This is a genomic window from Halomonas heilongjiangensis, from assembly GCF_002879645.1.
GTDB lineage: Bacteria > Pseudomonadota > Gammaproteobacteria > Pseudomonadales > Halomonadaceae > Halomonas > Halomonas heilongjiangensis.
In genome coordinates, this window is the sequence record NZ_PNRE01000049.1 from 1 (window position 1) to 55609 (window position 55609).

General features: G+C 68.4%; 53 protein-coding genes and 4 tRNA genes (1 of these 57 cut by a window edge). 17 read left to right on the forward strand and 40 right to left on the reverse strand.

Features of this window, described 5'->3' with window-relative positions; all coding sequences use genetic code 11:
• From C1H66_RS11045 to osmF, 7 genes are all read right to left on the reverse strand, one after another.
• Positions 1-567, reverse strand: a 567-nt coding sequence (locus C1H66_RS11045; protein WP_338066457.1) for a biotin/lipoyl-containing protein, incomplete at its 3' end; no start/stop codon positions are given.
• Between the two features lie 45 nt (positions 568-612).
• A complete protein-coding gene (locus C1H66_RS11050; RefSeq protein ID WP_102627941.1) occupies positions 613-1590 on the reverse strand; it encodes an alpha-ketoacid dehydrogenase subunit beta in 978 nt (325 codons plus the stop codon).
• Position 1591: 1 nt separating this feature from the next.
• Positions 1592-2806 carry a thiamine pyrophosphate-dependent dehydrogenase E1 component subunit alpha gene (locus tag C1H66_RS11055; RefSeq protein ID WP_102627942.1) on the reverse strand — a complete coding sequence of 405 codons (1215 nt, stop codon included), beginning with the start codon at positions 2804-2806 and terminating at the stop codon, positions 1592-1594.
• A 185-nt stretch (positions 2807-2991) separates the two neighbouring features.
• On the reverse strand, positions 2992-3744 hold the full coding sequence (locus C1H66_RS11060) for an ABC transporter permease (RefSeq protein WP_240618284.1): 753 nt from the start codon (positions 3742-3744) through the stop codon (positions 2992-2994).
• 7 nt (positions 3745-3751) lie between these two features.
• Entirely contained in the window at positions 3752-4696 is a 945-nt protein-coding gene (locus tag C1H66_RS11065) for an ABC transporter ATP-binding protein (protein ID WP_102627943.1), read from the reverse strand.
• Positions 4693-5859, reverse strand: coding sequence for an ABC transporter permease (locus tag C1H66_RS11070; protein ID WP_102627944.1), 1167 nt, complete (start codon positions 5857-5859; stop codon positions 4693-4695). Before C1H66_RS11070 ends, C1H66_RS11065 begins: the two co-directional genes overlap by 4 nt.
• A gap of 8 nt (positions 5860-5867) precedes the next feature.
• Positions 5868-6779: a glycine betaine ABC transporter substrate-binding protein OsmF gene (osmF, locus tag C1H66_RS11075; RefSeq protein WP_102627945.1), complete on the reverse strand. Its 912-nt coding sequence runs from the start codon at positions 6777-6779 to the stop codon at positions 5868-5870.
• A 92-nt stretch (positions 6780-6871) separates the two neighbouring features.
• On the opposite strand from osmF, the gene C1H66_RS11080 reads away from it, so the two are divergent.
• Positions 6872-7846 carry a DUF1853 family protein gene (locus tag C1H66_RS11080; protein WP_102627946.1) on the forward strand — a complete coding sequence of 325 codons (975 nt, stop codon included), beginning with the start codon at positions 6872-6874 and terminating at the stop codon, positions 7844-7846.
• A 9-nt stretch (positions 7847-7855) separates the two neighbouring features.
• Here the strand turns inward: C1H66_RS11080 and C1H66_RS11085 are convergent, their stop codons facing one another.
• The 5 genes from C1H66_RS11085 to C1H66_RS22870 all read right to left on the reverse strand — a co-directional run bounded on the left by C1H66_RS11085 (position 7856) and on the right by C1H66_RS22870 (position 13084).
• On the reverse strand, positions 7856-8179 hold the full coding sequence (locus C1H66_RS11085) for a helix-turn-helix transcriptional regulator (RefSeq protein ID WP_102627947.1): 324 nt from the start codon (positions 8177-8179) through the stop codon (positions 7856-7858).
• Positions 8176-9522 (reverse strand): type II toxin-antitoxin system HipA family toxin, encoded by a 1347-nt coding sequence (locus tag C1H66_RS11090; RefSeq protein ID WP_102627948.1) that lies wholly within the window; start codon positions 9520-9522, stop codon positions 8176-8178. Before C1H66_RS11090 ends, C1H66_RS11085 begins: the two co-directional genes overlap by 4 nt.
• A 220-nt stretch (positions 9523-9742) precedes the next feature.
• Complete coding sequence (gene cysS, locus C1H66_RS11095; protein ID WP_102627949.1) at positions 9743-11173, reverse strand: cysteine--tRNA ligase; 1431 nt, start codon at positions 11171-11173, stop codon at positions 9743-9745.
• Position 11174: 1 nt separating this feature from the next.
• Complete coding sequence (locus tag C1H66_RS11100; RefSeq protein ID WP_102627950.1) at positions 11175-12887, reverse strand: glutamine--tRNA ligase/YqeY domain fusion protein; 1713 nt, start codon at positions 12885-12887, stop codon at positions 11175-11177.
• Positions 12888-12934: 47 nt separating this feature from the next.
• Positions 12935-13084 carry a hypothetical protein gene (locus tag C1H66_RS22870; RefSeq protein WP_170064135.1) on the reverse strand — a complete coding sequence of 50 codons (150 nt, stop codon included), beginning with the start codon at positions 13082-13084 and terminating at the stop codon, positions 12935-12937.
• Between C1H66_RS22870 and C1H66_RS11105 the strand changes: the two genes are divergently transcribed.
• Both C1H66_RS11105 and C1H66_RS11110 read left to right on the forward strand, forming a co-directional pair.
• Complete coding sequence (locus C1H66_RS11105; RefSeq protein ID WP_102627951.1) at positions 13077-13583, forward strand: peptidylprolyl isomerase; 507 nt, start codon at positions 13077-13079, stop codon at positions 13581-13583. The two genes, C1H66_RS22870 and C1H66_RS11105, sit on opposite strands and share 8 nt — an antisense overlap.
• An 87-nt stretch (positions 13584-13670) precedes the next feature.
• Positions 13671-14429 (forward strand): UDP-2,3-diacylglucosamine diphosphatase, encoded by a 759-nt coding sequence (locus C1H66_RS11110; protein ID WP_102627952.1) that lies wholly within the window; start codon positions 13671-13673, stop codon positions 14427-14429.
• Here C1H66_RS11110 and C1H66_RS11115 read toward each other — a convergent pair.
• From C1H66_RS11115 to C1H66_RS11165, 11 genes are all read right to left on the reverse strand, one after another.
• The gene (locus C1H66_RS11115; protein ID WP_102627953.1) at positions 14419-15474 is read right to left on the reverse strand and encodes a CobW family GTP-binding protein; all 1056 of its coding nucleotides are present in this window, start codon (positions 15472-15474) and stop codon (positions 14419-14421) included. The two genes, C1H66_RS11110 and C1H66_RS11115, sit on opposite strands and share 11 nt — an antisense overlap.
• A 203-nt stretch (positions 15475-15677) precedes the next feature.
• Positions 15678-17498, reverse strand: a complete 1821-nt coding sequence (locus C1H66_RS11120; RefSeq protein ID WP_102627954.1) for a SurA N-terminal domain-containing protein — start codon at positions 17496-17498, stop codon at positions 15678-15680.
• 175 nt (positions 17499-17673) lie between these two features.
• Positions 17674-17946, reverse strand: a complete 273-nt coding sequence (locus C1H66_RS11125; RefSeq protein WP_102627955.1) for an HU family DNA-binding protein — start codon at positions 17944-17946, stop codon at positions 17674-17676.
• Between the two features lie 176 nt (positions 17947-18122).
• Positions 18123-20531 (reverse strand): endopeptidase La, encoded by a 2409-nt coding sequence (gene lon / locus C1H66_RS11130; RefSeq protein ID WP_102627956.1) that lies wholly within the window; start codon positions 20529-20531, stop codon positions 18123-18125.
• A gap of 231 nt (positions 20532-20762) precedes the next feature.
• Entirely contained in the window at positions 20763-22043 is a 1281-nt protein-coding gene (gene clpX / locus C1H66_RS11135) for an ATP-dependent Clp protease ATP-binding subunit ClpX (protein WP_102627957.1), read from the reverse strand.
• A gap of 119 nt (positions 22044-22162) precedes the next feature.
• On the reverse strand, positions 22163-22783 hold the full coding sequence (gene clpP, locus C1H66_RS11140) for an ATP-dependent Clp endopeptidase proteolytic subunit ClpP (RefSeq protein WP_102627958.1): 621 nt from the start codon (positions 22781-22783) through the stop codon (positions 22163-22165).
• 85 nt (positions 22784-22868) lie between these two features.
• Positions 22869-24236, reverse strand: coding sequence for a trigger factor (tig, locus tag C1H66_RS11145; RefSeq protein WP_102627959.1), 1368 nt, complete (start codon positions 24234-24236; stop codon positions 22869-22871).
• Positions 24237-24544: 308 nt separating this feature from the next.
• Positions 24545-24619: transfer RNA gene (locus C1H66_RS11150), tRNA-His, on the reverse strand.
• Positions 24620-24660: 41 nt separating this feature from the next.
• Positions 24661-24735: transfer RNA gene (locus C1H66_RS11155), tRNA-His, on the reverse strand.
• Between the two features lie 42 nt (positions 24736-24777).
• A tRNA-Arg gene (locus C1H66_RS11160) sits at positions 24778-24854 on the reverse strand.
• Between the two features lie 68 nt (positions 24855-24922).
• Positions 24923-24999, reverse strand: a tRNA-Pro gene (locus C1H66_RS11165).
• 211 nt (positions 25000-25210) lie between these two features.
• Here C1H66_RS11165 and folD point away from each other — a divergent pair.
• From folD to mtnN, 3 genes are all read left to right on the forward strand, one after another.
• On the forward strand, positions 25211-26089 hold the full coding sequence (gene folD, locus C1H66_RS11170) for a bifunctional methylenetetrahydrofolate dehydrogenase/methenyltetrahydrofolate cyclohydrolase FolD (protein ID WP_102627960.1): 879 nt from the start codon (positions 25211-25213) through the stop codon (positions 26087-26089).
• 91 nt (positions 26090-26180) lie between these two features.
• Positions 26181-26645 carry an S-ribosylhomocysteine lyase gene (locus tag C1H66_RS11175; protein WP_102627961.1) on the forward strand — a complete coding sequence of 155 codons (465 nt, stop codon included), beginning with the start codon at positions 26181-26183 and terminating at the stop codon, positions 26643-26645.
• A complete protein-coding gene (gene mtnN / locus C1H66_RS11180) occupies positions 26642-27391 on the forward strand; it encodes a 5'-methylthioadenosine/S-adenosylhomocysteine nucleosidase (protein WP_102627962.1) in 750 nt (249 codons plus the stop codon). Before C1H66_RS11175 ends, mtnN begins: the two co-directional genes overlap by 4 nt.
• 24 nt (positions 27392-27415) lie before the next feature.
• Here the strand turns inward: mtnN and pyrC are convergent, their stop codons facing one another.
• Complete coding sequence (gene pyrC, locus C1H66_RS11185; protein WP_102627963.1) at positions 27416-28453, reverse strand: dihydroorotase; 1038 nt, start codon at positions 28451-28453, stop codon at positions 27416-27418.
• 147 nt (positions 28454-28600) lie between these two features.
• On the opposite strand from pyrC, the gene C1H66_RS11190 reads away from it, so the two are divergent.
• Positions 28601-29026 (forward strand): hypothetical protein, encoded by a 426-nt coding sequence (locus C1H66_RS11190; protein ID WP_102627964.1) that lies wholly within the window; start codon positions 28601-28603, stop codon positions 29024-29026.
• 1 nt (position 29027) lies between these two features.
• On the opposite strand, the gene C1H66_RS11195 is transcribed toward C1H66_RS11190, so the two are convergent.
• The 5 genes from C1H66_RS11195 to C1H66_RS11215 form a co-directional block, all read right to left on the reverse strand.
• Entirely contained in the window at positions 29028-30269 is a 1242-nt protein-coding gene (locus C1H66_RS11195) for an NAD(P)/FAD-dependent oxidoreductase (RefSeq protein WP_102627965.1), read from the reverse strand.
• A 273-nt stretch (positions 30270-30542) separates the two neighbouring features.
• Positions 30543-30992 carry a tellurite resistance TerB family protein gene (locus C1H66_RS11200; protein ID WP_102627966.1) on the reverse strand — a complete coding sequence of 150 codons (450 nt, stop codon included), beginning with the start codon at positions 30990-30992 and terminating at the stop codon, positions 30543-30545.
• Between the two features lie 68 nt (positions 30993-31060).
• Positions 31061-32350 carry a TRAP transporter large permease gene (locus C1H66_RS11205; protein ID WP_102627967.1) on the reverse strand — a complete coding sequence of 430 codons (1290 nt, stop codon included), beginning with the start codon at positions 32348-32350 and terminating at the stop codon, positions 31061-31063.
• The gene (locus C1H66_RS11210) at positions 32350-32892 is read right to left on the reverse strand and encodes a TRAP transporter small permease (protein ID WP_306417665.1); all 543 of its coding nucleotides are present in this window, start codon (positions 32890-32892) and stop codon (positions 32350-32352) included. The genes C1H66_RS11205 and C1H66_RS11210 overlap by 1 nt, the downstream gene beginning before the upstream one ends.
• Positions 32893-32987: 95 nt before the next feature.
• Positions 32988-33965 carry a TRAP transporter substrate-binding protein gene (locus C1H66_RS11215; RefSeq protein ID WP_102627968.1) on the reverse strand — a complete coding sequence of 326 codons (978 nt, stop codon included), beginning with the start codon at positions 33963-33965 and terminating at the stop codon, positions 32988-32990.
• Positions 33966-34204: 239 nt separating this feature from the next.
• Between C1H66_RS11215 and C1H66_RS11220 the strand changes: the two genes are divergently transcribed.
• Positions 34205-34978 (forward strand): SDR family NAD(P)-dependent oxidoreductase, encoded by a 774-nt coding sequence (locus C1H66_RS11220; protein ID WP_102627969.1) that lies wholly within the window; start codon positions 34205-34207, stop codon positions 34976-34978.
• A gap of 6 nt (positions 34979-34984) precedes the next feature.
• On the opposite strand, the gene C1H66_RS11225 is transcribed toward C1H66_RS11220, so the two are convergent.
• Positions 34985-35881, reverse strand: a complete 897-nt coding sequence (locus C1H66_RS11225) for a LysR family transcriptional regulator (protein ID WP_102627970.1) — start codon at positions 35879-35881, stop codon at positions 34985-34987.
• Positions 35882-36031: 150 nt separating this feature from the next.
• On the opposite strand from C1H66_RS11225, the gene C1H66_RS11230 reads away from it, so the two are divergent.
• From C1H66_RS11230 to C1H66_RS11255, 6 genes are all read left to right on the forward strand, one after another.
• Positions 36032-37237: a CaiB/BaiF CoA transferase family protein gene (locus C1H66_RS11230; RefSeq protein ID WP_102627971.1), complete on the forward strand. Its 1206-nt coding sequence runs from the start codon at positions 36032-36034 to the stop codon at positions 37235-37237.
• Between the two features lie 22 nt (positions 37238-37259).
• A complete protein-coding gene (locus tag C1H66_RS11235) occupies positions 37260-38189 on the forward strand; it encodes a hydroxymethylglutaryl-CoA lyase (protein WP_102627972.1) in 930 nt (309 codons plus the stop codon).
• A 131-nt stretch (positions 38190-38320) separates the two neighbouring features.
• On the forward strand, positions 38321-39427 hold the full coding sequence (locus C1H66_RS11240) for a pyridoxal phosphate-dependent aminotransferase (protein ID WP_102627973.1): 1107 nt from the start codon (positions 38321-38323) through the stop codon (positions 39425-39427).
• Positions 39428-39796: 369 nt separating this feature from the next.
• Complete coding sequence (locus C1H66_RS11245) at positions 39797-40546, forward strand: SDR family oxidoreductase (protein ID WP_102627974.1); 750 nt, start codon at positions 39797-39799, stop codon at positions 40544-40546.
• 47 nt (positions 40547-40593) lie between these two features.
• On the forward strand, positions 40594-41445 hold the full coding sequence (locus C1H66_RS11250; protein ID WP_102627975.1) for an ureidoglycolate lyase: 852 nt from the start codon (positions 40594-40596) through the stop codon (positions 41443-41445).
• Between the two features lie 35 nt (positions 41446-41480).
• Positions 41481-43121, forward strand: coding sequence for a UxaA family hydrolase (locus tag C1H66_RS11255; RefSeq protein WP_102627976.1), 1641 nt, complete (start codon positions 41481-41483; stop codon positions 43119-43121).
• Positions 43122-43190: 69 nt separating this feature from the next.
• Here C1H66_RS11255 and C1H66_RS11260 read toward each other — a convergent pair whose 3' ends face one another.
• From C1H66_RS11260 to C1H66_RS11275, 4 genes are all read right to left on the reverse strand, one after another.
• The gene (locus tag C1H66_RS11260) at positions 43191-43769 is read right to left on the reverse strand and encodes a hypoxanthine-guanine phosphoribosyltransferase (RefSeq protein WP_102627977.1); all 579 of its coding nucleotides are present in this window, start codon (positions 43767-43769) and stop codon (positions 43191-43193) included.
• A gap of 67 nt (positions 43770-43836) precedes the next feature.
• Entirely contained in the window at positions 43837-44850 is a 1014-nt protein-coding gene (gene nagZ, locus C1H66_RS11265) for a beta-N-acetylhexosaminidase (RefSeq protein WP_102627978.1), read from the reverse strand.
• 76 nt (positions 44851-44926) lie between these two features.
• Positions 44927-45445: a L,D-transpeptidase gene (locus C1H66_RS11270; RefSeq protein WP_102627979.1), complete on the reverse strand. Its 519-nt coding sequence runs from the start codon at positions 45443-45445 to the stop codon at positions 44927-44929.
• Entirely contained in the window at positions 45445-46110 is a 666-nt protein-coding gene (locus C1H66_RS11275) for a TetR/AcrR family transcriptional regulator (protein ID WP_102627980.1), read from the reverse strand. Before C1H66_RS11275 ends, C1H66_RS11270 begins: the two co-directional genes overlap by 1 nt.
• A 214-nt stretch (positions 46111-46324) precedes the next feature.
• Between C1H66_RS11275 and lexA the strand changes: the two genes are divergently transcribed.
• Both lexA and dinB read left to right on the forward strand, forming a co-directional pair.
• Positions 46325-46975 carry a transcriptional repressor LexA gene (gene lexA / locus C1H66_RS11280; RefSeq protein ID WP_102627981.1) on the forward strand — a complete coding sequence of 217 codons (651 nt, stop codon included), beginning with the start codon at positions 46325-46327 and terminating at the stop codon, positions 46973-46975.
• Entirely contained in the window at positions 46956-48020 is a 1065-nt protein-coding gene (dinB, locus tag C1H66_RS11285) for a DNA polymerase IV (protein WP_102627982.1), read from the forward strand. The genes lexA and dinB overlap by 20 nt, the downstream gene beginning before the upstream one ends.
• Before the next feature lie 30 nt (positions 48021-48050).
• Here dinB and nanR read toward each other — a convergent pair whose 3' ends face one another.
• From nanR to C1H66_RS11310, 5 genes are all read right to left on the reverse strand, one after another.
• Positions 48051-48773, reverse strand: a complete 723-nt coding sequence (nanR, locus tag C1H66_RS11290) for a transcriptional regulator NanR (protein WP_102627983.1) — start codon at positions 48771-48773, stop codon at positions 48051-48053.
• 87 nt (positions 48774-48860) lie between these two features.
• A complete protein-coding gene (locus C1H66_RS11295; RefSeq protein WP_102627984.1) occupies positions 48861-49952 on the reverse strand; it encodes an Ldh family oxidoreductase in 1092 nt (363 codons plus the stop codon).
• A 21-nt stretch (positions 49953-49973) separates the two neighbouring features.
• On the reverse strand, positions 49974-51353 hold the full coding sequence (locus tag C1H66_RS11300; RefSeq protein ID WP_102627985.1) for a TRAP transporter large permease: 1380 nt from the start codon (positions 51351-51353) through the stop codon (positions 49974-49976).
• A 71-nt stretch (positions 51354-51424) separates the two neighbouring features.
• The gene (locus C1H66_RS11305) at positions 51425-51952 is read right to left on the reverse strand and encodes a TRAP transporter small permease (RefSeq protein ID WP_102627986.1); all 528 of its coding nucleotides are present in this window, start codon (positions 51950-51952) and stop codon (positions 51425-51427) included.
• 63 nt (positions 51953-52015) lie between these two features.
• Positions 52016-53011 carry a sialic acid TRAP transporter substrate-binding protein SiaP gene (locus tag C1H66_RS11310; protein WP_102627987.1) on the reverse strand — a complete coding sequence of 332 codons (996 nt, stop codon included), beginning with the start codon at positions 53009-53011 and terminating at the stop codon, positions 52016-52018.
• A gap of 234 nt (positions 53012-53245) precedes the next feature.
• Here C1H66_RS11310 and C1H66_RS11315 point away from each other — a divergent pair, with 234 nt between their 5' ends.
• A complete protein-coding gene (locus C1H66_RS11315) occupies positions 53246-54667 on the forward strand; it encodes an FAD-binding oxidoreductase (protein WP_102627988.1) in 1422 nt (473 codons plus the stop codon).
• 377 nt (positions 54668-55044) lie between these two features.
• Here the strand turns inward: C1H66_RS11315 and C1H66_RS11320 are convergent, their stop codons facing one another.
• Positions 55045-55609, reverse strand: the 3' portion of a protein-coding gene (locus C1H66_RS11320) for an NAD(P)-dependent oxidoreductase (protein ID WP_102627989.1). Its footprint extends 314 nt past the window's final position; 565 of the gene's 879 nt are visible here — the last part of the coding sequence; its start codon lies off the right edge, out of view; the stop codon is at positions 55045-55047.

A 55609-nucleotide genomic window follows, 5' to 3' on the forward strand; every position in this document is an offset into this window, starting at 1 on the left:
CGGCACATAGGCGAACAGCGGCGCATGCACCTTGGCGATCTCGCCCTTGGGCACATGCAGCCGGCTGATGGTACCCGCCTCGGGGGCGGTGATCTCCACCATGGCCTTGTCGGTCATCACATCGACCAGCGGCTGGTCCTCCTCGATGGCGTCGCCCTCGGCGACCCGCCACTCGACCACCTCGCACTCGACGATCCCCTCGCCGATATCGGGGAGGATGAAATCCCTGGCGGCGGCCACGGGCGCAGACGACGGTTCCGCCCCGGCAGGCGCCGGCTTGCCCACGGCAGCGGCCTGCCGCTCGTCCCGGGGTGCCGCGGCGTCCGCCTCGCCTTCGCTCTCGTAGGCAAACAACGGCTCGTGCACCTTGGCGATCTCGCCCTTGGCGACGTAGAGCCGGGTGATCCGCCCCGCCTCCGGGGCGGTGATCTCCACCAGCGCCTTGTCGGTCATCACCTCGACCACGGGCTGGTCCTCCTCGATGGTGTCGCCCTCGGCGACCCGCCACTCGACCACTTCGCATTCCACGATACCTTCGCCGATATCGGGCAGCATGAAGTCACTCATCTCGCACTCTCCTGTCCTGGCTCTCGCCTGTCCGGATATCGGGTGTCAGTAGGCCACGCTGGCCTTGATTGCCTCGAAGATCTTCAGATGATCCGGCATGTACTCCTTCTCCAGGGTCAACGGGAAGGGGGTATCGAGGCCGGTCACCCGGGCAATGGGCGACTCCAGATACAGGAAGCAGCGCTCCTGGATGGTGGCGGCGATCTCGCCGGCGAAGCCGCCGGTCAACGGCGCCTCGTGGGTGATCACCAGGCGGCCGGTCTTGAGCACCGACTCGACCACGGTGCCCTCGTCCCAGGGCAGGATGGAGCGCAGGTCGATCACCTCGCAGGAGATGCCCTCCTTCTCGGCGAGCTCGACGGCGCGGTCGATCACTTCCAGCTGGGCGCCCCAGCCCAGCACGGTGACATCGGCGCCCTCCTTGGTCACCTCGGCCTCGCCGATGGGCAACTGGTAGTCCTCCTCGGGTACCTCGCCGGTGGAGGCGCGGTAGAGCCGCTTGGGCTCGAAGAACAGCACCGGGTCGGGATCGCGGATCGCCGAGAGCAGCAGCCCCTTGGCCTGGTAGGGATTGCGCGGCACCACGATCTTGAGACCGGGTGTGTGGGCGAAGTAGGCCTCCGGCGACTGGGAGTGATAGTGGCCGCCGGAGATCCCGCCGCCATAGGGGGCACGGATGGTCAGGCCACCGACATTGAACAGGTCACCGGAGCGGTAGCGGAACTTGGCCGTCTCGTTGACGATCTGGTCGAAGGCCGGAAAGATGTAGTCGGCGAACTGGATCTCGGCCACCGGCACCGAGCCCTGGGCGGCGAGACCGTTGGCGAAGCCGATGATGCCCTGCTCGACCAGCGGCGTATTGAAGCAGCGCGCGCGGCCGTACTTCTCCTGCAGATGGCTGGTGGCACGGAAGACCCCGCCGAAGAAACCCACGTCCTCGCCGAAGCAGATCACCTTCTCGTCCTCGGCCATGGCGATGTCCAGGGCGTTGTTGATGGCCTGCAGCATGTTCATCTTCGGCATCTCATTCCCCTCCCTTCACGGCGGCGTCATCGCCGGCGACCACGTCGGGATCGAGTGACCGCGCGCCCCTCGGATAGGCGTCGGGGTACTTGCGGATATGGGTCTTGAGATGGTCGAGCTGACGCTGCAGCGCCGGGGTGACGTCGGCATAGACGTCGGTGACCAGGGTGTCGAGCGACGGCGGTGGGCGCTTCTCGGCGCGCTTCATGGTTTCCAGCACCTCGCGGCGCAACCGTTCCTGCAGCTCCTTCTCCTCGTCCTCGCTCCACCAGCCCTGGCCGACCAGCCAGCGCTGCATGCGCAGGATGGGATCCTTCTCGCGCCAGGCCTCCTCCTCCTTCTTCGAGCGGTAGCCCGAGGGATCGTCCGACGACGAGTGGGCCGCCAGGCGGTAGGTCATGGCCTCGATCAGCACCGGCTGGTGGTGCTCGACGGCGATGCGACGGGCTTCCCGGGTGGCCTGGTAGACCGCCAGGATGTCGTTGCCGTCGACACGGATCACGTGCATGCGATAGCCGAAGGCCCGGGGCGCCACGCCGTCGGCGGCGAACTGCTCGACGGCGGGGGTGGAGATGGCGTAGCCGTTGTTGCGGCAGAAGAAGATCACCGGGACCTTGTGCACCGCCGCCATGTTGAGCGCGGCGTGGAAGTCGCCCTCCGAGGCCGCCCCCTCGCCGAAGAACACCGTGGTGCAGTGGCCGTCGCCGGCCAGCTTCTGGCCATAGGCATAGCCGGTGGCCTGGGGGATCTGGGTGGCCAGCGGCGAGGAGATGGTCATGTAGTGGAGCTTGCGCGACCCGTAGTGGATCGGCATCTGGCGCCCCTTGCCGTAGTCCAGCTCGTTGCCGAACAGCTGGTTCATGAACTCGTCGAAGGTGAAGCCACGGTAGGCCAGGGCCCCCTGCTCGCGGTACTGGGCCATGATCATGTCGGCATCGTCCAGCGCCGCCGTGGCGCCGATCACCGCGGCCTCTTCCCCGGTGCACTGCATGTAGAAGCTCAGGCGCCCCTGGCGCTGGGCGGCCATCATCCGCTCGTCGAGCACCCGGGTGAAGACCATCGCCCGGTAGATGCGCCGCGCCTTGTCGCGCTCGAGGTCGGGCGACTCGCCACCCTCGAACAGGGTGCCGTCCTGTTGCAACAGGCGGAAGGTGGGGATCGTGAACTCATCGCCGGCCAGGAAGTCCGGCGAATGGATGTCTTGTGTCGTTGTCATCGTCCTGGTCCTTGGGTGGTGGCAGGAGCTCGACTGCCCCTTGTGAGGGCAGTGTCAACTCTAATGTAGCCAGGCGCCAGAGGTTTGCTCCAGCGTACCGCCAACGCCTACTAGTTGACGTTAACGTAAGATGCCATCAAACGCATCCATCTTGCTAGCCCCGAGACGACATACGAGGGAAAACACTACCGGAACCGAATCCGCCGCCAACCCAGCAGCCGCTCGAAGGCGCTGTCGACGGTGAGTGCCAGCAGCCCGATCAGCAGCGCACCCTGGACGATATAGGCGGTGTTGCCGTTGACGATGCCGGAGATGATGGGGTCACCGAGGTTGCTGGCCCCGACGGTGGCGCCGAGGGCGGCGGTGGCGATGTTGATGGTCACCGAGGTGCGCACCCCGGCCAGGATGACCGGCGCGGCCAGCGGCAACTCCACCTGCCGCAGTACCTGGCCCCGGCTCATGCCCATGCCGCGGGCCGCCTCGTGTACCGCCGGATCGATCCCCTGGAGCCCGGCCAGGCTGTTGCGCACGATGGGCAGCAGGCCGTAGAGCAGCAGGGCGACGATGATCGGCAGCGTACCGAAACCGAGCACCGGTACCGCCAGCGCCAGCACCGCCACCGGCGGAAAGGTCTGCCCCATGGAGGCGAACTGGGCCACCAGCGGCAGGAAATCCCGGCCGAACGGACGGGTCACCAGCACCGCCGCCCCGACGCCGGCCACAATCGCCAGCAGCGAGGCCACCCCCACCACCAGCAGGTGGCGACCGAGCAGCGTCAGGAACTCGGTGCGCCGGTAGATCACCTCGCGCGAGTCCGGCTCGAGCCAGCGGAACACGGCCTCCAGCTCGGCCATGCCCAGGCTCGCCAGCAACAGCAGGCCGAGCCACACGAGCGGCACCCCCCAGCGCCGCAGCCCCGCCGCGAGGCCCGGCGTCATCGCCGCCTCATTCATGGGGCCGGGCCCCCACCAGGCGGCGCAGCGACAACTCCCCCACCGGCATGTCCTCGTCGTCGATCACGGTGAGCCGGTCGGCGTGCTCGCGGAACATCACCGCCAGCGCCTGGCGCAGGGTGGCCTCGCGATGCACCCGGGCCCGGGCGATCAACCGTGGCGAGAGCGGCAGCATCCGTTCCTCGACCCGGGTCAGCGCCGCCTCCTTGAAACCGCGGTCGTCACCGCCCAGCAGCGAGGCGACGAAGTCGTCGGCGGGGTCGCGCAGCAGGTCGAGCGGCGCCCCCTGCTGGACGATGCGCCCGGCGTCCATCACCACCAGCCGGTCGGCCAGCCGCAGCGCCTCGTCCATGTCGTGGGTGACGAAGACGATGGTCTTGTGCAGCCGCGACTGGAGGTCACGCAGCTCCTCCTGCAGCGTGTCCCGGGTGATGGGATCCAGCGCCCCGAAGGGTTCGTCCATCAGCAGGATATCGGGGTCGGCGGCCAACGCGCGGGCGACCCCGACGCGCTGGGCCTGGCCACCCGAGAGCTGGTGGGGATACTTGTCGGCGAAGCTCGCCATCGGCAGCCCCAGCAGTGACATCAGCTCCTCGACCCGCATCTGGATCCTGGCCCGGGGCCACTTCAGCAACCGCGGCACCAGGCCGATGTTGCGGGCCACCGGCCAGTGGGGAAAGAGGCCGGTGCTCTGGATGACATAGCCGATGCGCCGGCGCAGGGCCTGTTCGTCGAAGTTGCGCACCGGCTGGCCATCGAGGTGGATCTCGCCGGCGCTGTGTTCGATGAGCCGGTTGATCATGCGCAGGGTGGTCGACTTGCCGCAGCCGGAAGTGCCCACCAGGGCACAGAGCTCGCCCCGCTCGACGCGCAGCGAGATGCCGTCCACGGCGGTCTCGCTGCCGAAACGCTTGGTCACGTCGAACAGTTCGATCATCGCGCCCCTCCCGGGTGCAGTCGTTCGCTCAGGGCCCCCAGCAGCGCATCCGCCACCAGCGCCATGACGAGGATCGGCAGTGCCCCCAGCAGCACCAGGTCCATGGCCGCCTGGCCCAGCCCCTGGAAGATGAAGCCGCCCAGCCCCCCGGCCCCGATCAGCGCCGCCACCGCGGTGAGGCCGATGGCCTGCACCGTGGTGATGCGCACCCCCTCGAGGATCACCGGCAGCGCCAGGGGCAGGCGCACCTGCAGGAACACCTGGCGTCGGCTCATGCCCATGCCCCGGGCCGACTCGATCACCGCCGGGTCCACCCCCTCCAGCGCCACGAAGGTGTTGCGCACCATGGGCAGCAGGCTGTAGCCGATCAGGGCGAGCAGCGCCGGCGCCCAGCCGATGCCGCGGACGCCGAGGGCCGCCAGCCACTCGACGTTGGCCCCCAGCCAGGCCAGCGGCGCCAGCAGCAGCCCGAACAGCGCCAGGCTGGGGATCGTCTGCAGGAAATTGAGCACGCCGAAGCCGGCCCGCTGCAGGCCGGCATGCGGACGCATGAGAAGCGCCAGCGCGACCCCGATCACCAGGCTCGCGCCCACCGCCGCCCCGACCAGGGCGAGGTGGTGCCACACCGCCGTGGCGAACTGGTCGCTACGCGCCCGATACTCCTGCAGCAGGGCCAGGGGCTCCAGCCAGGACGCCAGGGCGAGCCACCAGGCCAGCAACACCGGCACCAGCAGCACCCAGCCCACGAGCCGCGACAGGGCCAGCCGGGAGCGCAGCTCGATCAGGGCGAGCAGCAGCAGGAACAGCAGCACCCAGAAGGCCGACCCCAGACCCAGCCGTGCCTGGGGCAGCTCGGGATCGACCAGCCGCGTCGCGGCGAGACCCAGCCAGGCCGGCAGCGCCATCAGCAGCAGCACGATCAGTACCAGGGCGTGTCGCAGCCGTGCCGGTGACGGATGCCAGGCCAGCACCGCCACCGCCAGCGGCGGCAGGCAGGCGCCGAGGGCCCCGGCCCAGCCGACCACCTCATGGGCGCGAAAACCGGTCCCCGGCACGATGCGATTGGGTGCCACGCTGACCGCCACCAGCCCCAGCCAGGCGGCCAGGGCAACCAGCATCAACAGCGGCAGCACCCGATTGGGTCGCGGCGCGTCCCTGCGCATGGCGTCGCTCAATCGTCCAGGTCGTCGAGGAAGTCCGCCGCCACCTGGCGCGGATCGCGGCCGTTGACCGCCACCTCACCGTTGAGGTGTTGCAGGGTCTCGAGGTCGAGGGCCTCGAAGACCGGCGCCAGCAGCGACTCGATCTCGGGGTAGGCCGCCAGCACCTCCTCGCGCACCACCGGTGCCGGCTGGTAGACCGGCTGCACGCCCAGGGTATCCGCCAGCACCACCAGGTCCAGGGCCCCGAGGCCACCGTCGGTGCCGTAGGTCATGGCCGCGTTGACGCCGCTGGTCTGCTGGGCGGCGGCCCGCATGGTGGCCGCGGTGTTGCCGCCGGAGAGCACCAGCAGCTGCGCCTCGGAGAGCTCGAAGCCATAGGCCTGCTGGAAGGCGGGCAGCGCCTGCTCGGACTCGACGAACTCGGCGCTCGCCGCGAACTTGAGCTCTCCGCCATCGGCCAGGTAGACGGCCAGGTCCTCGAGGGTCGCGAGCGCGTGCTCCCGGGCCAGGTCGCCGCGCACGCTCATCGCCCAGGTGTTGTTGGCATTGGCCGGCGACAGCCACACCAGGCCGTTGTCGGCATCGCGCTCGCGCACGGTCGCGTAGGCCCGTTCGGCATCGTGCCAGACGTCGCTGTCGGTCATGTCGAAGAAGAAGGCCCCGTTCCCGGTGTATTCCGGGTAGAGGTCGATCTCGCCGGCCAGCAGCGCCTCGCGCACGATGCTGGTGCCCCCCAGTTGCAGGCGGTCCTGCACCTCGATGCCGCCGGCCTCGAGTCGCTGCAGGATCAGCTGACCGAGTACCGAGCCCTCGGTATCGATCTTCGAGGAGACCACCACCGGTGCATCGGCCTGGGCCGTGGCAAGCGTCAGGAAAGTGCCGGCGGCCAGCGCCGCGAGTCCGTTCAGGGTGCGGTTCATGCGTACCACCCGTATGCTGGTGAATGTATCCGGAGTATAAGGCCTGTATAGCTTGGCTGTCAGACAGCGGACCCAACGTGGAAACCCCGATCATGAACCCGCCGCCCCTCGACCTGCTCGATCGCTGCCACGACCCGTTGGTACGGGACCTGGCCTGGGTCCTGCTGGCACCGGACCTGCTCGACATGCCGTGGCCCGGCCGGCCGACCCGTGCCGAGCTGGGGCTCGCCGACGACACGACCCTGGCCGGCTGGCTGGATGCCCTGGAGGCGGACCCCGAGGCCCTGGTGCGACGTATCGGCGAATCCCTGATGGGGCGCATGGGCCTCTACCACGAATGCCTCTGGCAGTTCCTGCTGGAAAGCGCCCCGGGTACCCGGCTGCTGGCCCACAACCTGCGCATCCACCGGGACAAGGTGACGCTGGGCGAGCTCGATCTGCTCTACCGTCACCGCGGGGACCCGACCCCGGTCCACCTGGAGGTGGCCATCAAGTTCTATCTCGGCCTGCCGGAGGGGCCCGGCGCGCCCTCCGACCAGGCCCGCTGGATCGGCCCCGGCGGTGCCGACAGCCTGGCCACCAAGCGCGAGCACCTGCATCTGCATCAACTGCGCCTGACCGAGACCGTCGAGGCCAGGGAGGCCATCCGCGCGCTGATGCTGCCCGACATGTCCGGCACCCGCCGGGCACCGGCGCTCCATCGCCGGCTGGCCATGCCCGGGGTGCTCTTCTATCCCTGGCACGCCCCGCTGCCGCCACCGCGGGAGGCCACCGTCGATCACCTGCGCGGCACCTGGCTGTTCTGGGGCGACTGGCGACGCTTCCGCGACGGCCTGCCCCGCGACAGCCACGGCGCCTGGCTGCGCAAGCCCCACTGGCTCGCCCTGCCCCGCCGCGGCGACCTGCTGCCGCTGCGCGAGCTCGAGGCGCAACTGGCGCAGCACTTCGGCCGGCCCGGCCCGCCGGTGCAGATCGTTCTCGAACGAACGGCCGGCAGCCGGCAACGCCTCTTCCTGGTCGACGACGGCTGGCCGCGGCAGATTCCCCTGCCCCCAAAGCCGCCGTGACCGATCCGCTCATCCGCTGGCGCCGTCGTCCGCCCCGAACAGCCGTTCGAGCAGCGCCGACTGACGGGGAATCAGCCCGACCCGCAGCCCGAGCGGCCGGTAGACGCGATTCATCACGACGAGCGAGACGTTGCCCTTGTCACCCTCCATGTCCGACAGGGTGCGGCGACTGACGCCGACGAGGCGCGCGTAGTCCTCCTGGGAGAGTCCCAGCACCTCGCGGCGCAGGGTTCGAAGCAGCCGCCCTTCGCTGATCTCACCGGCGAACAGCTGCCGTGTCAGGGCCACCAGCCTGGCTTCGCGCTCGTCCGGCGTATGTTCGCGACGCTTCATGCCAGCCCCCAACGCGCGAGCCGCTCATCCAGCGCTGGCAACCCCACGGCCGGCATGGTCAGGATACGCTCGGGCACTCCCCGGTCCCGCAGACGATCCCCGAGGCCCACCAGCCGTGCCGCCGTGGCCATGAGCTCATCCAGCATCCGCGCGGGGGACGCCAGGTCGGCCAGAGCCTCACTGATGGCATGCCAGTCGAACTCACCGCCCTCCTCGAAGGGCGAGCCCCAGCGCGTGGTTCTCGTCACGCCTTCCGGATCGGCCTTCATGGGCGCGAAATCGAAGACGGGAGAGTGCCAGATCCCTTCGGGTCGCTTCAGCAGGGCCGCGTTGCGTCCGTGATTGTCCGAGTTGCCGAAGGCAACATTCAGCAGGTCGCGCTTGACCCATTCGATGACGAAGGCTTCCCTGTCGAACGCCTCGTCGAGCTCCACCACGCGGTACTGGGCATCGAGCAGCTCGACCAGCCGCCGAATCACGGTGAAGTGGTTCAGGTGGGTACCCGGGGCGGCCCCGACCAGGGCATAGATGGATTCCAGCCCGCAGCGCTCCAGCCCCCCCCGACGCATCTCGACGTCGAAGCGCGGCAACCACAGCGACGGGTAACGCTCGCCCTCGATCAGGCGCATGGCGGCCGTATCGATGGTGTCGACGCCGAGTGAGGCGAGCTCCTGATAGTAGTGATACTCGGTGCGCAGGATGTCACAGTCATCCTGGCTGCGGCGCCCCCGGGGAAACTTCACCAGGTAATGCGGATCGGGCTGTCGGGGGTCGTCCTGCCAGGTGTCGATCCAGACCTGCTCGCCCTGCCCCAGGCGCAGCAGCAGCTTCGGCGCCTCGCCACCGGCGCCGGTGGCACCGCCACTGGCCGCTCCCATCTGCTGGGCATATTCGAGGAAGTCCGCATGCCGCTCGACGACATCGGCCAGAGCGAAGCGCCGTTGAGGCAGCCGTGAACCGGCAGGCGCCGCCGGCACGGCTTCCTTGATGCGCAGGTTGCCGACCGGGGCGATGGTGCCGTGCCTCAGCAGCGCCATGTCCTGCTGGCCGACCGGCACGTCCTGGAGGCCGAGGTGCTCGACCCAGTAACGGCGGCTGGCACCGGCCGGCATGATGTCCTCGAGAAAGCCGAACCAGCGCGGCGACTGGTGCTTCATCATCAGTTCCACCGGCAGCGTCAGGCTGCAGGCATGCTCATCGTCGCGGAACATCCACGCCAGGGCATGATCCTGCAGGTAACCCAGCCGGACCCGGCCCCGGGTGCCCCGATCCGGCTCGGGGAACTCCAGCACGGCGGCATCCTGCCAGCGATGGGCGAGATAGAGTTGCAGCGTCAGTTGCATGGCCGGCCATAGATGTGAGTTATTCTGCTCACATTATAGCCTGCACGACAGAAGTGAGAAAAATAATTCCCCAAAAAAGCGCATCCGAGTATTTATGAGCGAGATAATGCTCATTGATGCCATGGCGGCCCGCGCCTCGAGGACGGCCGGACACCACGACGCCCGGCCCATCCAGTCGATGGCGCCGGGCGTCGTGACCAACACGACAGGCAGCAGACGCTCAGTCGACGGCCTTCTCGAACACCCAGGTCGTCCCCTCGCGGGAGTCCTTGAGGATGATGCCGAGGGTGGCCAGCTCGTCGCGAATGCCATCGGCCGTGGCGAAGTCCTTGGCCTGCTTGGCCTCGCCGCGGGCCACGATCCTCGCCTCGATCTCGGCCTCGCTCAGCGGCAGTTCGCCGGCTCCGGACCGGAGGAAGGCCGCCGGGGCCTGCGTGAGCAGCCCCAGGATGCCACCCAGGCGCTTGAGCTCATGGGCAAGGCCGGGAGCAAGCCCCGGCGCCTCCTTCCTGGCCCGGTTGAGCTCGCGGGCCAGGTCGAAGAGCACCGACAGCGCCTCGGCGGTATTGAAGTCGTCGTCCATGGCGGCGACAAAGCGCGCTTCGAAGTCACCATCAACGGCTTTGGCGAGCGCCTGCTCCTGGCGAATGGCTTGTTCATCCTTGCCATCCACCTCAACGCCATCCAGGGCATTGTAGAAGCGCTCCAGCGACTTGCGGGCCTCCGACAACGACTCCGGCGCATAGTTGATCGGGCTGCGGTAGTGGCTCGCCACCAGCAGGTAGCGCACCACCTCCGGGTCGTGAACCTCGAGCACCTCGCGGATGGTGAAGAAGTTGCCCAGCGACTTGGACATCTTCTCCTGGTTCACCCGCACCGCCCCGGCGTGCATCCAGGTGTTGACGTAGGGCTTGCCGGTGGCCGCCTCGCTCTGGGCGATCTCGTTCTCGTGATGGGGGAAGGTCAGGTCCGGCCCGCCGCCGTGGATGTCGAAGGTCTCGCCGAGGCAGCAGGTCGACATCGCCGAGCACTCGATGTGCCAGCCGGGGCGCCCCTCGCCCCAGGGCGAGGGCCAGCTGGCCTCCCCCGGCTTGGCCGCCTTCCACAGCACGAAGTCGAGCGGATCCTCCTTGTGCTCGTCGACCTCGACCCGGGCGCCGGCGCGCATCTCGTCGAGGTCACGGTTGTTGAGCTTGCCGTAGCCCTCGAACCGGCGCACCCGGTAGTAGACGTCGCCGTTGTCCGCCGCATAGGCGTAGCCCTTGCCGATCAGCGTCTCGATCATGGCGACGATCTCGCCGATATGGCCGGTGGCACGGGGCTCGTGATCCGGGCGCAGCACGAAGAGCCGCGCCTCGTCCTCGTGCATGGCATCGATCATGCGCGCGGTGAGCGAATCGATCGGCTCGCCGTTCTCGTCGGCGCGCTTGAGGATCTTGTCGTCGATGTCGGTGATGTTGCGCACGTAGGTGACATCGAAGCCGCGCCAGCGCAGGTAGCGGGTAATCACATCGAAGGCCACCATCACCCGGGCGTGGCCCAGGTGGCAGTAGTCGTAGACGGTCATGCCGCAGACGTACATGCGCACCCTGCCCGGCTCGATGGGTGTGAAGGCTTCCTTGCGGCGCGTCAGCGTATTGTAGATCTGCATGTCACCCCTTCTTCTGGCCTTGCTCGTTCTTCTGGGCTTGTTGCTTCTGAACCTTGGCCCAGCCGTCCTTCAGCCCCACGGTGCGGTTGAACACCAGCGCGTCGCCCCGGCTGGCGTGGCGGTCGGCGCAGAAGTAGCCGACCCGCTCGAACTGGAAGCGCGATTCGGGCCCGGCGTCGGCCAGGCTCGGCTCGCCGATCGCCCGGCACACCACCAACGACTCGGGATTGAGGTGGTCGAGGAAATCGGCATCCTTGTCCTTGTCGGGCTGTTCGACCTGGAAGAGGTTGTCGTAGAGGCGCACCTCCATGGGCACGCCATGGGCGGCGCTGACCCAGTGGATCACGCCCTTCACCTTGCGCCCCTCGGGGTTCCTGCCCAGGGTGTCGAAGTCCACCGAGCAGTGAAGCGCCTCGATCTCGCCGGCCCCGTCCTTGATCACCTCGTCGCAGCGGATCACATAGCTGTTGCGCAGGCGCACCTCCTGGCCCGGTGCCAGGCGGAAGAACTTCTTCGGCGGTTCCTCCAGGAAATCGTCCTGGTCGATGTAGAGCTCGCGGGTGAAGGGCACCTTGCGCACCCCCATGTCCTCGCGGGCCGGGTGCCCGGGCACCTCATAGACCTCCTCGAAGTCCTCCGGCACGTTGGTCAGCACCACCTTGAGCGGCCGCAGCACGGCCATGGCCCGCGGGGCGTTCTCCTCGAGGTCGGCGCGAATCGCGTGGTAGAGCATGGCGATATCGACCAGGCCGCCGTCGGCCCGCGTCACGCCGATCATCTCGCAGAACCTGCGGATCGACGCCGGGGTGTAGCCGCGGCGGCGCATGCCGGAGATCGTCGGCAGGCGCGGGTCGTCCCAGCCGTCGACGATGCCCTCGTCCACCAGCAGCTTGAGCTTGCGCTTGGAGGTCAGGGTGTAGTTGAGGTTGAGCCGGGCGAACTCGATCTGGCGCGGCGTCACCGGCACCGGCAGGTTGTCGAGGAACCACTCGTAGAGCGGGCGGTGGTCCTCGAACTCCAGGGTACAGATCGAGTGGGTCACGCCCTCGATGGCATCCGACTGGCCGTGGGTGAAGTCATAGGAGGGATAGATCTTCCACTTGTCGCCGGTCTGGTGATGGTGGGCATGGCGGATCCGGTAGAGGATCGGGTCGCGCAGGTTGATGTTCGGCGAGGCCATGTCGATCTTCGCCCGCAGCACCTTCTCGCCCTCGGCGAACTCGCCGACGCGCATGCGCTCGAGCAGGTCGAGGTTCTCGGCGGCGCTGCGCTCGCGGTAGGGGCTGGGGCGCCCCGGCTCGGTGAGGGTGCCGCGGTATTCACGGATCTCCTCGGGCGACAGGTCGTCGACATAGGCCTTGCCCTCGCGCACCAGGTGCTGGGCCCAGGCGTAGAGCTGGTCGAAGTAGTCGGAGGCGAAGCGCACCGGTCCGGCCCACTCGAACCCCAGCCAGGCGACGTCCTCCTTGATGGCATCGATGTAGGCCTGCTCCTCCTTCGCCGGGTTGGTGTCGTCGAAGCGCAGGTGACAGTCGCCACCGAACTGCTCGGCGAGCCCGAAATTCAGGCAGATCGACTTGGCGTGACCGATGTGCAGGAAGCCATTGGGCTCCGGCGGGAAGCGGGTCACGATCTTGCCGGCGCGACCGGCCTCGATCTCCTCGCGGATCTGGTGACGGATGAAGTTCGGCGCGCTGGTGGTATCGGTGGTCATGTTGAGAAGAACAGCCTCTGGTTAAAAGGTGCAGGCCTGGCGACGGATCAGCCCCGGGCGATGCGGCTGTCGGCGACAGTCCCGATCGTCTCGACGCTCGCTTCGCGCATCGAAGCAAAACCGGTATTATAGCGCCACGCCCATGGGCAACGCCAAGGCAACGCCCCTTTATCGTACAGGAACTTATCGATGATCATTCTGCAGACCAATTTCGGTGACATCACCATCGCCCTGAACCGCGAGAAGGCACCGAAGACCGCAGCCAATTTCGAGCAGTACGTGCGCGACGGGCACTACGACAACACCCTCTTCCACCGTGTGATCGACGGCTTCATGATCCAGGGCGGCGGCTTCGACACCGACTTCAACCAGAAGCCGACCCGTGACCCGATCGAGAACGAGGCCGACAACGGCCTGGTCAACGCCACCGGGACCCTGGCCATGGCGCGCACCCAGGACCCCCACTCGGCCACCGCCCAGTTCTTCATCAACGTGGGTGACAACGACTTCCTCAACCACAGCGGCAAGTCGATCCAGGGCTGGGGCTACTGCGTGTTCGGCGAAGTGGTCGAGGGCATGGACGTGGTCGAGAAGATCAAGGCCGTGCCGACCACCCGCCGCGGCATGCACGCCGACGTGCCCGCCGACGACGTGATCATCCAGCGCGCCTACTTCAAGGACGAGGCCGACGCCTGATCCTCGTCGCCGCCCCGCCCCACGCCCGCCTGCCGCGGGCGTGCTGCGTTACGCCACGCGTCACCGAGCACCCTGCGAGACTCCCCCATGACCACCCTGCTGATATCCGACCTGCACCTGCACCCCGGTGCGCCCGAGATCACCGACGGTTTTCTGCGCTGGCTCGAGGAGCGCGCCACCGGCGTCGCGGCCCTCTACCTCCTCGGCGACTTCTTCGAGGCCTGGATCGGCGACGACCTGCTCGACCTGGGCGATGCCGACCCCACCGGCAACGCCACCCTGGCGTCACGGGTGGCCAAGGCCCTGCACCGCCTGGCGGATGATGGCACCGCGATCCACTTGATGCACGGCAACCGGGACTTCCTGCTCGGCGAACGCTTCGCGAGCGCTGCCGGGGCCTCCCTGCTGGCCGACCCCGCGGTGGTCGAGCTCGGCGGCGAGCGGGTGCTGCTGATGCACGGCGACAGCCTCTGCACCCGCGACGAGGCCTACATGGCCTTCCGGGCCCAGGCCCGCCACCCCCAGTGGCAACAGCAGATCCTGGCCATGCCGATCCAGGACCGCCTCACCCTGGCGCAGTCGCTGCGTCAGCAATCCGGCGAGGCGACCTCCAACAAGGCCGACGACATCATGGACGTCACCCCCGCGGAGGTGGAAAAGGTCATGGCCGAGCACGGCGTCACCACCCTCATCCACGGCCATACCCACCGCCCCGCCGTTCACGAACTCGAGATCGACGGCCGGCCCGCCCGACGCTTGGTGCTCGGCGACTGGCGCCCCGACCAGGGCTGGGAGATCGTGGTCGAGGGCGGCGGCGAGCCCGAGCTGCGGGCGTTCAGCCTCTAGCCTGCGGATCCGCCCTGGCGCCGCACAGAGATTCCCGAAGTGCGGCTTCCAGCGCCTCTGCCTCGGGCAGGCTGCCCGTCTCGCCGATCACCTCCAGCCGCGAATCCTGCCGCCAGGCGCTGGCGGTCAGGCTCACCGCGCCAGCCGCGCGGTTGTAGAGCTTCCAGCCTGCCTCGGTATGCAGCACCCCCTTGACCCGCAACCCGCGCGGCAGCCGCCCCAGCAGCGCCGTGACCCGGTCGAGGTCGAAGACATCGTCGGGGTGCCAGCGCCAGCCCAGGGTGGTATGGCCCAGCGCCGAGCCCGACTCGCGCTGCGGCCGACCCGGTTCGGGGCGTACCGCGGCGAAATCGTCGAGCAGCAGCACGCCGCGCGCCGCGTCGCGCAGCTCGCGATGCGTGCTGCTGCCCTTCGCCGCGGACTCACCGCGGCGAGCTTCGCTCTCCAGCAACAGCGCCACCGGCAAGTCGCCATGGGGCGCCTCGGCGACCCAGCGCCGCGGCGGCCAGTGCCGCGCCGCCAGTTCACGGGCGGCCGCGACCTGCTCCGCGGTTGCCAGGTCGGTCATGGTCAGGGCCACGGCATCGGCCACCTCCAACTGATCGCGGAAGGTCTCGTGCTCCCGGGCGCGGGGATCGTCCAGCCGTCGTGGATCGAGCACCACGATGATGTCGCGGACCTCCAGCACCCCCTGGAAGGCCTCGCCGCGGAGCACCTCGAGCAAGCCGGCCGGGTGGCCGAGCCCCGACGGCTCGATGATCAAGCGATCGGGCCGATGACGATGCAGCAGGTTGACCAGGGTCGCCTGCATCACGAAGGCGAGCTGACAGCACAGGCATCCCCCGGGCAGCCCCTTGACCACCAGGTCGTCGCGCTCGGCGAACATCGCCTGGTCGATGCCGACCTGGCCGAACTCGTTGATCAACACCGCCCAGCGCTCCTCGGCAGGCTTCCGCTCGATCAGCCGATGGATCAGCGTGCTCTTGCCGCTGCCGAGGAAGCCGGTGATCAGGTGGACAGGGAGATTGGCGATGGCAGTCGACATGGGGCGGGCCCTGGCAAAACCGTGAATGTTACAAGATAACATTATCATCTTCCCGGGTCACCGCCCGGGAGCCGAACCGCCCTCTTGGCAACTACCGAGGCATGAGCGGCGTTGGGGGGCATACTCGAGATAACGGTATAAGATCGAGACCAAACAAGAAGGGGCGCCGTAGCGCCCCTCCGTTACCGACTGACCGGCGCCGCTCAGAGACGCTCGATATCGGCCTTGTCACGCAGGTCGTCGAGCAACCCCTGGATCGCCGCCTGGGCCCGCAGCCGCTCGGCCATGCGTGCCACGAAGCGCTCGACCTCGCCGTCGACCTCACCGGGCTCGACACGATCGAGGGCGATGAGCACCACCCGGTCGCCGGCGACGGCATGGCCGAAGACCGGCTCCTCGCCCTCCGGGGCGGGCAGGCGGAAGGCCGCCTGCAACACGGCCTGGGGCAGGCCGTCGGCGGCCTCACGACTGACCGCCTCGGCCTGCTGCCACTCGATCTCCGGCGCCTCCCCGGCGCGCAGCTGCTCGACGCGCTCGGCGGCGAGCTCGATCAATGCCTCGCGACGCAGGCGCGCTTCGACACTGGCGCGCACCCTGTCACGCACCTCGTCGAGCTCGAGCACGGTGGCCTCGCGGTGATCCGCCACCCGGAGCACCAGTCGGCGGTCCTCGTCGAGCTCGATCACCTCGCTGTTGTAGCCCTCCTCGAGCACGTCGGCACTGAACGCCTCGGCCATCACGCCGGGTTCGGAGAGCACGCCATCGGCCCCGTCGCGGGAAGCCCAGTCGCTCTCGTGCAGCTCCAGGCCGATGGCGTCGGCCACGCTGCGCAGGTCATCGGCGGCAAAGCTCTCGTCGATCAGGCGCTGGACACGCTGGTTGAACTCCCCGGAAACCCGGGACATCGCCACCTCGCGGCGCAGCTCGTCGCGCACCTGCTCGAAGGGCTGACGCTCCAGCGCCGTGGCCTGCAGCAGATGCAGGCCATTGTCGGTCTCGACGATGTCGGAGACCTCGCCCTCGTCCAGGGCGAAGGCGGCATCCTCGAACGCCTCGCCGAAGAAGCCACGACTGATCACGCCGAGGTCTCCGCCCTGCTCTGCCGAGACGGTATCCTCGGAGAGTTCTGCAGCCAGGTCGGCGAACGCCTCGCCGTCGACCAGGCGCTCGCGCGCCGTCTCGAGCTCGGCGACGGCCTCCTCGCGGGAACGCTCGCCGTTGAAGGTCAGCATGATGTGCGAGATCCGGCGATCGGCGTCACGGCTGCGTTCCTGCCACAGCTCGCGCAGCGCCTCCTCCTCGACCTCGATCTCGTCGGCCAACTGCTGACGATCGATGACCACGTACTCCAGGCGCACCTGCTCGGGTCGCTGATAGTTCTCGGCATTGGCCTCGTAGTAGCGCTGCATCGCCTCCTCGGTGACCTCCAGGTCAGCCTCGAGGTCGGCGGCGGTGAGGGCATGATGACGGAAGCTACGGGTCTGACGCTGCAGCGCCCCCAGCCTCTCCTGCTCGGAAGGCAGGGTGAAGTCGCTGAAGGCCAGCCCCTGCTGCAGCTGCTGGCGCTTCATGTCGACCCGCAGCTCCTCGCGAAAGGCCAGCGGCGTGTAGCCGGCGCTGGCGAGGCGATTACGGAACAGCTCGCTGGAGAAGCGCCCCTCCTGGTCCTGGAACTCGGGCAGCGAGACGATCAGCTGATCGAGCTGCTCCTCGGAGAGGTGCAGCCCGCCCTCCTCGGCATACTGGGTCAGCAACCGGTCGGTGATCAGCTGGTCGAGCATCTGGTTGCGCAGGGCCCGCTCCTGCTCCGGCGGTACCTGGCCGCTGCGAATGGCACGCTGCACCTCCAGCTCGAGCTGCTGGCGGGTGACCGGCTCGCCGTTGACCTTGGCGATATCGTCGCCACCACCGCCGAACAGCCCCACCAGGGACTCCACGCCGAACAGCGCCATGGTCGCGACCACGGCGCCGATGATGATCTTGGCACCCCAGCTCCTGGAGCGATCTCGAATACTTTGCAGCATGCAGGCCTCGGTTGATGATGTTGGCACGGACGCGCCACATTATACGCATCGCGGGGATGCTCGCGACCATCCGGGCACCGCCACCGCGGTGCCGCCGGAACGAAGACAGGCGCACCGCCGGGGCGATGCGCCTGTAGCAAGATCAACCGTCAGTGGTGCGGACGGCTCCGTCCACTCAGTTGACGGAATCCTTGAGCGCCTTGCCGGCCTTGAAGCTCGGCACCTTGGCAGCGCTGATTTCGATCGGCTGGCCGGTCTGCGGGTTGCGACCGGTGCGAGCGGCACGCTCCTTCACGGCGAAGGTACCAAAGCCCACCAGAGAGACGCTCTCGCCCTTCTTGAGGCTATCGGCCACGGTCTCGACCATGGCGTCCAGCGCACGGGAAGCGGCCGCCTTGGGAATGTCGGCAGACGCAGCGATGGCTTCGATCAGCTCGGATTTGTTCACACTTCACCCCTTGACTGTTTCAGAAAATGACTCTAATCGACGCGACTTTCGGCTGGCTAACGCGATCAAAGCATGGCGCAATTTATAGCAATGCGATGAAACATCTGTCAAGCAACCTCACGCGACAAACCCCATCATATCGGGCTTTTGACTCCGGTATGATGGACTTTTAATCGTTAATGCGTGCTGATCATCGAGTGCGAAGAGGCTGAGTCGTCCGGCCGGGATTCCTCGCTTGATACATCCCGCTTCTCCGCCAGCGCCACCTCCATGACCTCGTCGATCCAGCGAACCGGCCTGATATCGAGTGCTTCCTTGATATTGTCCGGAACCTCCTTGAGGTCCCGGCGATTCTCTTCGGGCACAAGCACGATCTTTATACCACCGCGCCGGGCGGCCAGCAATTTCTCCTTGAGCCCGCCGATCGGCAGCACCTCGCCACGCAGGTTGACCTCGCCGGTCATCGCCACGTCGCAGCGCACCGGACGCCCGGTGTAGGCGGAGATCATGGCCGTGACCATGGCGATCCCGGCACTGGGCCCGTCCTTCGGGGTGGCCCCCTCGGGAACGTGGATATGCAGGTCCTCCTTCTCGAAGCGCTCCGGGTCGATGCCCAGCGCCAGGGCCCGGGCCCGCACCACGGTGTGGGCCGCACTCACCGACTCCTTCATCACGTCGCCCAGCGAGCCGGTCTTGTTGATGCGCCCCTTGCCCGGGGTGACCACCGACTCGATATAGAGCAGCTCGCCGCCCACCGAGGTCCAGGCCAGGCCGGTCACGCGCCCCACCTGGTCCTCCTGGTCGGCCAGGCCATAGCTGTAGCGGCGTACCCCGGCATAGGGTTCGATGTCCGCCGCCGCCAGCACCACCGGCGCCTGCGCCCCCTCCTTGCTCTCCTTCTCCAGGCGCTCGCGCAGCACCTTGCGGCACACCTTGGCGATCTGCCGCTCGAGCTCACGCACCCCGGCCTCGCGGCTGTAGTAGCGGATCAACTCGAGCAGCGCCTCGTCGGAGAAGGCCAGCTCATCGTCCTTGAAGCCATTGGCCTTGAGCTGCTTGGGCACCAGGTAGCGCCGCGCGATGGCCAGCTTCTCGTCCTCGGTGTAGCCCGGCAGGCGGATCACCTCCATGCGGTCGAGCAGCGGACCGGGGATGTTCATCGAGTTGGCGGTACAGATGAACAGGGTCTCGGAAAGGTCGTAGTCCAGTTCCAGGTAGTGGTCGCTGAAGGTATCGTTCTGCTCCGGGTCGAGCACCTCGAGCAGCGCCGACGCCGGGTCGCCACGATGGTCCATGCCGATCTTGTCGACCTCGTCGAGCAGGAACAGCGGATTCTTGACCCCGGCCTTGGCCATGCGCTGGATCATCTTGCCGGGCAGCGAGCCGATATAGGTGCGCCGGTGGCCGCGGATCTCGGACTCATCGCGCACCCCACCGAGCGCGAGGCGCACGTACTTGCGGTTGGTGGCCCGGGCGATGGACTGCCCCAGCGACGTCTTGCCGACCCCGGGCGGCCCCACCAGGCAGAGCACCGGCCCCTTGAGCTTCTTGACCCGCTTGTGCACGGCCAGGTACTCGAGGATGCGCGCCTTGACCTCGTCGAGGCCGTAGTGGTCCTCGTCGAGCACCTGCTGGGCGTGGACCAGGTCGTGCCGGACCCGGGTGCGCTTCTTCCACGGCACCGCCACCAGCCAGTCCAGATAGGAGCGCACCACCGTCGCCTCCGCCGAGGACGGCGACATCATCTTCAGCTTGCCGAGCTCCTGGTTGGCCTTGTCGGCAGCCTCCTTGGGCATGCCGGACTCCTTGATCGCCTGCTCGTACTTGTCGGCCTCGTTGGGCACGTTCTCGAGCTCGCCCATCTCCTTCTGGATGGCCTTCATCTGCTCGTTGAGATAGTACTCGCGCTGGGACTTCTCCATCTGGTCCTTGACCCGCGAGCGGATGCGCTTCTCGACCTGCAGCAGGTCGATCTCGGACTCGATGAGCGCCATCAGGTGCTCGATGCGATCGCGCACCCGATCCATCTCCAGCAGCTGCTGCTTGTCGTCGATCTTCAGCGACAGGTGGGCACAGATGGTGTCGACCAGCCGACTCGGATCCTCGATGCCGGAGAGCGAGTTGAGCACCTCGTTGGGCACCTTCTTCGACATCTTGACGTACTGCTCGAACTGGTTGAGCAGCACCCGCACCAGGGCCTCCTGCTCCCGGGCGGTGAGCGGCTCGCTCTCGCGCAGCACCACCTCGGCCCGGCTGTAGCCACCGTCGACCACCAGGATCTCGCCGACATCGGCACGGGACGTCCCCTCGATCAGCACCTTGACGGTACCATCGGGCAGCTTGAGCAGCTGCATGATCTCGGCCACGGTGCCGATGGAGAACAGATCCCCCCCGTCAGGATCATCCTTGCTGGCCTCGCGCTGGGCCACCAGCAGGACACGCTTGTCGGCGTCCATCGCCGCCTCGAGGGCCAGGATCGACTTCTCGCGGCCGACGAACAACGGAATGACCATCTGCGGGTAGACGACCACGTCCCGCAGCGGCAAAAGGGGCAGACTCAGGGTCTGTTCGGCGTTCTGCTGCATCGCAGACGTTCCTCAAACGAAATCGGGTGGATACGGACTCTATCGGATACTGGTATCGGCTACTTCGGGAGTGGGGGCGGCGGAGCGGCTTTGCAAGGCGCATGGCGCCAGGAAAAAGAAACGGGAGCCAATCCATCATGAGCGGTGCCGGACAGGCGCCCGGCAAGGGCGCCCGGCTCGGCACATCATGGATGAATTCGCTCCCACATCAGGCGCCGGGCAACCCCGGGCCTAGCCGTCGGTACCGTCGCTCCGCGGCTCTTCCTGCTGTGAGTAGATCAGCAGCGGTTCGCTCTCGCCACTGATCACCGAGGCATCGATCACCACCTTGCTCACCCCCTCCAGCGAGGGGATCTCGTACATGGTATCGAGCAGCACCGACTCGAGGATCGAGCGCAGCCCGCGGGCGCCGGTCTTGCGCGCCATGGCCTTGCCGGCCACCGCACGCAGCGCATCGTCGCGGAACTCCAGCTCGACGCCCTCCATCTCGAACAGCCGACCGTACTGCTTGAGCAGCGAGTTCTTGGGCTCGGTGAGGATCTGGATCAGCGCATCCTCGGTGAGCTCGGTGAGGGTGGCGATGACCGGCAGGCGACCGACGAACTCGGGGATCAGGCCGAACTTGACCAGGTCCTCGGGCTCCACGTCGGCCAACAGGGCACCGACGCCCTTGGCCTCGTCCTTGCTCTTGACGGTGGCGTTGAAACCGATGCCGCCCTTCTCGGCACGATCGCGAATCACCTTGTCCAGGCCGGCGAAGGCGCCGCCGACGATGAACAGGATGTTGCCGGTATCGACCTGCAGGAACTCCTGCTGCGGGTGCTTGCGCCCCCCCTGGGGCGGCACCGAGGCGGTGGTGCCCTCGATCAGCTTGAGCAGCGCCTGCTGCACCCCCTCGCCCGAGACGTCGCGGGTGATGGAGGGGTTGTCCGACTTGCGCGAGATCTTGTCGATCTCGTCGATGTAGACGATGCCGCGCTGGGCCTTCTCCACATCGTAGTCGCACTTCTGCAGCAGCTTCTGGATGATGTTCTCGACGTCCTCGCCGACGTAGCCCGCCTCGGTGAGGGTGGTGGCGTCGGCGATGGTGAAGGGCACGTTGAGCAGCCGCGCCAGGGTCTCGGCCAGCAGGGTCTTGCCGCTGCCGGTGGGACCGATCAGCAGGATGTTCGACTTGCCGAGCTCGACGTCGTCGCCCTTCACGTCGGAACGCAGGCGCTTGTAGTGGTTGTAGACCGCCACCGACAGCACCATCTTGGCGCGGTCCTGGCCGATCACATAGTCGTCGAGGGTGTGACGAATCTCGCGGGGAACCGGCAGACGCTCCTCGTCGCTCTCGGCATCGGCATCGAGAACTTCCTCGCGAATGATGTCGTTGCACAGGTCGACACACTCATCGCAGATATAGACGGACGGGCCGGCAATCAGCTTGCGCACCTCGTTCTGGTTCTTGCCGCAGAACGAGCAGTAGAGCAGCTTGCCACCTTCGTCCTTGCCTTTGCCGTCGGCCATTCGCGTACCTCTTTCGCTTCGGCGACCATCTGTCGCCGTGTTCTCGACGGCGGCCAGTGGCCGCCGTGAATCATGTCAATCGCGCGTGAATCGAGCGTGCGTGGATAGGTTTCACGCTATCAGGATGTCGGGCGCTTATCCAGCACGGCATCGATCAAGCCATACTCGGCGGCCTGGGCACCGTTCATGAAGTTGTCGCGATCGGTATCCCGGGCAATGGTCTCGATGTCCTGGCCGGTGTGGTGCGCCAGGATCTGGTTGAGCTTGTCGCGGATACCGAGGATCTCGCGGGTGTGGATCTCGATGTCCGAGGCCTGCCCCTGGTAGCCGCCCAGCGGCTGGTGGATCATCATCCGCGAATTGGGCAGGCAGAACCGCTTGCCCGCCGCACCGCCGGCCAGCAGCAGCGCCCCCATGCTCGCCGCCTGACCGATACACACGGTGGAGACATCGGGCTTGACGAACTGCATGGTGTCGTAGATCGACATGCCTGCGGTGACCGAGCCGCCCGGCGAGTTGATGTAGAGGTGGATGTCCTTGTCCGGGTTCTCGGACTCCAGGAACAGCAGCTGCGCCACCACCAGGTTGGCCATGTAATCTTCCACCGGACCCACCAGGAAGATCACACGCTCCTTGAGCAGGCGGGAATAGATGTCATAAGCCCGCTCGCCGCGCGCGCTCTGCTCGACCACCATCGGCACCAGGCCGCCGGCGTTGCGGATATCGAACTCGTTGCTCATCAGTGTGATGTCCTTGCATCCGATGAATGGAAGCGTAACGCCCCGCCGGCCTCGCCGGCGGGGGAGGAGTAGGTGAAGGAGGCGATCAGGCCTTGCTCTCCTCGCCGTTCTCCTCGCTCTCCTCGATCTCTTCGGCCTCGTCACTCTCGGCCTGCTGGGCAGCCGCCAGCACCTGCTGGTAGCTCATCTCCGCGTCCTTGACGGTGGCCTGCTCGAGCAGCTTGTCGACGGCCTTCTCTTCGAGGATGGCGGACTTGACCTGGGTCTTGAGCTGATCGTTGCCGAGATAGTACTCGACCACCTGCTCCGGCTCCTGGTACTGCTCGGCGAGCTCCTCGACCTTGGCCTTGACCTCGTCGTCGGAGGCCTCGAGCTCGTGGGACTTGATCACCTCGGCCAGCAGCAGGCCGACCTGCACGCGGCTCTTCGCCTGCTCGGCGAACAGCTCGTTGGGCAGCTGGGAGACGTCGAAGTCCTCACCCAGGCCGAACTGCTGGGCCGCCTGGCGCTTGAGGCCGTCGGTCTCCTGCTGCACCAGCGACTGGGGCACCGGGATGTCGTTGGCCTGCTTGAGCGCCTCGAGCACCTGCTGCTTGACGCGGTTGTCCACCGCCTGGCTCGCCTCGCGGGTCATGTTCCGGGTGACCTCGGCACGGAACCGCTCCAGGTCGCCGTCCTCGACGCCGAACTTCTTGACGAACTCGGCATCCACCTCGGGCAGGGCCTGGGCACTGACCTGGTGCACCTTGACCTTGAAGGTCGCTTCCTGGCCCGCCAGGTTCTCGGCCTGGTAGTCCTCGGGGAAGGTGACCTTGAGCTCCTTCTCCTCGCCGGCGCTGGCGCCGACCAGCTGCTCCTCGAAACCGGGAATGAAGCTGCCGGAACCGAGCACCAGGCTGTGCCCCTCGGCGCTGCCGCCCTCGAAGGGCTCGTCGCCCAGGAAGCCCTGGAAGTCGATGGTCACCTGGTCGCCATCCTCGGCGGCACGCTCCACGGCCTCCCAGGCGGCGTTCTGCTTGCGCAGGGTCTCGACCATCTCGTCGACATCCGTCTCGGTCACCTCGACCACCGGGCGCTCCACCTCGGTGCCCTCGATGGAGGCCAGCTCTATCTCTGGATAGACCTCCAGAGTGGCGGTGAATTCCAGATCCTTGCCCGATTCGTTGACGGTGGCCTCGATCTGCGGGAAGCCGGCAGGGTTGAGGTTCTCCTCGGTGATGGCACGCACATAGCGCTCGCGCATCACTTCGCCCACCACCTCGTTGCGCACGTCGCGGCCGTAGCGCTGCCGAATCACCGACATCGGCACCTTGCCCTTGCGGAACCCGTCCATGCGAACGTTCTTGGCGGCGTCCTTGAGACGGGCGGCGACGGCCTCGTCGACCTCGGCTGCCGGCACCTGCACGATGATGCGGCGTTCGATCTGGGAGGTCGTATCGACGGAAACTTGCATGAATAGTCCTCTACCGACTGGGGGCGTTCTGATGAAAGCGTGAATAGGGTCAAGGGAGGGATTCTAAGAATCCCGCCCGGCACTGGCAAGCACCATACCCGCCAAATGGGGGCACCGGGGGCGCGTTGCAAGACATGCCGGCGAAAAAAGAGCGGAGCGGAAGTGCGCCACCGGCGACGACTCGAAAGGACCAAGCGACGGCAAACAGAAAAATCGGAGTGCCGAAGGGCAGCCCGTGTGCAGGATGAATCAGAGAATGGCGTGCGAATAGAAACAGGAAAGACGAGGTGCCGGGACCTGTCAAGGGATGGGGTGGATGATGGGGATCGAACCCACGACCACCGGAGCCACAATCCGGGGCTCTACCACTGAGCTACATCCACCACTGCCTTGACCGCCTGTACCGCAACCGCCCGTGTCGCAATGGGGTGGATGATGGGGATCGAACCCACGACCACCGGAGCCACAATCCGGGGCTCTACCACTGAGCTACATCCACCATTTCGACACTCGCTCGACCGAGACTCGCCGCCACCGCAGGTGGCGCGCCCAGCAGGACTCGAACCTGCAACCTACGGCTTAGAAGGCCGTTGCTCTATCCGGTTGAGCTATAGGCGCATTCTACGTTCCGGACCTCGTGACCGCAACCCCCGACTGAAAAATAAACCCATTCAATCAACAAGTTGTGGTCGGGGTGGAGGGATTCGAACCCCCGACATCCTGCTCCCAAAGCAGGCGCGCTACCAGACTGCGCTACACCCCGCCAGCGATCAAGCGGCCCTGGCGCCGCCGCAGGGGCCTCGCCAAGCGCTGCGTATTCTACGGAACTTTCCCCCCGGGTCAAGTACGAACGGCGTCACGACGGGCCCCGGCGCTTTGCCTCGGCGGCCTGTCATGCGAAAATCGTCTGCCTTTCGCCCGCGTGGACGCCACGAGCGCCCGCGCCGCCACCACTCATCACCAGGGGAAGTTCGATGACAGCCCAACTGATCGATGGCAAGGCCATTGCCGCCCGCGTCCGCCAGCAGGTCGCCCGCCAGGTGCAGGTGCGCCATGACGCCGGCGCTCGCACGCCCGGCCTGGCCGTGGTGCTGGTGGGCGAGGACCCCGCTTCCGCCGTCTACGTGCGCCACAAGCACAACGCCTGCGTGGAGGCGGGGATCGAATCCTTCCGCCACCGGCTCCCCGCCGAGACCTCCCAGGAGGAGCTCGAGGGGCTGGTCGACCGCCTCAACGCCGACCCCCGTGTCGACGGCATCCTGGTCCAGTTGCCCTTGCCCGAGCACCTGGATGCCCGGCCGATCCTCGAGCGCATCCTGCCCCACAAGGATGTCGACGGCTTCCATCCCTACAACCTGGGCCGACTGGCCCAGCGCCTGCCGATGCTGCGGCCCTGCACCCCCAAGGGGGTGATGACCCTGCTTCAGGAGAGCGGCCTCAAGGTGCGCGGCCTGGACGCCACCGTGGTCGGCGCCTCCAACATCGTCGGCCGCCCCATGGCGCTCGAGCTGATGCTCGCCGGCTGCACCACCACCATCTGCCACCGCTTCACCCGCAACCTCGAGGAGCACGTCAGGCGCGCCGAACTGCTGGTGGTGGCGGTGGGCAGGCCGGGACTGGTCAAGGGCGAATGGGTCAGGGACGGCGCCATCGTCATCGACGTCGGCATCAGCCGCGAGGAGGATGGCCGCCTGGTGGGTGACGTGGAGTTCGAGCCGGCGGCCGAGCGCGCCAGCTGGATCACCCCGGTGCCCGGCGGCGTCGGCCCCATGACGGTGGCCTCGCTGCTCGAGAACACCCTGGTCGCGGCGGAGCTGCACGACGCCATGGCGGTCGATCATCAGCCGGCCTGAGCGGATCGACACATGCACACCGGCGCGCACTCCGCTAGAATGCGCGCCCGATTCCCCGAGACGCCCACCCACCGCAACGCGAGGCCCGTCGATGAGCGACAAGATGAACGTGGAAAGCTTCAACCTGGATCACACCAAGGTGAAGGCGCCCTATGTCCGCCTGGCCGACATCAAGACCGGCCTGAACGGCGACCGCATCCACAAGTACGACATGCGCATCTGTCAGCCCAACCGGGAGCACATGGAGATGCCGGCACTGCACTCCCTGGAGCACCTGATGGCGGAGCTGTCGCGCAACCACTCCGATCGCATCGTCGACATCAGCCCCATGGGCTGCCAGACCGGCTTCTACGTGGCGCTGATCAACCATGACGACTACGACGACGTGCTGACCCTGCTGCAGAAGACCCTCGAGGACGTGCTGGAGGCCGACGCGGTACCGGCCTGCAACGAGATGCAGTGCGGCTGGGCCGCCAGCCACAGCCTGGAGGGCGCCAAGGCCATCGCGCGGGGCTTCCTCGACAAGCGCCACGAGTGGACGGAAGTGTTCGCATGAAACGGATCGGCATCATCGGCGCCATGGCCCAGGAGGTCGAGCACCTCGCCTCCCTGCTGGACGACCGGCGCACCCGCACCCATGTCGGCTGCACCTTCCACCTGGGACGCCTGCACGGGGTCGAGGTGGTGATCCTGCAATCCGGGATCGGCAAGGTGAACGCCGCCATCGGCACCACCCTGCTGCTCGACGTCTACCGGCCCGAGGCGATCATCAACACCGGCTCGGCCGGCGGCTTCGGCGAGGGCCTGGAGATCGGCGATGTGGTGGTCTCGAGCGAGGTGCGCCACCACGACGTCGACGCCGTGGTGTTCGGCTACGAGCATGGCCAGGTACCGCAGATGCCCGCCGCCTACCTGCCGGACGAGCGTCTGGTCAGGGTCGCGCGGCAGTGCGTCGAGTCCCTCGGCGAGGTGCGCGTGGTCGAGGGGCTGATCGCCACCGGCGATGTCTTCATGGCCTGCCCCGAGCTGGTATCGAAGACCCGCTCGCGCTTCCCCACCATGCTCGCCGCCGAGATGGAGGCCGCGGCCATCGCCCAGACCTGCCACCTCTATGGCTGCCCGTTCGTGGTGATCCGCGCGCTCTCCGATATCGCCGGCGGCGGTGACAACCACCTCTCCTTCGAACAGTTTCTCGAGAAAGCTGCCGACCACTCGGCCCGCATGGTCGAAGCGATGGTCAAGCGGCTGGCCAGCCCGGTCACCCAGGCGAGCCCGCAGCCGGTCGCCGACCAAGGGGCCTGACCCCACACGGGCGGCGCCGACGCGTCATCCCTTCAGCTGCCACTCCAGGGTCTCGCCGGCCATCAGCGGCACGATGCGCTGGCCGCCGGCATAGGGCAGCGTCTCGGGCAGCGTCCAGGGCTCGCGGACCAGGGTGACGCGGTCGGCGTTGCGCGCCACGCCGTAGAAGTCCGGGCCGAAGTGGCTGGCGAAGCCCTCGAGACGCTCCAGGGAACCGGCCTGCTCGAAGGCGGTGGCATAGAGCTCGATCGCCGCCGGGGCGGTATAGGCCCCGGCACAGCCGCAGGCGCTCTCCTTGTCGCCCTGGGCATGGGGGGCGCTGTCGGTACCCAGGAAGAACTTGGGGCTGCCCGAGACGGCCGCCGCCAGCAACGCCTCGCGATGGCGTTCGCGCTTGAGGATCGGCAGACAGTAGTAGTGCGGGCGGATACCCCCCACCAGCATGTGGTTGCGATTGAACAGCAGGTGGTGGGCGGTGATGGTGGCCCCCACGTTGGCCGGGGCGGCAGCGACGAACTCGGCGGCATCGGCCGTGGTGATATGCTCGAACACCACCCGGAGGTCCGGATGGCGCTCCAGCAGCGGCTTCATGACCCGCTCGATGAACACCGCCTCGCGATCGAAGATGTCGATCTCGGCGCTGGTCACCTCGCCGTGCACCAGCAACGGCACGCCCAGGCGCGCCATGGCGGCAACGGCCGCGTCGCAGAGGGCCAGGTCGGTGACGCCGGAGTCGGAATTGGTGGTGGCCCCGGCGGGATAGAGCTTCACCGCCTGCACCAGGCCGCTGGCGGCGGCCCGCTCGATCTCCTCGGCCGGGGTGTTGTCGGTGAGGTAGAGCGTCATCAACGGCTCGAAGCGGCTGCCCTCGGGCAGGGCCGCCAGGATCCGTTCGCGATAGGCCCTGGCCTGCTCGGTGGTGGTCACCGGCGGCTTGAGGTTGGGCATGATGATGGCACGCCCCATCTGACGGGCGGTAGCGGCCACCACGGCGGCGAGCGCCTCGTCGTCGCGCAGGTGCAGGTGCCAGTCGTCGGGGCGGGTCAGGGTGATCGAGTTCACGGCGCGTCCTGTATCGGCAAGTGGATCGTCGGTCGCGCCAGTATACCGCAAGGGGGAAGCGGCCGGGCGCCACGGGTCGCGACGCCCCCCCCTTCACGGCCGGGAAAATTGCCGTATCATGCCGGCAGATCCATCGAAGGAGACAACATGCCGAAGGTGCGTCACTACGCCGATCTGGTCGCCGTCCTGGCCGGAGTCATGTGGCTGGCGGTGTTCTGGTCGGTCAGCTTCTCCGCCCGCATCGGCAGCATCGAACCCACCCTGGCCGCGCTGCTGGGACTCGGCAGCATGATCCTGGTGAGTTTCGTGCACCGCCCCTTCCGGGTCCTGCTGCGCCGTTACCACGTGCGCAAGCGGCGTACCGAGATGTGGATGCACATCCTCGCCCTGCCGCTCACCCTGGCCTTCCTCATTGCCATCGTCATCGAGACCCTGTTCACTCCCCTCGGCGGCATCCAGAAGATGCTGCTGTTCAACGTGCTCGCCACCGCCGGCTGGGGTGTCTTCGTGTTGACCCTGCTGACCAAGTGGCTGATCCACCACTTCAACGGACGCCGCCAGGGCAGCGCCTGATTCAGAAGCGGTCGACGCGGAACGGCGCCATGTCGATCGCCGTCGGCTCGCCGTCGATCATCTCGGCCAGCAGTCGACCGGTCGCCGGCCCCAGGGTGAAGCCATGGTGGCCATGGCCGAAGGCGAGCCAGAGCCCCTGGCGGTCCGGCACCGGGCCGATCACCGGCTTCATGTCCGGCGTGCAGGGTCGCGCGCCCTTCCAGGGCTCGGCATCCAGCCGCTCGCCGAGCGGGAAGAAGCGCCGCGCCACCCGCTCGGCCGCGGCCAGCTGGCCATGGTCCGGCGGGGCCTCGCGGCGTGCCAGTTCGGCGCCGGTGGTCAGCCGAATGCCGGCACGCATCGGCGCCAGCAGGTAGCCCACCTCGGCATCCATGACCCAGTTGCCGAGGCGCGCCTCGCCCTTGGCGGCATAGTGCATGTGATAGCCACGCTTGACGAACAGCGGAACCGAGATGCCCTGCCGGGATAGCCAGTCGCCGGACCAGGGCCCCATGGCCAGCACCAGCTCGCCGGCCTCCAGCGCCCCCTGGTCGGTGGTCACCCGCCAGCCCTGACCCGCCCGGGAGATATCGCTCACCTCGGCACGCATCAGCCGCCCCCCGGCGGCCTCCATCGAGGCGGCATAGGCCTGCACCAGGGCCCCGGGGTCGGCCACCGTCCAGGAGTCCAGCCAGTGGATGGCGCCGGCCAGGCCGCCGACGAGATGTGGCTCCAGCGCCTGCAGGGCGTCGGCATCCAGCAGGCGGTGGTTGACCCGGAACCGCGAGGCCGCCTCCTCGGCCTCGCGCCGTTCGGCGTCCAGCCCCTCGACCGTGCGATAGACCTCGAGCCACCCCTCCTTGCGCACCAGCGCCTCGGCACCGGCGGCCGCGATCATCGGCGCATGGGTGTCGAGGGCGAGCGAGATCAGCGAGGCGTATTCGGGCACGATGCTGTCGTAGCGCCGCGGCGAGGAGTGCTGCCAGTAATGCAGCAGCGGACCCGCCGCCCGCATCACACCGCCGAGGCGGTAGCGGATGTCCACCGCCCGGTTCGGCAGCACCCGCGCCAGGGTCCCCAGGTCACGGGGGAAGGGATAGGGCTTGACCGCCTCGCGCTGGATGATCCCGGCATTGCCGAAGGAGGTCTCCCGCCCCGGCTCGCGACGGTCCACCAGCACCACCGAATGGCCGCGCCGGACCAGATGCCAGGCAATCGAGACGCCGACCATGCCGGCCCCCAGTACGATGATCTCGCGAGACATCTGCCTCTCCCTGTCGTTGGACACGCCGTCATTCGCCATGCAAAAGGCTCCGCCATCCGGCGGAGCCCGATACGCCACATTCTAAGCTTTGTCTGAACAGTCGGCGAGCGATGGCCAGACAAGGCAAAAATCGGCGAAAAGACGGAGTTTACGCGGTGTAAATGAGTACTTTGAGCCGATTTTTAACGCCGGATGGGCGAGCGCAGGCAGTTTTCAGACAAAGCGTAGCAAGAGGACGACACCGATCAAGCCGACCCAGGTCAAGCGAGGCCGCTACCCCTCCTGCGCCCTGAGCTTGGTACGGATGAAATCCGAGTGGCTGACGTGCAGCAGGTCGGCGAGCTGGCGGATACGGTGCTCCTCCAGGGCATCCTGGTCGCCGTCGGCGTTGGCCAGCAACCACATCATGTGGACCAGCGCACAGCGCTGCGCATAGCCGTAATGCTGCTTGATCAGGCTGACGAACTGGTAGTGATCCACCGAGGTCTCGACCTCCTCCCGGGCCAGCGCCATCAGCTCCTCCACCGCGGCATCCCCCAGGGCCAGGTGACGCTTGAGCAACTCGCGCATCGCCTCGAGTTCCCTCTCGTCGGTGTGGTAGTCGGCTCGCGCCACCTCGCAGAGCAGGGCCGCCACGGCCAGCTCCAGGGTGGGGGCCGGGCCGCTGCCGCTCTCGGGTTCGGCGAGGGCCTGCTGGAAGAAACGCTGAATACTCGCGAGCATATCGGGCTCCCTGCTACGACATGATGCTCTGACCCGTGGCGGCGGCGGGCGTTCACCGCCCACCGCCGTCAGTAGCCCATCGCACCCGGCAGCCAGGTCGCCACCGGCGGGATCGCGATCAGGATCAGGATGGTGGCGAGGATCGGCACCAGGAACGGCAGCACCGCCACCACCACCTGGCTGTAGCGCAACCGGGTGATGCCCACCATCAGGAACAGCACATTGCCGAAAGGGGGCGTGATCACTCCCACCGACAGGGTGATGACCATGACGATGCCGAAATGGATCGGGTCGAGCCCTGCGGCAAGGGCCGCCGGCACCACGATCGGCGTGAAGATCAGGATGCTCTCGACCACCGACATGAAGCAGCCGATCAGCAGGAAGAACAGCGCGAAGCCGAGCAGCAGCAGTGCGGTGGGCAGGTCCAGCCCCGCGACCTGGGCGGCCAGCGCCTGGGGAATGCCGATGCGCACCAGGATCCAGCCATAGAAGCTCGACACGGCGATGATCAGCAGGATCGCCACGCTGAACATCAGGGTCCGGCGAAATGCCTGGTAGAGGTCCCTGGGACTCAGGTCGCGGTAGACCAGCCCACCCAGCACGATGGCGTACAGCGAGGCCACCGCCCCCGCCTCGGTCGGGGTGAAGAAGCCCGTCCAGATGCCGCCGACGATGATCGCCGGCATCATCAACGGCAAGATGGCGCGGCGCCCGGTACGCAGCACCTCGCCGGCATCGAAGGGTAGCGGCGCCGGCATCACCACCCGCCGCGACATCACCAGCGTCATGCCCATCAGCAGCAGGGCCATGAGGATCCCCGGCAACAACCCCGCCATGAACAGGGCGCCGATGCTGACGTTGGCCAGCCAGCCATAGACCACCAGGGCGATGCTCGGCGGCAGGATCGGCCCGATCACGCTGGAGGCGGCGGTCACCCCGGTCGAGTAGCCCAGGTCATAGCCGCGCTCCTTCATCGCCTTGATCTCGATGCTCCCAAGGCCCGCGGCGTCGGCCACCGCGGTCCCCGACATGGTGGCGAAGATGGAGCTCGCCACCACATTGGCGTGGCCCAGCCCGCCCTTGGTGAAACCCACCAGCGACGTGGCAAAATCGAAGATCCGCGTCGTCGTCGAGCCGGTGTTCATGATGTTGGCGGCGAGGATGAACAGCGGAATCGCCAGCAGGGTGAAGTTGTTGAGGGTCTGCACCATGCGCAGCGACATCAGCTCCACCGGCAGGCCGCTGGCGCTGGTCACCGCCAGGGCGATGAAGGAGGTGATGCCGATGGCCACCACCACCGGCAAGCCGATGACCATCAGTACCAGCAGGCCGCCCACGAAGATCAGCAGTTCGAGCATCAGTCGGGCTCCCCGTTCGTGTCGGCCACCGGCTTCCAGTCGACCCGCCCACGCAGCGTCTGCCAGGCGGACAGCACGGCCATGCCGGCGAAGCCGATGAAGATGCCGTAGTAGAGGTAGCTGAAGCTGATGCCCAGGGACACCGTGCGGTTGTTGGCGCTCATGTCCGACATGATCCAGGCGCCCCAGGCAGCCAGCACGAAGAAGCCACAGGAGAACCCCGCGACCAGGCGATACTGCAGCGCCAGGGCGACCCGCGACAGGCGATGGCTGAACAGATCCACCAGCAGGTGCTCGCCGCGCACCCAGGCCGACAGCGAGCCGAACCCCACCGCATAGATGGCCAGCAGCGAGGCCATCTCCTCGGTCCAGGGCAGGCCGGCGCCGATGATGTCGCGCACCACCACGGCCGCCACGATCATGAGCAGCACGCTCGCCAGCAGCAGCACGCCGAGGGCGTCGCAGATCAGGGTCACGGCCCTGAGCAGATGAAAGGCCGCCCGGTCGATGCGGCCCTTCGGTATCCCGGTATCATGCACCACTTGGGGTATCCCTCGTTGTCGAACCCTCGTCCACGACGCAGCGGCGCCCCGGGGCGCCGCTGCGATGCTGCCTGGGCCGGACGGCTCGCCGGCGGTCAGTCGTCGCTGCCCAGGGCGTCGTCCATCACGCCATCGGCCATCTCGGAGAGGATACGCTCGATGGCCGGCAGCCCGGCCTGGCGGAAGGGCTCCACATCGGGCTCGATGATGGTCATGCCCTCCTTCTCCAGCTCCTCGAGATAGTACTCGTCGAGCTCGCGCTCCCGCTCGGTGCCATGCTGGCGCGCTTCATGGATCGCCTCGGTGATCAGCGCCTGGTCCGCTTCGTCCAGGCCCTCCCACCAGCGCTTGCTGGCCACCCAGTTCCACGGGAACATCACATGACTGGTCATGATGATATGGTCCTGGACCTCCCACAGCCGACGGGTGTAGGGCGAGGAGAGCGAGTTCTCGTGGCCGTCGACCTGACCGGTCTGCATGGCCAGGTAGATCTCCGGCGCCGGCACGTTGACCACCTGGGCGCCGATCTCCTCCCACACCTCGAGCCATACCGGCAGCGACGGCAGCCGCAGCCGGAAGCCCTGCAGGTCGTCGGGACTCTGGATCGCCTTGTTGGCGGTCATGTGTCGCGGGCCACGGTGCTGGGTGCCGAAATACTTGAGCCCGCCCTTCTCCTCGGCGATCTCGATCAGCGTCTGCCCGGAGGGACTCTCCATGTAGGCGTCGACCTCCTCCCAGGTGGAGAACACGAAGGGCACGGTGATGGCGTCGTACTCCGGGGCATACTGCTGACGCCAGTTGCCGCCGGTGATGGAGATCTGGGTCTGGCCCAGATTGAGCAACTCGAGCACGGCGTTCTCGCCGCCCAGCGAGCCGGCAAGGAAGGGGCGGACCTCGAAGCGGCCCGGCGCCTGCTCCTCGAGATACTCGGCGAAGCGCTCGACGGCGGCACTCTCGGAGCCCCCCTCGCTCATGGTGTTGTTGACCTGGATCTCGATGGTATCGGCCAGTGCGAAGGGAGCGGCCGCAGCGAATCCCAGGGTGGTCAGCGTGGCGAGCAGTGTGTGCCGCATCGGGTTCTCCTTACGGGTTTCATTATTGTCACTTGATAGTGAGACAAGCCCGGACGTTGCTCAAATCGGCGTTGATGAAGGCAGGCTTCGTCAATCGCGATACCTGACGATACGCCCGAAGCGCCGGGAGTCCCGAACGGAATCGGACCCGATACGACCAAAGACCAATACCACCAAAGGATAGCGGGGCTCTTCACTGGCAAGACCCGCCATCGGCCCGCGCCGCAGGAGAATTCACCATGCACGAAGCCAGACCCGTCGCCTTCATCACCGGCGCCACCTCGGGGATCGGCGCGGCCTGTGCCCGCCGCTTCGCTGCTGCCGGTTGGGCCCTGGTGCTCACCGGTCGCCGTGTCGACCGGCTCGCGTCCCTGCAACGGGAACTCGAGAGCGCGGTGCCGGTGCATGTCGCCGAGCTCGACGTCACCGACCACGCGGCCGTGGCACGCGTGGTCGAGGCGCTGCCGCCCTCCTTCACCGGCATCCGGCTGCTGCTCAACAGTGCCGGACTGGCCCTCGGCAAGGGGCCGGCCCAGGACGCCGACCTGGCCGACTGGCACCGCATGGTCGACACCAACATCACGGGGCTGGTCAACGTCACCCGCCTGCTGCTGCCGCGGCTGATCGAGACCGGCCCCGGTGCCACGGTGATCAATATCGGCTCCATCGCCGGTCACACCCCCTACCCCGGCGGCCACGTCTACGGCGCCACCAAGGCCTTCGTCGAACAGTTCAGCTACAACCTGCGCTGCGACGTCAGCGGCCAGGGCGTGCGCGTCACCGATCTCGCCCCGGGCATGACCGAGAGCGAGTTCACCCTGGTTCGCATGAAGGGCGACCACGCCGTCGTCGACGACTACTATCGGGGAACCCGCGCCCTGCGACCCGAAGACGTCGCCGAGCAGGCCCTGCACATCGCCGAACTGCCGCCCCACGTGAACATCACCCGCCTGGAGGTCACCCCGCTGTGCCAGCAGTGGTCGCCCTTCACGATCCTGCGCGACGACGCCTGAGCACGCTCACTCCGCCTCGGGCGTGATCAAGTGGTCGACCAGATGCCGGGCAATCACCGGCAGCGTCTCGTAGCGGCGCACGCCGATCACCAGCTCGCGCCGCGCCCAGGGATCGGCGAGGGGGATGCTGCACAACTCGAGGTCGCGCAGGTCCCGGTAGATGGTACGCTCGGGCAACACCCCCACTCCCATGCCGTGATGGATCATGCGGCAGATGGCATCGAAGCTGCGCACCTGGATGCGCATGCGCAGCGTCCTGCCGGCGCGGCTGGCCTGCTCGTGGAGCAGCGACTGCAGCGAGGTGTCCTGCTGCAACCCGATGAAGTCGAAGTCCGTAGCCTCATGCAGGCAGATCCGGTCCCGGGCGGCGAGCGGATGGTCTCGCGGGGTCATCAGCACCAGGCGGTCGTTGCGATAGGGCAGCACCTGCAGGTCGCCGGCGTCGACGTGGCCGGCGAAGATGCCCACGTCGGTCAGGCCATCGCGCACCGCGGCGATGACCTCGCCGCTGACCCGCTCCTGGAGATCGATCTTGATCTGCGGATAGCGTCGCGAGAAGGCGCTGAGGTCCTGGGGCAGGAAGGCGATGATCGCCGAGGTGTTGGAGTGGATGCGCACGTGGCCGCGGACCCCCTCGCCATATTCGCTGAGCTCCGCCTCGAGCCGCTCGAGGTTCTCGAGAATGCGCCGGGCATGGTGCAGGAAGGCCTGGCCGGCCGGGGTGAGCTCCACCCCGCGGGAGCGCCGATAGAGCAGCGTGGTGCCCACCAGCGCCTCGAGATCGCTGATCCGCTTGCTCACCGCCGCGAGTGCCAGGTGCTCCCGCGCGGCGGCCGCGGTCAGCCGCCCCTCGTCGGCGACGGAGACGAACAGCTTGAGGGTGACGAAATCGAAGCGGCGCATGGGCGTTCCTCGGGCCGGAATCGAGAGAGACGGCGCCTGGCCATCCTAGCCCATGACTTCGCTGATCACGAAACCCGGATTCCCCATTGCCTAATTGCGGGGGGCCGACCACTGGCGCATCCTGACGGAACAACGTACCAGGAGTGCCCCATGACGACCCCGGAGACACGCCAACTCCCGCTGGCCGACCTGAAGGTACTGGAGCTCGGCCAGCTCATCGCCGGCCCCTTCGCGACCAAGCTGCTCGGCGAGTTCGGCGCCGACGTGATCAAGATCGAGCCCCCCGGCACCGGCGACCCGCTTCGCAAATGGCGAATGATCGAGGATGGCACCTCGCTCTGGTGGCACGTGCAGACCCGCAACAAGCGCTCGGTCTCCCTCGACCTGCGCGCGGCCGAGGGCCAGGACCTGGTGCGCCGGCTCGTCGCCGAGGCCGATGTCCTGGTGGAGAACTTCCGTCCCGGCACCCTGGAGGGCTGGGGGCTCGGCTATGACAGGCTCTCCGCCATCAACCCGACGCTGATCATGGTGCGCATCTCCGGCTACGGCCAGACCGGCCCCTACCGCGACAAGCCCGGCTTCGGGGTGATCGGCGAGGCCATGGGCGGGTTGCGCTACCTCACCGGCCAGCCAGGCGACCCCTCGGTGCGGGTCGGGGTGAGCATCGGCGACTCGCTCTCGGCGCTCTACGCGGTGATCGGCACCCTGCTCGCCCTCCAGGAGCGCCACCGCAGCGGCCTGGGCCAGGAGATCGACGTGGCCCTCTACGAGTCGGTGTTCGCCATGATGGAGAGCCTGCTGCCGGAGTACGACGCCAGCGGCCATGTCCGCCAGCCCAGCGGCAGCGCCCTGCCCGGCATCACCCCCTCCAACGCCTACCGCACCCGCGACGGCGACTTCGTGCTGATCGCCGGCAACGGCGACAGCATCTTCAAGCGCCTGATGGAGGTGATCGGCCGCCCCGACCTGGCCGGGGACCCTGAGCTCGCCCACAACGACGGCCGGGCCCGCCGCGCCGGGGAGATCGACGCCGCCATCGAGGCCTGGACGCTCGAGCGTGGCCGCGACGAGATCCTCGCCGCGCTGGACGCGGCTCGGGTGCCGGCCGGCTATCCCTATACCGCCGCCGACATCGCCGCCGACCCCCACTACCTGGCCCGGGAGATGATCCAGACCTTCGTCCGCCCCGATGGCCGGCCGCTCAAGGTGCCGGGCGTGCTGCCCCGACTCGGTGCCACCCCCGGTCGGCTCGGCAACGGCGGCCCGGCCCTCGGCCAGCATACCGACGAGGTGCTCGACGCACTCGGCATCGACGAGGCGACCCGCGCCAAGCTGCGCGGTGCCGGGATCATCTGACCGCGCAAATCGGGAGAGCCACATGCCGCCACTGCAGATCAACGAGGTCGCCCCCCGCGACGGCCTGCAGATCGAAGCCACCTTCGTGCCCACCGCGGCCAAGATCCGCCTGATCGACGCCCTCTCGGCCACCGGCCTCGCCCGCATCGAGGCCAGCTCCTTCACCTCGCCGAAGGCGATTCCCCACCTGCGCGATGCCGAGGCGGTGGTGCGCGGCATCCGGCGCCGCGCCGGGGTCGGCATCACCGTGCTGGTGCCCAACGTCAAGGGCGCCGAACGGGCGCTCGCCTGCGGGGTCGACGAGATCAACCTGGTGATGTCGGCGAGCGATTCCCACGGCCTGGCCAACCTGCGCATGACGCCCGAACAGTCGCTCGCGCAGTTCGCCGGGATCCTCGAGGTCGTCGCCTCCCAGCCGGGGGGGCGCGGCGTGTTCGTCAACGCCTCGCTCTCCACCGCCTTCGGCTGCCCCTTCGAGGGCCAGGTGCCCGAGGCCCGGGTACTGGAACTCGTGGAGCGACTGCTCGAACTGGGCATCGACGGCGTGACCCTGTGCGACACCACCGGCATGGCCAACCCCGCCCAGGTCGCCGCGCTGTGCCAGGCGGTGCTGGCGCGCTTCCCCGAGGCCCCCTTCACCCTGCACTTCCACGATACCCGCGGCATGGGCCTGGCCAACGCCCTGGCCGCCTGGCAGGCCGGCATCACCCGCTTCGACGCCTCGCTGGGCGGGCTCGGCGGCTGCCCCTTCGCTCCCGGCGCCACCGGCAACGTCTGCACCGAGGACCTGGTGCACATGTTCGAGCAGATGGGGGTGGCGACCGGCGTCGACCTCGACGCCCTGCTCGCCGTCTCGGCCACCCTGCCCGACCTGGTCGGCCACGCCACCCCCGGCCAGGTGATCAAGGCCGGCAAGGCCGACCGCCGCTACCCGATGCCCCAGCGCAGCTAAGTCTCCTGAGGGGCCAGACCCTTAAGTCTGCTTTGGGGTCTGACCCCACAGCAAACTTTGGGGTCTGACCCCACAGGATCACTATGCGAAAGTGACCCCTGAGCCTTCGACCTTCACCCACGGGAGACCCCATGCCCCGCTACCCCGACCATCTGCTCGGCGACGGCCCGACCAACCCCTTCCCCGGCGTGCGCGTGCTCGAACGCCGCCTGGGACGCGAGATTCCCCACCAGTTGGGCTCCAACGAGGGCCTCGACATGCCCCACCGTGCCCTGCGCGCCCACTTCGGCGACGCCATGGTCGCGCACGTCTACAGCTATGGCGACGCCGAGGCCCTGGGCATCCGCCGGCGCCTGGCCGACCAGCAGGGCATCCCCCTCGAGGCGCTGCTGGTCGATGCCGGGGCCGACAGCCTGATCGCCCTGGCGCTGCGTGCCGTGGCCGAGCCCGGCCTCACCGTGGTCGGCACCACCGGCACCTACCCCACCTTCGGTTACTTCGCCCGCGGCCAGGGCTGCCGGCTGGTGGAAGTGCCCTACGACGAGGGGCCGGGCCGCCTCGCCCCGGACCTCGAGGCACTCACCCGGGCCGCCCACGCCCACGACGCCCGGCTCGTCTACCTGGCCAACCCCGACAACCCCAGCGGCCACCTGCACGACGACGACGCCGTGCGCGGCCTGCGCGCCGAGCTGCCCGACGACTGCTGGCTGCTGCTCGACGAGGCCTACCACGATTTCCGCGACGACGCCGACACTCCCTTCGCCCGCGAGGCGCTCCCCGGCGTGATCCGCCTGCGCACCCTCTCCAAGGCCCACGGCCTGGCCGGCCTGCGGGTCGGCTACGCCATCGCCGAGCCGGCGACCCTGGCGGTGATGATGAAGGTGCGCATCCACTACGCGGTCTCGACGCTCTCCCAGGCCGCCGCCGAGGTGGTCCTCGACCACCCCGAGGAGAGCCGGGCCCACGTCGCCGCCGTGCTCGAACGCCGCGCGCGCCTGGCGGCGCACTTCCGTGCCCTGGGCGCCGACGTCCTGCCCAGCGCCACCAACTTCATCGGCCTGCGGCTGCCCGACGCCGAGCTCGCCGGACGCGTCCATGGCGAGCTGCTCGACGCCGGGCGCCTGATCGCCCGCCCCGCCGACCCGGCGCTGGGGCATGTGCTGCGCATCACCGCCGTGGAGGACGCCCTGGTCCCCGGTCGGCTGGCGATCCTCGAGAAGGCCCTCGAGACGCGCTGATCCCCGCTCCCTCCCCTCGTTTCTCACCGCTCGGGCGGCCTTCGAGGCCGCCCGTTGCGTTTTCTCCTTTGCCGTAGACCAACAACACATGAGGGGCGTCGGGGACAGGTCGTAGTGAAGGTCATTCGCCATGGATGGCGAATGTAGCGCCCAGGGAAGGGTTCACAGCGCCTTCCGGAGGCCTGCCCCCGGATAGCCCCGCCTCCCGGCCACTGGTTGGCAGGGCCCGGAAACTGATCCATACTCGGAAGAGTCGTCAGGCAGGTATCCTGTCATACTATATGACCGGACAAATCGCGCCGCGCCGGTCGACGCAGCAGACGGAGAGACGGCGTCCACAACACCGACACCTACCCTCAGGGACCGGATATGCGACTGCGAGACAAGACCGCCCTGATCACCGCCGCCGCCCAGGGCATCGGCCGCGCCACCGCCCTGCGTTTCGCCGCGGAAGGCGCCCGGGTGATCGCCACCGACATCGACCCGGACCGGCTACGCGAGCTGGACGCCACGCCGGGCATCGAGACCCGCCGCCTCGACGTCCTCGACCCGGGGGCGATCGCCGCCCTGGCCGACGAACTGCCGGCCCCGGACATCCTCTTCAACTGCGCCGGCTTCGTCGCCAACGGCACCCTGCTCGAGTGCGAGGAGGCCGACTGGGAACGCTCCCTGGCGCTGAACGTCACCGCCATGTACCGCTTGATCCGCGCCCTGCTGCCCGGCATGCTCGCCCGGGGCGGTGGCAGCATCATCAACATGGCGTCGGTGGCCTCGAGCCTGAAGGGCGTGCCCAACCGCTTCGCCTATGGCGCCTCCAAGGCCGCGGTGATCGGCCTGACCAAGTCGGTGGCCGCCGACTACGTGACCCGGGGCATCCGCTGCAACGCCATCTGCCCGGGCACCGTCGACTCCCCCTCGCTGCGCCAGCGCATCCGCGACCAGGCCACCCGGGAGCAGCGCTCGGAAGCGGAGGTCTACAATGCCTTCATCGCCCGCCAGCCGCTGGGCCGGCTCGGCACCCCCGAGGAGATCGCCGCCCTGGCCGCCTACCTGGCGTCGGACGAATCCGGCTACACCACCGGCACGGTGCAGATCATCGACGGCGGCTGGCTCGCCTGAGCAAGGCGTACGCAAGACACCCCGCAACGACCCAAGGAACCCAAGACATGAAACTGCTGCGCTTCGGCCCCAGGGGCCACGAGAAACCCGGGCTGCTCGACGCCGACGGCGTGATCCGCGACCTCTCGGCCCATGTCCCCGACATCGACGGCCCCCACCTGGGGCGCGAGCGCCTGGCGGTACTCGCCGGGATCGACCCGGAGCGGCTGCCCGCGGTGCCCGCCGACACCCGGCTCGGCCCCTGCGTGGGGCGGGTCGGCAAGTTCATCTGCATCGGACTGAACTACTCCGACCACGCCGCCGAGACCGGCGCCGAGGTGCCCGCCGAGCCGGTGGTCTTCAGCAAGTGGACCAGCGCCATCTGCGGCCCCGACGACGACGTCATCATCCCCCGCGGCTCGCGGAAGACCGACTGGGAAGTCGAACTCGGCGTGGTGATCGGCAAGGCCGGACGCCACATCGACGAGGCCGACGCCCTGGACCATGTGGCCGGCTACTGCGTGGTCAACGACGTCTCCGAGCGGGAGTTCCAGCTCGAGCGCAGCGGCACCTGGGACAAGGGCAAGGGCTGCGACACCTTCGGCCCCCTGGGGCCCTGGCTGGTCACGCCCGACGAAGTGGCCGACCCCCACGCGCTGGCCATGTGGCTCGAGGTCGACGGCCACCGCTACCAGGACGGCAGCACCCGCACCATGGTCTACCGCGTGCCCTTCCTGATCGGCTACCTGAGCCGCTTCATGAGCCTGCAGCCGGGGGACGTCATCTCCACCGGCACCCCGCCCGGCGTCGGCATGGGCCAGAAGCCGCCCGTCTATCTCAAGCCCGGCCAGCGCATGCGCCTGGGCATCGAGGGGCTCGGCGAGCAGTGCCAGTCGGTGGTCGCCGACGAGCCGGCCTGAGCCTCCTCCTTCGATCCCCTGCCAGGAGCCGGACGATGACCCACCCCATTGCCAGCGATGCCGGCCGGCTCGCGACCCTGAGGGTACATGCCGCCGACAACGTCCGCGTGGCGCTCAAGGACCTGCCCGAGGGCTCGCTGGTCGAGGACGGCGGCCGGCGGATTCGCCTGGTCGGCCCCGTCCGCCACAAGCACAAGTTCGCCCTCGGCCCGCTGGCCGAGGGCGACAGCGTGATCATGTACGGCGTCACCGTGGGCCGGGCGACCCGCCCCATCGCCGAGGGCGAGGCCATCACCACCGGGAATACCGAGCACAGTACCGCCACCAGCCGGCCCCAGGCGCGTCGCGGCCACTGGCAGGCCCCCGACGTCGGCGCCTTCGCCGGCGCCACCTTCGACGGCTATCACCGTCCGGACGGACGGGTCGGCACCGCCAACGTCTGGCTGGTGGTGCCCCTGGTGTTCTGCGAGAACCGCAACATCGAGGTGCTGCGTCAGAGCGTCGCCGACGCCCTGGGCGAGGATCCCTACCGCGACTACAAGCGCCTGGCCCGGGAGCTGCTGCACGGCGCCCCGCTGGCCGAGGAGGCCACCCCACCCCGCGAACGGCTCTTCCCCAACGTCGACGGTGTGCGCTTTCTCACCCACACCCTGGGCTGCGGTGGCACCGACGACGACGCCCTGGCCCTCTGCCGGCTGCTCGCCGGCTATATCTGCCACCCCAACGTCGCCGGCGCCACGGTGCTCAGCCTGGGTTGCCAGAAGGCCCAGATCGAGATGCTCGAGGCCGCGGTGGCCGAACGCGACCCCCAGGGGCGGCGCCCGGTGCACTACCTCGAGCAGCAGGCCAGCGCCAGCGAGGAGGCGCTGATCCGCGAGGCGCTGACCACCATCTTCGACGGCCTGGCGCTGGCCAACCGGGTCGAGCGCGCCCCGGCGCCGCTCGCCGAGCTCTCGATCGGCGTGGAGTGCGGCGGCTCCGACGGCTTCTCGGGGCTGTCGGCGAACCCGCTGGTCGGCGCGGTGATCGATCGCCTGGTGGCGCTGGGCGGCAGCGGCATCCTCAGCGAGTTCCCGGAGCTGTGCGGCGTGGAGCACGAACTGATCGCCCGCTGTCGCGACGACCGGATCGCCGCGCGCTTCGAGGCGCTGATGGGCGCCTACCAGCAGCATGCCGCGCGGGTCGGCGCCGACTTCTCGATGAACCCCTCGCCGGGCAACATCCGCGACGGCCTGATCACCGACGCCATGAAGTCCGCCGGCGCCGCCAAGAAGGGCGGCGACAGCCCGGTGGTCGACGTGCTCGACTACACCGAGCCCCGGGTGTGCCGAGGCCTCAACCTGCTCTGCACCCCGGGCAACGACGTGGAATCGACCACGGCACTGGCCGGCTCCGGCGCCAACCTGATCCTGTTCACCACCGGCCTCGGCACCCCCACCGGCAACCCGGTCACCCCGGTGCTGAAGATCGCCAGCAACAGCGAGCTGGCGGCGCGCATGGCCGATGTCATCGACTTCGATGCCGGCCCGATCATCCGCGGCGAGGCGACCATCGACGAGCTCGCCGGGCACCTGCTGCAGCAGTGCATCGACACCGCCTCCGGGCGCTACCGGCCCAGGGCGGTCGCCCTGGCCCAGTACGACTTCATTCCCTGGAAGCGCGGCGTCTCGCTCTGAACGCCCCGGGTGAGCTCCCCAGAATCTGCCGGAGCGCCTGCGGTGCCGATCGCCGGCGGGGCCAAGCGCCTACAGCCCCTTGGGGGCGAAGATCCCGGGGGCGTTGCGCCAGTAGCCCTTGTAGTCCATGCCGAAGCCGAAGACGTAGCGGTCGACCACCTCCAGGCTGCAGTAGTCGGCCTTGAGCCCGGGCACCGCCTTGCGCTCGTGCTGCTTGTCGACCAGCACCGCGGTGGCGATGCTCGCCGCCCCGGCCTCACGGCAGTAGTCGAGGATGGCGGCGAGCGTCGCGCCCTCGTCGAGGATGTCGTCGACGATCACCACGTGCCGGCCGGCCATGGGAATCTCCGGCGAGACGCGCCAGAACAGCTCGCCGCCACGCAGGCCGCCGCGGTAGCGGGTGGCGTGCAGGTAATCGACCTCGAGCGGGAAGCCGAGCCGGGTCAGCAGGTGGCCGGTGGTGATCAGGCCGCCGTTCATCACGCAGTAGAAGACCGGCAGCTTGTCGCCGAGGTCGCGGGTGATCTCGTCGGCCATGCGATCCAGGGCACGCTCGACCTCGTCCTGGGAGATCAGGCAGTCGGCGTTGTCCATGATGTCGCGCATGTCGGTCAGCGACTGGTGAACATCGGCGTCGAGTTTGGGCATCGGATATCGGCTCGCAGTCGGCGGGTGGAGGTAGAACGTGTCGGGGAGCCACCAGAGGCGCCTGGCCTCAGTGGGACGCCAGGGCCTCGAGACGGGCATGCACGCGGCGCCAGCGGGAGAGCGCCCCCAGGGCGGCGAGGTCGGGCCGGGCGCGGCCGTAGCGCAGCTTGAGTGCGCGCCGCGCGACCTGGCCCTGGCAGGCGGCGAGCACTTCCAGCGCCGCCGCGCGGTCGTTGCACACCAGCAGCATGTCGCAGCCGGCGGCCAGGGCCGCCTGGGCGCGCTCGGCGGGGGATCCGGCCGTATGGGCACCGGCCATGCTCAGGTCGTCGGAGAAGATCACGCCCTTGAACCCCAGGCTCTCGCGCAGCATCCCCAGCCAGGCCCGGGAGAAACCGGCCGGGCGAGGATCGAAGGCGGAATAGACCACATGGGCGGGCATCACCGCGTCGAGGCGTGAGGCCAGCGCGGCGAACGGCACCAGGTCGTGGCGGCGCAGCTCGTCGAGCGGCCGCTCGTCCACCGGCAGCGCATGGTGGGAGTCGGCCGCCACCCCGCCGTGGCCCGGGAAGTGCTTGGCCACCGCCACCATGCCGGCCTCGTGCAGGCCGTCGACGAAGGCGCCGCCCATCGCCGCCACGGCCTGGGGGTCGGCGGAGAAGCTGCGATCGCCGATCACCGTGGAGAGGCCGCAGTCGACGTCCAGCACCGGGGCGAAGCTGAGATCGAGGCCACAGGCAGCCATCTCCATGCCGAGCAACCAGCCGGTGTCCTGGCAGAGGCGCACGGTCACCTCCGGCAGCGCGGGGAAGTCACGCCCCAGCCGCCCCATGGCGGGCAGGCGGGTGACCCCGTCGCGCAGGCGCTGCACCCGCCCCCCCTCCTGGTCGATCGCCAGCAGCAGTTCGGGACGAACCCGGCGGATCTCGCTGCACAACGCGCGGACCTGGTCCGCCGACTCGGTGTTGCGGGCGAACAGGATCACGCCGCCGACCTCCGGACGGGCGAGCAGTTCGCGCTCGTCGCGCGTCAGGCGAGGCCCTTCCAGATCCAGCATCACCGGGCCGAGGGTCTGGGTCATGGTCGTGCTCCTTGGCGTGGAAGGGGGCAGATTCTAGACCAAAGTCGCCCGCCGGGACAGCCGCGGCGGGGCCGCTTCAGTCGTGCAACCAGACCGGCGTGCCGGGGACGGCCAGCGCGAAGACGGCCAGCAGGTCGGCATCGCGCAGGCGGATGCAGCCGTGGGAGCGCGGCTCGCCCATGGGCTGATCGGGCGGTGTGCCGTGCAGATAGATATAGCGGCGCTGGGAGTCGACGTCACCCCCGCGGTTGTGGCCGGGCTCGAGGCCGCACAGCCAGAGGATACGGGTCAGGATCCAGTCGCGCCCGGGGTGGCCGGCGGCCAGCGCCGGGGAGAACACCTCGCCGGTGGGACGACGACCGCGAAACACCGCGCCGGGCGGCTCGCCGGCACCGATGGCGGCCCGCACGTAGTGCCAGCCCAACGGGGTCTGGCCGCTGCCCTCGTGCTGCCCGGTGCCGGCGGCCCCGGTGGAGACCGGGCAGTCGAAGTGCGTCTCGCGCCCCTGCCATGCCACCAGCCGCTGCGCGGTGGTATCGATCTCGAGCCAGTGGCCCCGCGCGGGAGGCAGATCGTCGAGCCGCGGGGTGCGCATCAGCTCGCCTCGGCCCTGGGCTGGGCGGGCTCGGGCAGGGGCGCGTTCATCGCCGCCACCACCACGGGACGCAGGCGACGGATCAGGTCACGCACCGAGGTATGCTCGCCGTAGTCCTTCTCGGCGATATCGCGCAGCGCATCGAGCCCCGAGAGGGTGAAGATGACGGTACCCAGCACGAAGTGCAGCCGCCAGAAGCGTTCGACATCCGGCAGGTCCGGGGTGGCCAGGCGCACCAGCTCGCTGAAGCGGGTGAAGACGCTGCCGTACTCCTCCTGGATATGGCGGCGCAGGTGGCCCTGGGCCTGGCTGTAGGCGAGCCCGAGCAGCCGCATGAACACCTTGAGACTGTTGCGCTCGGCCGGCACCTCGAGCACGGTGCGGGCCATGGTCTCGAGCAGCACCTCGAGGGGGATCACCTGCCCCGCATAGTGGGCCTCGAGCTCGTCCAGGGCGAGGTGGAAGCGTTCGGTGAAGGGGTCCAGATAACGGGAGAAGACCGCCTGGATCAACGACTTCTTGGAACCGAAATGGTAGTTGACCGCCGCCAGGTTGACCCTGGCCTTGCTGGTGATGTTGCGCAGCGACGTTTCGGCGAAGCCGCGCTCGGCGAACAGCACTTCGGCCGTATCGAGAATCCGCGTGACGGTATCGGTCTGGGCCATGAGCGATGACATCCTGATTGGAAACAGTTGTTTTAAACGTAACAGGATTGTACGTCAGCCAAGCCCTCCCGCTCAATGCTAAACCGACGAGCGGTGTTTAAAACGCCTCCCGGGATGGCCGACCTTTTACTGGATGAACTTCCATGCTGTATACTTGACCAATGCCTGGGTGATCCGGACTCCCGATCGCCACCCACTGCCACCCGGAGGCCGTATGACACGCCCCCTGACCCCGCGCCAGCAGAACGTCCACGACTTCATCGTCAAGACCATCAGCGAGCTGGGCTACCCGCCCACCCGTGCCGAGATCGCCCGGGCCCTGGGCTTCCGCTCCCCCAACGCCGCCGAGGAACACCTGCGGGCCCTCGAGCGCAAGGGGGTGATCCGCATGATACCCGGCACCTCCCGCGGCATCCGCCTGCCCGCCCAGGAGCCCGAGGCCCCCGAAGGCGACACCACCGCCCCCCAGGGGTTGCCGATCATCGGCGAGGTGGCCGCGGGCAGCCCGATCCTGGCCGCCGAGCATATCGATCGTTACTGCCCGCTGCCCCCGGAGTACTTCACCCCCCGCGCCGACTATCTGCTCAAGGTGCGCGGCCTGTCGATGAAGGACGTGGGCATCCTCGAGGGCGATCTGCTCGCCGTGCACCGCACCGACCGGGTACGCGACGGCCAGATCGTGGTCGCACGCCTCGAAGACGAGGTGACGGTGAAGCGCTTCCACCGCCACGGCTACCGGGTCACGCTCGCGGCCGAGAACCCCGACTTCGCGCCCATCGAGATCGACCTGCGCCAGCATGAGCTGGAGATCGAGGGTATCGGGGTTGGGGTGATCCGCGGTGGAAATGGCCAAGCCCTCGGCTGAGCGCAAGATCCTGCACGCCGACTGCGACTGCTTCTACGCCGCGGTGGAGATGCGCGACGACCCGAGCCTGCGCGACATCCCCCTGGCGATCGGCGGCAGCCGCGAGAAGCGCGGGGTGATCGCCACCTGCAACTACCCGGCCCGGGCGTTCGGCATCCATTCGGCGATGCCCACCGCCCGGGCCCTGCGCCTCTGCCCGCAGTTGACCCTGCTGCCCGGCGACTTCGAGCGCTACCGCGAGGTCTCGCGCCGGATCCAGGCGGTCTTCCACGAGCTCACGCCCCTGGTGGAGCCGCTCTCGCTGGACGAGGCCTTCCTCGATGTCACCGCGGTCGAGCGCTTCTCCGGCAGCGCCACCTGGATGGCCCGCTGGCTCAAGCAGGAGTGCCTGGCCCGCACCGGCATCACCGTCTCGGTGGGCGTGGCGCCCTCGAAGTTCCTGGCCAAGATCGCCAGCGACTGGGACAAGCCCGACGGCCTCACGGTGATCCCGCCGGCGCGGGTCGACGACTTCGTCAGGCCCCTGCCGGTCAAGAAGCTGCACGGCGTCGGGCCGGCCACCGGGGCGCGGCTCGATGCCCTGGGCATCACCACCTGCGCAGAGCTGCGCGAGCTACCGCTGGAGCGGTTGGTCGAGGAGTTCGGCAAGTTCGGCCGGCGGCTGTTCGAACTCTCCCGCGGTATCGACGAACGCGAGGTGCGTGTCGAGCGCGAGCGCAAGTCGATCAGTGCGGAGACCACCTTCGAGCGCGACCTGCCGGACCTGGCGAGCTGCCGGGCCGCCCTGGCATCGCTGTGCGAACGCCTCGAGGCGCGCCTGGCCCGCCACGGCCACCCACCGCTGGCGGGAATCTTCGTCAAGGTGCGCTTCGACGACTTCAGCCTCACCACCCTGGAGCACCGCGGGCTGTTGCCCACCCCGGAGAGCTTCGCTCGCCTGCTCGAGCCGGCCTGGGCCAGGGCCGGCCGCCCGGTGCGACTGCTCGGCGTCGGCGCCCGGCTGGTGCCGGAAGCCCAGCGGCGCCAACTGACCCTGCCGATCTGAGGGGATTGGCGGTGTTGCCGACCCCGCGGCTCACTCGGCGTCGGTGAGGCGCTTCTTGAGCTGCATGTAGGTGCCGTAGTGGCGGTCGAGATGGCGGCGCATGGCGGCCTCGGCGGCGTCGGGGTCACGGGACTCGATGGCCTCGACGATCTCGACATGGGCCGCCAGTGCGGCCTTGTCCTCGTCCTTCTGCTGCAGCACCTGGGCGCGGCGGTCGTCGAGCCACTCGGAGAGCGCGACGTGGATGGCGTCGAAGATGGGGTTCTTCCCGATGCTCGCCAGCACCCCGTGGAAGTCGTTGTCGGAGCGCTTGAAGCGCGCCTCGTCGCCGAGGGCGTCGCGGTTGTCCTGCAGGGCGCCACGCAGGCGCGCCAGGTCGTCGTCGCCGGCATGGCGGGCGGCATAGCGCGCCAGCGAGATCTCGAACAGGGCCCGGGCCTCCTGGAAGTACTGCTGCCCGTCGGGCTTCGAGAGCAGCTGCCGGGTCACGCCCGAGAGCCTCGCCATCACCGACTCCGCGGTCGGCCGGATGACCCGCGCCCGGGTCCCGCTGTTGATGGCGACGAGCCCCAGTTGCTGGAGGTGGAAGAGCGCTTCGCGTACCGCGGGGCGGCCGACCCCGAACTGTTCCATCAGCTCGCGCTCGGAAGGCAGCTGGTCGTTCTCGCGGAGCCGTCCCTCGAGGATCTCCGCCTCGAGCTGTTCGGACACCTGTTCGGACAGCGTCTTGCGCTCCACCCGATATCTGGTCATGCACCCTTCTCCTGACTGGTCGAAACGGGGCGTGAACCTCCCCTCCTCGTTACCGCCATGTTACCGCATTTTCGCCCGACAACCGCGTCAGCCCAGGCGCCGCAGCGGCGCGATGCCGGCTGCCTCGGCCAGGGCGGCATAGGCCGTCTGATTGGCGCTGTCCAGCGGGATGCCCTCGGCATCGCGCCGGGCCTGGCAGCGCCACTCGCGGTCGCCGGGGGCCAGCACCTCGGCGCCGCTGCCAGCCGGCTGGGCCCGCAGGTCGGCCAGGTAGTCGCCCAGGCACGCCTCGAAGGTCGAGCGCTCGACGAAGGCCGCCGGATTCAACGCCAGGAAGAAGTGACCGACCCCGCGCGGGGTCGCCAGGTCCGGCCCGCCCATGGGCAGCAGGCGGAAGCCGTTGAGCATGCCGGAGAGCGTCGAGCTCAGCACCTCGACCATGCCAGCGAGCCCCGCCCCCTTGAAGCCGAAGTCGCTGCCCCCCAGCGGCAGCAGGGCGGCGACCTCGGCCGGCGCCCGCGTCACCCGCCCCTCGGCGTCGGCGGCGACCTGATCCGGCAGCACGCGCCCGATGGCGTCGTACTGCCGCACCCGGTTCCAGGGAATCGCACTGGTCGCCATGTCGAGCAGGTAAGGCGACTGCCCGGCCACCGGGGCGGCGAAGGCGATGGGGTTGGTGCCGTGAAAGGGTGCCCTGCCCTGGTGGAGCAGCACGAAGGGGTCCGAATTGCACACCGCCAGCCCGATCAGTCCGCGCTCGGCGGCGGCCAGGGCGTAGCAGCCCGCGGCACCGAAGTGGGAGGAATTGCCGACCGCCACCGCCCCCACCCCGACCTCCGCGGCCATCGTCGCCGCCTGTTCCATGGCCGTGAAGCCGGCCAGGTGGCCGAAGCCGTCGCCGGCATCCAGGTAGCCGGTGGCCGGCAGGTGCCGGGTGAAGCGCATCCGCGGCGCCCCCCGGATGCGGCCGCCCTCGAGCGCCTGGAGATAGTGCGGCAGCAGGCGCAGGCCGTGGCTGTCGGTGCCCATCCGCGAGGCGGTGACCAGGGCACGGGTCACCGCGTCGGCCGATGCCTCGTCGGCACCGGCCCGGCGCAGCACCGCGAGCATGAAGCGCTCGAGGTCGTCGACCGCCACGCGAAAATCCAGCGGGCGAGCGTCTCTCCGGGTGTCGTTCATGGGCAATCATCTCTCTCGGGCTCAGCGGTAGACCAGGGTCGGCAACCACATGGACAGCGACGGAACGAAGGTGACCAGCAGCAGGCAGATGACCAGCGGGATCAGGAAGGGAATGGTGCCGCGCATGCAGCGCTCGAAGCTGACGTTGGCCACCCGCGACAGCACATAGAGCACCATCCCCACCGGTGGGGTCAGCAGGCCGATCATCAGGTTGAGCACCATGATCACCCCGAAGTGCACCGGATCCACGCCCACCGCCATGGCCAGCGGCAACAGCACCGGCACCAGGATGGTGATGGCGGCGATGGTCTCCATGAAGCAGCCGACGATGATCAGCACCAGGTTGGCCATCATCAGCACCGCCACCTTGCTGTCGGCGAAGGGTCCCAGCAGCGCAATGACGTGCTGGGTGACCTGGTTGCTGGTCAGGATCCAGGCGAAGATCGAGGCCGCCGAGACGATGAACAGGATCACCGCGGTGGTCTCGATGGTCTCCATGCTGACCCTGAGCAGCTTGCGCCAGGTCAGGGTGCGATAGACCACCACCCCGAGGAGCAGCGCATAGAACACCGCCGCCACCGCCGCCTCGGTAGGGGTGAAGGCGCCGGTGATGATGCCGCCGACGATGATCACCGGCGTCAGCAACGACAGGAAGGCACGGGCGAAGCTGTGGCCGAGCACCCGCACCGAGAAGGTGGCATCGCGCTGGTAGCCGCGCCGCCTGGAGATCAGGAAGATCATCAGCATCAGCATCGCGCCCATCAGCAGGCCGGGGATCAGCCCCGCCGCGAACAGCTGGCCCACCGAGGCGGACGCCATCACGCCGTAGATCACCATCGGCAGGCTCGGCGGGATGATCGGCCCGATGGTCGAGGAGGCCGCGGTGATGCCCACGGCGAACTCCTCGTCGTAGCCGGCATCCTTCATCGCCTTCACCTCGATCATGCCGAGGCCGCCGGCATCGGCCACCGCGGCGCCCGACATCCCCGAGAAGACGATGCTCGCCCCCACGTTGACGTGGCCCAGGCCACCGCGCATCCACCCCATCAGTGCCTTGGCGAAGTTGAAGATGCGCTCGGTGATGCCGGCATTGTTCATCAGGCTGCCGGCGAAGATGAAGAAGGGAATCGCCAGCAGCGGAAAACTGTCGATGCCGTTGATCATGCGGTGCGCCACCACCACGTTCGGTACCTGACCGGTGATCAGCACGAACAGCAGGCAGGCGCCGGCCAGGCTGACGGCGATCGGCACGCCCAGCACCAGCATGGTGAACAGCGAAAAGAACAGGAACGCCAGGTAATGCCCCATCACCGCCAGGATCACGCACCCCAGCACGGCCAGTGCCGAGAGCAGCGGCGTCACGACGGGCTTCTGCCAACGCATCACGGTGAGTCGAGACATGCATGGCCCCTTGCAGCTTCAGTCATCTTGCCTCGTTAGTCAGGGTTCATGGCGTTACCGTCCGGCAGGACTCAGCCATGCGCGGCGAGATGGAGTTTCCATAGACGCTGGATGCCGCGCAGCGCCATCATCACGAAGGCGGCACAGACGGCGTAATAGAGCACGCTCTTGGGCACGTCCACCGAGATCATCATGCCGCCGGTCCGGCCCGCCAGTTGGTAGGTCACCCAGGCGAGGGCCAGGTAGAACGCGATACAGGTCAGATCGACCAGCCGCGTCAGCGCCCTGGCCAGCCAGGGCGGCATGTAGTGGTAGAAGAACTCCACCATGATATGGCTGCCCTTGCGCACCGCCATGATGCTGCCGATGAAACCGACCAGGATCAGCAGATACCGGGCGATCTCCTCGGTCCAGGTGGTGGAATCACCCAGCACATAGCGGGTGAAGAACTGCAGGAAGACGACGAAGATCAGCGCCCAGAACACCACCAGGGTGACGTAGTCCTCGACGGCATGGTCGTCGAAACGGAAGACGTCATCGTCCTCGAAGGCGGCCTCGAAGTCGATGACGGGCCCCTGACCCTCGGGTTGGTTCGACATGGCAGGCCTCCTTGCCCGCTCCGCCCGACAGCGGGCGGAACAGGCGGTCAGGAAAGGGATGGCTTACTGACCGATCGCCTGCAGGCGCTCGTAGTTGTCCTCGTCCCAGGTGGCCGCGTCGCCGAGGTGATGGGGCTCGACCACCTCACGGAAGAGCGCGCGATCCACCTCGTTGACGGTGGTGCCCTGCTCCTCGAACCAGGCGACCAGCTCCTGCTCGGCCTGGACGATCTCCTCGGTGTTGTTCCGGGCCGCCTCCTGGAAGACCTCGCGGAAGATCTCGCGGTCCTCCTCGGAGAGCTGGTTCCAGCGCGGGCCACCGACGATGGTGATCAGCGAGTCGGTGATATGCCCGGTCAGGTTGATGGTGTCCTGCACCTCGTGGAAGGCCTTGGCGCGGATGGTCGGCAGCGGGTTCTCCTGGGCGTCCACCACCCCCTGCTGCAGGGCCAGGTAGACCTCGTCGAAGGCGATCGGGGTCGGGTTGGCCCCGGCCGCCCGCGGGAACATCATGTACAGCGGCGCATTGGGCACCCGGATGCGCAGGTTCTCCATGTCCGCCGGGGTATTGATGGGCTCGTTGGAGGTCACATGGCGTTCGCCGTAGTAGTTGAGCGCGATGGGCACGTTGCCGGTGGCGTCCTGGTAGCCCTCGGCGATCTCCTGGAACAGGTCGCTGTCGGCATAGGCCTGCCAGTGGTCAAAGTCGCGGAACATGTAGGCGGCGCCGGCGATCCCCATGGGGCCATAGGAACGGCCGGCGAACTGGTTGCCGGTGTAGATGACGTCGACGGTGCCCAGTTGCAGCCCCTCGTTGATGTCCTCCTCCTTGCCCAGCGACGAGGCCGGATGGACCTGCATGGTGTAGCGCCCCTCGGTGCGCTCCTCGATCTGTTCCGCGGCCCACTCGGCCCACTTGTGGAAGGGCTCGGAGGTCTCGTAGACGTGGGCGAAACGCAGGTTCTCCTGCGCCTGGACCATCCCGGCGATGCCGATGCCCGAGGCCAGCAGCGTCATGGAGACCCAGCGGGTCAGCGTGAGTTGGCGTGGATGAGTCATCTTGTTGTTCTCCTGGGACTGAGAGTCTTGCTGTATACGTATCATACCAACACAGTGAAACCTAGCCGCTCTCTCGTGGCCACGCAACTCTGCCGACGGCCATTCATCCAAGGGGGGCGAGACGCGGCGGTGCCGTTGCCTTCGCCTTGCAATGACGGCACTGCCGATGGCATACCTCTCATACACAAATGCCAAGGCAGGCGATGGCTGGCCGCCGCGCCTCCGGAGGAGCAGATGAGACACCCCAGCGACCTGGTCGACATCCTCGAACGGCAGCTCGGTGAGCGTGGCGTGCTGCGCGCCCCCGCCGACCTGGCCCGCTACGTCTGCGACTGGGCCGGCGACCGGCTGGGCATGCCGCTGGCCGTGGCGCGGCCGGCCTCCACCGCGGAGGTCGCCGAGGTGGTCCGCCTGTGCCACGCGCACGGCGTGCGCATGGTGCCCCAGGGCGGCCATACCGGCCTGGTGGCCGGTGCCCTGCCCGACGCCGACGGCGGCGAGCTGGTGATCAGCCTCGAGCGCCTGAACCGCATCCGCGAGATCGACCCGGTCAACTTCACCATGACCGTCGACGCCGGCTGCGTGCTGGATACCGTCAAGCAGGCCGCCGCCGAACACGACTGCGACTTCCCGCTCTCGCTCGGCGCCCAGGGCAGCTGCCAGATCGGCGGCAACATCGCCACCAACGCCGGCGGCCTCAACGTGCTGCGCCACGGCATGATGCGCCAGCTGGTGCTCGGCCTCGAGGTGGTGCTCCCCGACGGCCGGGTATGGAACGGCCTGCACGCCCTGCACAAGGACAACCGCGGCTATGCCCTGGCCCAGCTCTTCCTCGGCAGCGAGGGCACCCTGGGCATCGTCACCGCCGCGGTGCTCAGGCTCTGCCCCCGGCCCGACCAGTCACGCACCGCCCTGCTCGGCCTGCCGTCGGTGGAGGCGGTGGTAGCGCTCTACGGGCTGGCCCGGCGCGACTGCAGCGACCTGCTCACCGCCTTCGAGCTGATCCCGCGGCGCTGCATCGAGCTCGCCATGGAGGCCACCCCGTCGCTGCGCGACCCCATGGACGCGCCCTCCCCCTGGTACGTGCTGATGGAGGTCGCCGCCACCGGCCCCGTGGACCTCGGCGTCATGATCGAGCGGCTGCTCGAACGGGGCCTGGAGCGCGACCTGATCCTCGACGGCGTGCTCGCCGGCAACGAGGCCCAGGCGCAGCAGCTGTGGCAGTTCCGCGAGAGCATGCTCGAGGGCCAGCGCCGGCGCGGCGAGCACCTGCGCACCGACATCTCGGTACCGATCTCGGCGATCCCCGCCTTCGTCGAGGCGGCGAGCCAGGCGGTGATGGCCGCCTCGCCGCGGTGCGAGATCATCGCCTACGGCCATGTGGGAGACGGCAACCTGCACTTCAACATCCTGCCGCCCGCGGACATGGCCGAGGCCGACAAGCGCCCCCACCTGCACGACCTCGAGGAGCGGGTCTTCACCGTGCTCGACGACTTCGGCGGCAGCCTCAGCGCCGAGCACGGCATCGGCCGCACCAAGCAGGCCGCCTACCTGGCCCGACTCTCGCCGCTGGAACGGCAACTCGCCGGGGGCATCAAGGCCCTGTTCGACCCCAGGGGGTTGATGAACCCCGGGCGGATCCTGCCACCCCGCTGATGGCCGCCAACGCCGCAGACGCCCAACCGGCGCCGCTTCGCGACGCAATCGCCCCGCGGAGCGTGGCTCCCACAGGAAGGCTGGTTCCTGCGCTGTAGGAGCTTGGCTCTGCCGAGCGATTGGCGCCGGCAGGCGCCTTGGCGGTGGCCGCCAACGCCGCAGACGACCAACCGGCGCCGCTTCGCGACGCAATCGCCCCGCGGAGCGTGGCTCCACAGGAAGGCTGGTTCCTGCAGCCCTGGCGGCCACCGCCATGGGGTCTGACCCCGTTCCCGACCAAGGCCGGCGACATCGGCTCCCGCGCCGATCCCGACGCCCCGGGGGTCAGACCCCCATGGGGGAAGAACCCTGACCCTGTCGAGGCGTCGAGCACCACGTCAGCGCCCCCTCCGCTCCAGCACGCGGATGACCTCGGGCACCGCCAGCGCCTGGTCCTCGATGCCCGCGTAGAGCTCGCGCACGGCGCTGGCCACGCCGCGCGCCACGCCGAGCTCGTCGGTCATGGCATGGTAGTAGCCGATGTCCTTGCTGGCATTGGCCACGCTGAAGCGGAAGCCGGAGGGGTCACCGGCCTCGATGAAGGGGCGCATCCGCTCGAACACCACGCCACCGCCGCCGCCCTTGCCCAGCACCTCCAGCAGCGCGCCGTCGTCGATGCCGGCACGCCGCGAGGCCGCCGTCGCCTCGGCCAGCACCGCCGAGAAGCCCAGCGACACATAGTTGTGCAGCAGCTTCAGGGTATGCCCGGCGCCCACCGCCCCGGCGTGGGTGATGGTCTCGGCGAAGCTCTCGAGCAGCGGCCGCACCTCGGCGAAGAGCGCCGCCGGCGCTCCCACGATCAGGTTGAGCCGTCCCTCGGCGGCCTCCTTCGGGGTGCGGGTCATGGCCGCCTCCATAAAGCGCCCGCCGGCGGCGGCTACCCGCTCGGCAACCCGTTCGGTC

What these genes read in the sequence shown, in the direction of transcription:
- C1H66_RS11250 (WP_102627975.1), top strand. Translation starts at nt 40,594, where the DNA reads ATGAAACTGCTGCGCTTCGGCCCCAGGGGCCACGAGAAACCCGGGCTG.
- C1H66_RS11100 (WP_102627950.1), bottom strand. Translation starts at nt 12,887, where the DNA reads ATGACCACCGATACCACCAGCGCGCCGAACTTCATCCGTCACCAGATC.
- C1H66_RS11240 (WP_102627973.1), top strand. Translation starts at nt 38,321, where the DNA reads ATGCCCCGCTACCCCGACCATCTGCTCGGCGACGGCCCGACCAACCCC.
- C1H66_RS11115 (WP_102627953.1), bottom strand. Translation starts at nt 15,474, where the DNA reads ATGTCGACTGCCATCGCCAATCTCCCTGTCCACCTGATCACCGGCTTC.
- C1H66_RS11195 (WP_102627965.1), bottom strand. Translation starts at nt 30,269, where the DNA reads ATGTCTCGCGAGATCATCGTACTGGGGGCCGGCATGGTCGGCGTCTCG.
- C1H66_RS11230 (WP_102627971.1), top strand. Translation starts at nt 36,032, where the DNA reads ATGACGACCCCGGAGACACGCCAACTCCCGCTGGCCGACCTGAAGGTA.
- C1H66_RS11060 (WP_240618284.1), bottom strand. Translation starts at nt 3,744, where the DNA reads ATGACGCCGGGCCTCGCGGCGGGGCTGCGGCGCTGGGGGGTGCCGCTC.
- C1H66_RS11070 (WP_102627944.1), bottom strand. Translation starts at nt 5,859, where the DNA reads ATGCGCAGGGACGCGCCGCGACCCAATCGGGTGCTGCCGCTGTTGATG.
- C1H66_RS11225 (WP_102627970.1), bottom strand. Translation starts at nt 35,881, where the DNA reads ATGCGCCGCTTCGATTTCGTCACCCTCAAGCTGTTCGTCTCCGTCGCC.
- C1H66_RS11080 (WP_102627946.1), top strand. Translation starts at nt 6,872, where the DNA reads ATGAACCCGCCGCCCCTCGACCTGCTCGATCGCTGCCACGACCCGTTG.
- lon (WP_102627956.1), bottom strand. Translation starts at nt 20,531, where the DNA reads ATGCAGCAGAACGCCGAACAGACCCTGAGTCTGCCCCTTTTGCCGCTG.
- C1H66_RS11175 (WP_102627961.1), top strand. Translation starts at nt 26,181, where the DNA reads ATGAGCGACAAGATGAACGTGGAAAGCTTCAACCTGGATCACACCAAG.
- C1H66_RS11205 (WP_102627967.1), bottom strand. Translation starts at nt 32,350, where the DNA reads ATGCTCGAACTGCTGATCTTCGTGGGCGGCCTGCTGGTACTGATGGTC.
- C1H66_RS11065 (WP_102627943.1), bottom strand. Translation starts at nt 4,696, where the DNA reads ATGATCGAACTGTTCGACGTGACCAAGCGTTTCGGCAGCGAGACCGCC.
- C1H66_RS11275 (WP_102627980.1), bottom strand. Translation starts at nt 46,110, where the DNA reads ATGGCCCAGACCGATACCGTCACGCGGATTCTCGATACGGCCGAAGTG.
- C1H66_RS11310 (WP_102627987.1), bottom strand. Translation starts at nt 53,011, where the DNA reads ATGACTCATCCACGCCAACTCACGCTGACCCGCTGGGTCTCCATGACG.
- mtnN (WP_102627962.1), top strand. Translation starts at nt 26,642, where the DNA reads ATGAAACGGATCGGCATCATCGGCGCCATGGCCCAGGAGGTCGAGCAC.
- C1H66_RS22870 (WP_170064135.1), bottom strand. Translation starts at nt 13,084, where the DNA reads ATGATCATCGATAAGTTCCTGTACGATAAAGGGGCGTTGCCTTGGCGT.
- C1H66_RS11245 (WP_102627974.1), top strand. Translation starts at nt 39,797, where the DNA reads ATGCGACTGCGAGACAAGACCGCCCTGATCACCGCCGCCGCCCAGGGC.
- cysS (WP_102627949.1), bottom strand. Translation starts at nt 11,173, where the DNA reads ATGCAGATCTACAATACGCTGACGCGCCGCAAGGAAGCCTTCACACCC.
- C1H66_RS11315 (WP_102627988.1), top strand. Translation starts at nt 53,246, where the DNA reads ATGAGACACCCCAGCGACCTGGTCGACATCCTCGAACGGCAGCTCGGT.
- C1H66_RS11110 (WP_102627952.1), top strand. Translation starts at nt 13,671, where the DNA reads ATGACCACCCTGCTGATATCCGACCTGCACCTGCACCCCGGTGCGCCC.
- C1H66_RS11050 (WP_102627941.1), bottom strand. Translation starts at nt 1,590, where the DNA reads ATGCCGAAGATGAACATGCTGCAGGCCATCAACAACGCCCTGGACATC.
- C1H66_RS11220 (WP_102627969.1), top strand. Translation starts at nt 34,205, where the DNA reads ATGCACGAAGCCAGACCCGTCGCCTTCATCACCGGCGCCACCTCGGGG.
- clpX (WP_102627957.1), bottom strand. Translation starts at nt 22,043, where the DNA reads ATGGCCGACGGCAAAGGCAAGGACGAAGGTGGCAAGCTGCTCTACTGC.
- nagZ (WP_102627978.1), bottom strand. Translation starts at nt 44,850, where the DNA reads ATGACCCAGACCCTCGGCCCGGTGATGCTGGATCTGGAAGGGCCTCGC.
- C1H66_RS11055 (WP_102627942.1), bottom strand. Translation starts at nt 2,806, where the DNA reads ATGACAACGACACAAGACATCCATTCGCCGGACTTCCTGGCCGGCGAT.
- clpP (WP_102627958.1), bottom strand. Translation starts at nt 22,783, where the DNA reads ATGAGCAACGAGTTCGATATCCGCAACGCCGGCGGCCTGGTGCCGATG.
- osmF (WP_102627945.1), bottom strand. Translation starts at nt 6,779, where the DNA reads ATGAACCGCACCCTGAACGGACTCGCGGCGCTGGCCGCCGGCACTTTC.
- C1H66_RS11235 (WP_102627972.1), top strand. Translation starts at nt 37,260, where the DNA reads ATGCCGCCACTGCAGATCAACGAGGTCGCCCCCCGCGACGGCCTGCAG.
- C1H66_RS11255 (WP_102627976.1), top strand. Translation starts at nt 41,481, where the DNA reads ATGACCCACCCCATTGCCAGCGATGCCGGCCGGCTCGCGACCCTGAGG.
- C1H66_RS11305 (WP_102627986.1), bottom strand. Translation starts at nt 51,952, where the DNA reads ATGTCGAACCAACCCGAGGGTCAGGGGCCCGTCATCGACTTCGAGGCC.
- C1H66_RS11120 (WP_102627954.1), bottom strand. Translation starts at nt 17,498, where the DNA reads ATGCTGCAAAGTATTCGAGATCGCTCCAGGAGCTGGGGTGCCAAGATC.
- dinB (WP_102627982.1), top strand. Translation starts at nt 46,956, where the DNA reads ATGGCCAAGCCCTCGGCTGAGCGCAAGATCCTGCACGCCGACTGCGAC.
- lexA (WP_102627981.1), top strand. Translation starts at nt 46,325, where the DNA reads ATGACACGCCCCCTGACCCCGCGCCAGCAGAACGTCCACGACTTCATC.
- C1H66_RS11295 (WP_102627984.1), bottom strand. Translation starts at nt 49,952, where the DNA reads ATGAACGACACCCGGAGAGACGCTCGCCCGCTGGATTTTCGCGTGGCG.
- C1H66_RS11270 (WP_102627979.1), bottom strand. Translation starts at nt 45,445, where the DNA reads ATGCGCACCCCGCGGCTCGACGATCTGCCTCCCGCGCGGGGCCACTGG.
- C1H66_RS11260 (WP_102627977.1), bottom strand. Translation starts at nt 43,769, where the DNA reads ATGCCCAAACTCGACGCCGATGTTCACCAGTCGCTGACCGACATGCGC.
- C1H66_RS11300 (WP_102627985.1), bottom strand. Translation starts at nt 51,353, where the DNA reads ATGTCTCGACTCACCGTGATGCGTTGGCAGAAGCCCGTCGTGACGCCG.
- C1H66_RS11200 (WP_102627966.1), bottom strand. Translation starts at nt 30,992, where the DNA reads ATGCTCGCGAGTATTCAGCGTTTCTTCCAGCAGGCCCTCGCCGAACCC.
- C1H66_RS11090 (WP_102627948.1), bottom strand. Translation starts at nt 9,522, where the DNA reads ATGCAACTGACGCTGCAACTCTATCTCGCCCATCGCTGGCAGGATGCC.
- C1H66_RS11085 (WP_102627947.1), bottom strand. Translation starts at nt 8,179, where the DNA reads ATGAAGCGTCGCGAACATACGCCGGACGAGCGCGAAGCCAGGCTGGTG.
- folD (WP_102627960.1), top strand. Translation starts at nt 25,211, where the DNA reads ATGACAGCCCAACTGATCGATGGCAAGGCCATTGCCGCCCGCGTCCGC.
- C1H66_RS11190 (WP_102627964.1), top strand. Translation starts at nt 28,601, where the DNA reads ATGCCGAAGGTGCGTCACTACGCCGATCTGGTCGCCGTCCTGGCCGGA.
- tig (WP_102627959.1), bottom strand. Translation starts at nt 24,236, where the DNA reads ATGCAAGTTTCCGTCGATACGACCTCCCAGATCGAACGCCGCATCATC.
- C1H66_RS11105 (WP_102627951.1), top strand. Translation starts at nt 13,077, where the DNA reads ATGATCATTCTGCAGACCAATTTCGGTGACATCACCATCGCCCTGAAC.
- C1H66_RS11215 (WP_102627968.1), bottom strand. Translation starts at nt 33,965, where the DNA reads ATGCGGCACACACTGCTCGCCACGCTGACCACCCTGGGATTCGCTGCG.
- nanR (WP_102627983.1), bottom strand. Translation starts at nt 48,773, where the DNA reads ATGACCAGATATCGGGTGGAGCGCAAGACGCTGTCCGAACAGGTGTCC.